43 protein-coding genes and 1 riboswitch (1 of these 44 running past the window's edge) are annotated in these 57671 nt (G+C 45.2%); of the genes, 32 read left to right on the top strand and 11 right to left on the bottom strand.

The window, feature by feature from the left end; genetic code table 11:
• Nucleotides 1-25 precede the first annotated feature (25 nt).
• The 4 genes from purR (at nucleotide 26) to thiT (ending at nucleotide 4401) form a co-directional block, all read left to right on the top strand.
• Complete coding sequence (gene purR, locus IGI69_RS16375) at nucleotides 26-850, top strand: pur operon repressor (RefSeq protein ID WP_005230273.1); 825 nt, start codon at nucleotides 26-28, stop codon at nucleotides 848-850.
• Between the two features lie 179 nt (nucleotides 851-1029).
• Nucleotides 1030-2403: a bifunctional UDP-N-acetylglucosamine diphosphorylase/glucosamine-1-phosphate N-acetyltransferase GlmU gene (gene glmU / locus IGI69_RS16370; protein WP_438741455.1), complete on the top strand. Its 1374-nt coding sequence runs from the start codon at nucleotides 1030-1032 to the stop codon at nucleotides 2401-2403.
• 115 nt (nucleotides 2404-2518) lie between these two features.
• Nucleotides 2519-3493 (top strand): ribose-phosphate diphosphokinase, encoded by a 975-nt coding sequence (locus tag IGI69_RS16365; protein WP_005230276.1) that lies wholly within the window; start codon nucleotides 2519-2521, stop codon nucleotides 3491-3493.
• 181 nt (nucleotides 3494-3674) lie between these two features.
• Nucleotides 3675-3776: riboswitch (TPP riboswitch) on the top strand.
• Nucleotides 3777-3828: 52 nt separating this feature from the next.
• The gene (gene thiT / locus IGI69_RS16360) at nucleotides 3829-4401 is read left to right on the top strand and encodes an energy-coupled thiamine transporter ThiT (protein ID WP_081117080.1); all 573 of its coding nucleotides are present in this window, start codon (nucleotides 3829-3831) and stop codon (nucleotides 4399-4401) included.
• Between the two features lie 56 nt (nucleotides 4402-4457).
• Here the strand turns inward: thiT and IGI69_RS16355 are convergent, their stop codons facing one another.
• Nucleotides 4458-5246, bottom strand: a complete 789-nt coding sequence (locus tag IGI69_RS16355; RefSeq protein WP_438741453.1) for a hypothetical protein — start codon at nucleotides 5244-5246, stop codon at nucleotides 4458-4460.
• Between the two features lie 231 nt (nucleotides 5247-5477).
• Here IGI69_RS16355 and IGI69_RS16350 point away from each other — a divergent pair, with 231 nt between their 5' ends.
• The 18 genes from IGI69_RS16350 (at nucleotide 5478) to gor (ending at nucleotide 25540) form a co-directional block, all read left to right on the top strand.
• Nucleotides 5478-6194: a class A sortase gene (locus tag IGI69_RS16350; protein WP_438741450.1), complete on the top strand. Its 717-nt coding sequence runs from the start codon at nucleotides 5478-5480 to the stop codon at nucleotides 6192-6194.
• Between the two features lie 75 nt (nucleotides 6195-6269).
• Nucleotides 6270-7934, top strand: coding sequence for a patatin-like phospholipase family protein (locus IGI69_RS16345; protein WP_438741448.1), 1665 nt, complete (start codon nucleotides 6270-6272; stop codon nucleotides 7932-7934).
• Complete coding sequence (locus tag IGI69_RS16340) at nucleotides 7927-8142, top strand: YdbC family protein (protein ID WP_005230288.1); 216 nt, start codon at nucleotides 7927-7929, stop codon at nucleotides 8140-8142. The genes IGI69_RS16345 and IGI69_RS16340 overlap by 8 nt, the downstream gene beginning before the upstream one ends.
• Before the next feature lie 27 nt (nucleotides 8143-8169).
• On the top strand, nucleotides 8170-9054 hold the full coding sequence (locus IGI69_RS16335) for a YicC/YloC family endoribonuclease (RefSeq protein ID WP_060791865.1): 885 nt from the start codon (nucleotides 8170-8172) through the stop codon (nucleotides 9052-9054).
• Between the two features lie 13 nt (nucleotides 9055-9067).
• On the top strand, nucleotides 9068-9349 hold the full coding sequence (locus IGI69_RS16330) for a hypothetical protein (RefSeq protein ID WP_005230307.1): 282 nt from the start codon (nucleotides 9068-9070) through the stop codon (nucleotides 9347-9349).
• 124 nt (nucleotides 9350-9473) lie between these two features.
• The gene (gene gmk, locus IGI69_RS16325; protein WP_005230308.1) at nucleotides 9474-10088 is read left to right on the top strand and encodes a guanylate kinase; all 615 of its coding nucleotides are present in this window, start codon (nucleotides 9474-9476) and stop codon (nucleotides 10086-10088) included.
• Nucleotides 10089-10093: 5 nt separating this feature from the next.
• Nucleotides 10094-10399: a DNA-directed RNA polymerase subunit omega gene (rpoZ, locus tag IGI69_RS16320; protein WP_005232977.1), complete on the top strand. Its 306-nt coding sequence runs from the start codon at nucleotides 10094-10096 to the stop codon at nucleotides 10397-10399.
• A gap of 128 nt (nucleotides 10400-10527) precedes the next feature.
• Nucleotides 10528-12930: a primosomal protein N' gene (gene priA, locus IGI69_RS16315; RefSeq protein ID WP_087626668.1), complete on the top strand. Its 2403-nt coding sequence runs from the start codon at nucleotides 10528-10530 to the stop codon at nucleotides 12928-12930.
• A gap of 10 nt (nucleotides 12931-12940) precedes the next feature.
• Nucleotides 12941-13432, top strand: a complete 492-nt coding sequence (gene def, locus IGI69_RS16310; RefSeq protein ID WP_005230314.1) for a peptide deformylase — start codon at nucleotides 12941-12943, stop codon at nucleotides 13430-13432.
• Nucleotides 13425-14378 (top strand): methionyl-tRNA formyltransferase, encoded by a 954-nt coding sequence (gene fmt, locus IGI69_RS16305; RefSeq protein WP_086338833.1) that lies wholly within the window; start codon nucleotides 13425-13427, stop codon nucleotides 14376-14378. Before def ends, fmt begins: the two co-directional genes overlap by 8 nt.
• Nucleotides 14368-15726 (top strand): 16S rRNA (cytosine(967)-C(5))-methyltransferase RsmB, encoded by a 1359-nt coding sequence (rsmB, locus tag IGI69_RS16300; protein WP_428210698.1) that lies wholly within the window; start codon nucleotides 14368-14370, stop codon nucleotides 15724-15726. Before fmt ends, rsmB begins: the two co-directional genes overlap by 11 nt.
• A 14-nt stretch (nucleotides 15727-15740) precedes the next feature.
• Entirely contained in the window at nucleotides 15741-16481 is a 741-nt protein-coding gene (locus tag IGI69_RS16295) for a Stp1/IreP family PP2C-type Ser/Thr phosphatase (RefSeq protein ID WP_005230317.1), read from the top strand.
• Nucleotides 16478-18475, top strand: coding sequence for a Stk1 family PASTA domain-containing Ser/Thr kinase (pknB, locus tag IGI69_RS16290; protein ID WP_015510615.1), 1998 nt, complete (start codon nucleotides 16478-16480; stop codon nucleotides 18473-18475). Before IGI69_RS16295 ends, pknB begins: the two co-directional genes overlap by 4 nt.
• A gap of 226 nt (nucleotides 18476-18701) precedes the next feature.
• Complete coding sequence (locus tag IGI69_RS16285) at nucleotides 18702-19169, top strand: CtsR family transcriptional regulator (RefSeq protein WP_005230319.1); 468 nt, start codon at nucleotides 18702-18704, stop codon at nucleotides 19167-19169.
• A gap of 5 nt (nucleotides 19170-19174) precedes the next feature.
• On the top strand, nucleotides 19175-21655 hold the full coding sequence (locus IGI69_RS16280) for an ATP-dependent Clp protease ATP-binding subunit (protein ID WP_010748867.1): 2481 nt from the start codon (nucleotides 19175-19177) through the stop codon (nucleotides 21653-21655).
• Nucleotides 21656-21924: 269 nt separating this feature from the next.
• Entirely contained in the window at nucleotides 21925-22845 is a 921-nt protein-coding gene (locus IGI69_RS16275; RefSeq protein ID WP_438741444.1) for a peptidase U32 family protein, read from the top strand.
• A gap of 13 nt (nucleotides 22846-22858) precedes the next feature.
• Nucleotides 22859-24100 (top strand): peptidase U32 family protein, encoded by a 1242-nt coding sequence (locus IGI69_RS16270; RefSeq protein ID WP_008381725.1) that lies wholly within the window; start codon nucleotides 22859-22861, stop codon nucleotides 24098-24100.
• A gap of 93 nt (nucleotides 24101-24193) precedes the next feature.
• Nucleotides 24194-25540, top strand: a complete 1347-nt coding sequence (gene gor / locus IGI69_RS16265; RefSeq protein WP_074934235.1) for a glutathione-disulfide reductase — start codon at nucleotides 24194-24196, stop codon at nucleotides 25538-25540.
• A 118-nt stretch (nucleotides 25541-25658) separates the two neighbouring features.
• Here the strand turns inward: gor and IGI69_RS16260 are convergent, their stop codons facing one another.
• Nucleotides 25659-27014 carry an aldehyde dehydrogenase family protein gene (locus tag IGI69_RS16260; RefSeq protein ID WP_284591778.1) on the bottom strand — a complete coding sequence of 452 codons (1356 nt, stop codon included), beginning with the start codon at nucleotides 27012-27014 and terminating at the stop codon, nucleotides 25659-25661.
• 211 nt (nucleotides 27015-27225) lie between these two features.
• On the opposite strand from IGI69_RS16260, the gene IGI69_RS16255 reads away from it, so the two are divergent.
• Nucleotides 27226-28014 (top strand): response regulator transcription factor, encoded by a 789-nt coding sequence (locus IGI69_RS16255; protein WP_201690722.1) that lies wholly within the window; start codon nucleotides 27226-27228, stop codon nucleotides 28012-28014.
• Nucleotides 28015-28090: 76 nt separating this feature from the next.
• Here the strand turns inward: IGI69_RS16255 and IGI69_RS16250 are convergent, their stop codons facing one another.
• The 4 genes from IGI69_RS16250 to IGI69_RS16235 form a co-directional block, all read right to left on the bottom strand.
• On the bottom strand, nucleotides 28091-29077 hold the full coding sequence (locus tag IGI69_RS16250) for a polyprenyl synthetase family protein (RefSeq protein WP_164890366.1): 987 nt from the start codon (nucleotides 29075-29077) through the stop codon (nucleotides 28091-28093).
• A gap of 11 nt (nucleotides 29078-29088) precedes the next feature.
• On the bottom strand, nucleotides 29089-29649 hold the full coding sequence (locus tag IGI69_RS16245; protein WP_005232987.1) for a Gx transporter family protein: 561 nt from the start codon (nucleotides 29647-29649) through the stop codon (nucleotides 29089-29091).
• A gap of 10 nt (nucleotides 29650-29659) precedes the next feature.
• Entirely contained in the window at nucleotides 29660-30067 is a 408-nt protein-coding gene (locus IGI69_RS16240; protein WP_010748871.1) for a NusG domain II-containing protein, read from the bottom strand.
• A 206-nt stretch (nucleotides 30068-30273) separates the two neighbouring features.
• The gene (locus IGI69_RS16235) at nucleotides 30274-32214 is read right to left on the bottom strand and encodes an NAD(P)/FAD-dependent oxidoreductase (RefSeq protein ID WP_005230327.1); all 1941 of its coding nucleotides are present in this window, start codon (nucleotides 32212-32214) and stop codon (nucleotides 30274-30276) included.
• Between the two features lie 270 nt (nucleotides 32215-32484).
• Here IGI69_RS16235 and pplA point away from each other — a divergent pair, with 270 nt between their 5' ends.
• From pplA to menA, 3 genes are all read left to right on the top strand, one after another.
• Nucleotides 32485-33423, top strand: coding sequence for an extracellular electron transfer flavoprotein PplA (gene pplA, locus IGI69_RS16230; protein WP_438741440.1), 939 nt, complete (start codon nucleotides 32485-32487; stop codon nucleotides 33421-33423).
• Nucleotides 33424-33684: 261 nt separating this feature from the next.
• Nucleotides 33685-34761 carry an FAD:protein FMN transferase gene (locus IGI69_RS16225; protein WP_086332804.1) on the top strand — a complete coding sequence of 359 codons (1077 nt, stop codon included), beginning with the start codon at nucleotides 33685-33687 and terminating at the stop codon, nucleotides 34759-34761.
• A gap of 12 nt (nucleotides 34762-34773) precedes the next feature.
• The gene (gene menA / locus IGI69_RS16220) at nucleotides 34774-35727 is read left to right on the top strand and encodes a 1,4-dihydroxy-2-naphthoate polyprenyltransferase (protein ID WP_438741436.1); all 954 of its coding nucleotides are present in this window, start codon (nucleotides 34774-34776) and stop codon (nucleotides 35725-35727) included.
• Nucleotides 35728-36053: 326 nt separating this feature from the next.
• On the opposite strand, the gene IGI69_RS16215 is transcribed toward menA, so the two are convergent.
• A complete protein-coding gene (locus IGI69_RS16215) occupies nucleotides 36054-37016 on the bottom strand; it encodes a biotin--[acetyl-CoA-carboxylase] ligase (protein WP_086338826.1) in 963 nt (320 codons plus the stop codon).
• Nucleotides 37017-37449: 433 nt separating this feature from the next.
• On the opposite strand from IGI69_RS16215, the gene rpoB reads away from it, so the two are divergent.
• Together rpoB and rpoC are read left to right on the top strand one after the other, a co-directional pair.
• Nucleotides 37450-41067: a DNA-directed RNA polymerase subunit beta gene (gene rpoB / locus IGI69_RS16210; protein WP_008381746.1), complete on the top strand. Its 3618-nt coding sequence runs from the start codon at nucleotides 37450-37452 to the stop codon at nucleotides 41065-41067.
• A gap of 87 nt (nucleotides 41068-41154) precedes the next feature.
• Nucleotides 41155-44805: a DNA-directed RNA polymerase subunit beta' gene (rpoC, locus tag IGI69_RS16205; RefSeq protein WP_015510610.1), complete on the top strand. Its 3651-nt coding sequence runs from the start codon at nucleotides 41155-41157 to the stop codon at nucleotides 44803-44805.
• Between the two features lie 218 nt (nucleotides 44806-45023).
• Here rpoC and IGI69_RS16200 read toward each other — a convergent pair whose 3' ends face one another.
• Nucleotides 45024-46442, bottom strand: coding sequence for a helix-turn-helix domain-containing protein (locus IGI69_RS16200; protein ID WP_086338825.1), 1419 nt, complete (start codon nucleotides 46440-46442; stop codon nucleotides 45024-45026).
• A 298-nt stretch (nucleotides 46443-46740) separates the two neighbouring features.
• On the opposite strand from IGI69_RS16200, the gene IGI69_RS16195 reads away from it, so the two are divergent.
• A complete protein-coding gene (locus tag IGI69_RS16195) occupies nucleotides 46741-48147 on the top strand; it encodes an Ig-like domain-containing protein (RefSeq protein ID WP_438741433.1) in 1407 nt (468 codons plus the stop codon).
• A 171-nt stretch (nucleotides 48148-48318) separates the two neighbouring features.
• Nucleotides 48319-52935 (top strand): Spy0128 family protein, encoded by a 4617-nt coding sequence (locus IGI69_RS16190; protein WP_438741431.1) that lies wholly within the window; start codon nucleotides 48319-48321, stop codon nucleotides 52933-52935.
• Nucleotides 52936-53016: 81 nt separating this feature from the next.
• On the opposite strand, the gene IGI69_RS16185 is transcribed toward IGI69_RS16190, so the two are convergent.
• A complete protein-coding gene (locus tag IGI69_RS16185) occupies nucleotides 53017-53688 on the bottom strand; it encodes a prepilin peptidase (RefSeq protein ID WP_086338823.1) in 672 nt (223 codons plus the stop codon).
• Between the two features lie 125 nt (nucleotides 53689-53813).
• Between IGI69_RS16185 and IGI69_RS16180 the strand changes: the two genes are divergently transcribed.
• Nucleotides 53814-54302, top strand: a complete 489-nt coding sequence (locus IGI69_RS16180) for a Dps family protein (protein WP_005230382.1) — start codon at nucleotides 53814-53816, stop codon at nucleotides 54300-54302.
• A 40-nt stretch (nucleotides 54303-54342) separates the two neighbouring features.
• Here IGI69_RS16180 and argH read toward each other — a convergent pair whose 3' ends face one another.
• Both argH and IGI69_RS16170 read right to left on the bottom strand, forming a co-directional pair.
• Nucleotides 54343-55722 (bottom strand): argininosuccinate lyase, encoded by a 1380-nt coding sequence (gene argH, locus IGI69_RS16175; protein WP_086338822.1) that lies wholly within the window; start codon nucleotides 55720-55722, stop codon nucleotides 54343-54345.
• Nucleotides 55723-55776: 54 nt separating this feature from the next.
• Entirely contained in the window at nucleotides 55777-56991 is a 1215-nt protein-coding gene (locus IGI69_RS16170; RefSeq protein WP_005233014.1) for an argininosuccinate synthase, read from the bottom strand.
• Nucleotides 56992-57397: 406 nt separating this feature from the next.
• On the opposite strand from IGI69_RS16170, the gene rplM reads away from it, so the two are divergent.
• Nucleotides 57398-57671: the 5' portion of a 50S ribosomal protein L13 gene (gene rplM, locus IGI69_RS16165; RefSeq protein ID WP_301280258.1), read on the top strand. 173 nt of this gene lie beyond the right edge of the window; 274 of the gene's 447 nt are visible here — the first part of the coding sequence; it begins with the start codon at nucleotides 57398-57400; the stop codon falls past the right edge of the window.

Raw genomic sequence — 57671 nt, 5'->3', positions numbered from 1 at the left:
GAATAAACTAAAGGAGTTGTCCGGTGTGAAAATACGTCGAAGTGAACGACTGATCGATATGACACATTACTTGTTGAATCATCCCCATGAATTGATTTCATTGTCCTTCTTTTCTAAACGATATGCCTCTGCAAAATCATCGATTAGCGAAGATTTATCTATTATCAAAAAGACCTTTAAAGAACGAGGAACAGGCATTCTTGATACCGTGCCAGGCGCTGCTGGCGGTGTTTTTTTTGTGCCTGAAATTTCTGAAGAAGAAGCGTATGCGTACGTCGAAGGGCTGGCAGAACGCTTGTCTGAGCAAGACCGTTTGTTGCCTGGCGGCTATGTTTATCTATCTGACTTATTAGGCGAACCGGAATTGCTGCGCCAAGTCGGCCGCATCATCGCTTCAAAATATTTAGGCGAACAAATCGATGCGGTGATGACCGTTGCTACTAAAGGAGTGCCGATCGCTCAAGCAGTCTCTTACTACTTGAATGTTCCCTTCGTGATCGTGCGTCGTGATTCCAAGATCACTGAAGGCTCGACCGTGAGTGTCAATTATGTCTCTGGTTCTTCAGAGCGCATCGAAAAAATGGAATTATCCAAGCGCAGCTTAAAGCGCGGCTCTAGAGTATTGGTGGTCGATGACTTTATGAAAGGCGGCGGCACGGTCAATGGGATGAAGAGCTTGATTGAAGAATTTGAAGCCGAATTAGTCGGTATTACGGTTTTTGCCGAAACGAAATTCAAAGGCAAGCGGGCCATCAGCGATTACAGTTCTCTGCTGTATGTTGAAGATGTCGATACCCAGACCAAAACGATCTCGGTAGTACCGGGAAATTACTTTGAGAAAAAAGCCTGATTTTTTGTGGCTCTTAGACTGGCGCAAGCAGCTGTTTTTTAAACGGCGGCCGCCAGTCTTTTTTTTGATTGGTCTAGGTGGGGATTCCTTAAATCGTTGAAATTTACAAGTACTTGGGCTAAACTGTTTATAGGAAATTCAATGAACTAAAATCGTTCAGATTGATAGGAGTGGAATACGTGGACGCACGTTTTGCAATAATTTTAGCGGCTGGAAAAGGCACGCGCATGAAATCGAAGTTATATAAAGTGTTACATCCTGTTTGTGGCAAACCAATGGTGGAGCACATCATGAATCGAGTGGTGGAAACAAATCCTGAAGAGATCGTGACGATTGTCGGTCACGGGGCAGAAATGGTCAAAGAGCAACTGGGGGATCGCACCAACTATGCCTTACAAGCCGAACAATTGGGTACTGGCCATGCTGTCGTTCAAGCCGAATCGTTTTTAAAAGGCAAAAAAGGGACGACCTTAGTGATCAGTGGGGATACACCGTTATTGACGACGGAAACCTTGAATAACTTGTTCGATTACCACCAAGGGAAAAATGCGTCGGCGACGATCTTAACGGCGCAAGCGGCAAACCCAACAGGCTATGGACGAATCGTGCGGGATCGTGTCGGTATCGTGGAGAAAATCGTTGAGCAAAAAGATGCGTCGATCGAAGAAGCGCTGATCCAAGAAATCAATACAGGGACGTATTGCTTCGATAATGAATTGTTATTTGACGCCTTGGCAAAATTAGATACGGACAATGCCCAAGGGGAGTACTACTTGACTGATATCATCGAGATCTTAAAGGAAGACGGCAAAATCATCGCTGCTTATCAAACCGAAGATTTTCATGAATCATTAGGAGTCAATGACCGCATCGCCTTAGCCGAAGCCAATCGCTTGATGCGTCAGCGGATCAATCGTCAGCACATGCAAAATGGTGTGACCTTGATCGATCCGGCAACGACTTATATCGACGAAGGTGTTGTGATCGGCTCAGATACTCTGATCGAAGCCGGTGTCACCATCAAAGGGAAGACGACGATCGGAGAAGACTGTGTCATTACGGCAGCTTCTGAAATAGAAGACAGCAAGATCGGCAACCAAGTGACGATCAAGGCATCGACGATCGAGGAGAGCATCATTCATGATGGCGCCGATGTCGGTCCCAATGCCCATCTTCGTCCCCATGCGGAAATTTTGGCCCATGCCCATATCGGGAACTTTGTGGAGGTCAAAAATGCGACGATTGGTGAAGGCACCAAAGTCGGACACTTGTCTTATGTTGGCGATGCGACCTTAGGCAAAAACATCAATGTCGGTTGCGGCGTAGTCTTTGTTAATTATGACGGCAAGAGCAAATTCAAAACGACTGTCGGCGACAATTGCTTTATCGGCTCTGGCTCCAATCTAGTTGCACCATTGACCATTGAAGAGGAAACGATGATCGCTGCTGGCTCAACGATCACCAAAGATATTCCTAAACACAGTATGGCGATTGCCCGCGCCCGTCAGGAAAATAAAGCGGATTACGCGAAAAAGTTGCCTTATCTAAATTAGAAATAGCGAAATGACTTGATTTCTTAAGGAAAAATGACTACTATTTATTAGGAAGAAGATTCTAGTAAAAGGAGTCATTTTTTTCTAGATGAACGCAAAGAAAGTGGAGGTTCTCATGTCAAATCATTATTTTGATCCAAGATTGAAGATTTTTTCTCTGAACTCAAATCGTCCTTTGGCGGAAAAAATCGCAGCTGCAGTAGGTGTTGAATTAGGTAAGTGTTCAGTCAAACAATTTAGCGATGGTGAAATCCAAGTGAATATTGAAGAAAGTATTCGTGGTGCCCACGTCTACGTGATTCAATCAACCAGCAGCCCTGTAAACGATAACTTAATGGAATTGCTGATCATGATCGATGCTTTGAAGCGCGCCAGTGCGAAGACGATCAATGTAGTAATGCCTTATTATGGTTATGCAAGACAAGACCGCAAAGCGCGATCAAGAGAACCAATCACCGCAAAACTTGTAGCAAACATGATCGAAAAAGCCGGTGCGAACCGCATGGTTACACTGGATTTGCATGCCTCACAGATTCAAGGGTTCTTTGATATCCCAGTTGACCACTTGATGGGTGCACCATTGATCGCCAACTACTTCTTGGAAAGAGGCATTCAAGGCGATGACGTCGTCGTCGTTTCACCAGACCACGGGGGCGTGACTCGTGCCCGTAAATTAGCTGAGTTTCTTAAGTCACCAATCGCGATCATCGACAAACGTCGTCCGAAAGCCAACGTAGCAGAAGTCATGAATATCATTGGTCATGTTGAGGGCAAAACTTGTGTCTTGATCGACGATATGATCGATACTGCTGGTACCATCACATTGGCTGCGAATGCGTTGAAACAAGCAGGTGCTAAAAGTGTTTACGCCTCATGTACCCACCCTGTCTTGTCAGGACCTGCCTTGGAACGGATCGAAGATTCTGCCATTGAGCATCTAGTTGTGACAGATTCGATTCACTTGCCAGAAGACCGCAAGTCGAAAAAAATCGATGAGATCAGTGTCGGTGCCTTGATGGGCGAAGCGATCAAACGAATCCATGAGAACAAACCAGTCAGTCCACTGTTTGAATCAAAATTATCAATTTAATCGTGTCTCATAAGCATGAGAACAACAGCCAATGGTCGGTCTTTAGCCCCTCATTGGCTGTTTTTTTCTGAGGAGTTTCAGGATGTTTTTAGAAAAAACGATCGCAGTCATGTTTCTTTTCACCAATTTATGGTATTCTTGAAAGTGACTTGCGAAATGCAAGCAAAAAATAAAATAGAATCTAATCACAAAGGGGAGTCTGCAAAGGCTGAGAATGAGAGTACTCTAAACCCTTCGTACCTGTTTCGATCATGCGAACGTAGGAATTGTGACGAGTTGAAGTGTCCAACACTTCTCCTTTGTGAATTGTGATGATTCTAAAGGAGGAGTTTTTTTTGAAACGAAAAATGTCGCTGCAGGTCTGGACGGAAGGAACGATGATCGCTGCGATTGGGGTCGTCTTGTCGTATATCCCGATCCAGACAGCCAATTCCAGTATCGACTTGTCTCTAGGTCTCGTGCCCTTGGTCTTGTATTCGTATCGTCGCGGGGTGCTGCCGGGAATGACGGCTGGATTTATGTGGGGCTTGCTGAATATTTTGATTGGTAGCGCCATGCGTAACTTTATCACCGTTCCACAGATTATCTTTGAATACCCCTTTGCCTTTGCTTTTGGCGGGATGGGCGGCTTGTTTGCTAATAAAATCCAGCAAGCGATCCGTCAAAACAGCAAAACCGTTACGTGGTATGTCGTCTTAGGGGGCATCGTGGCGGTGATCAGCCGTTGGTTTTGGCATTATTGGGCTGGGGTCTTTGTCTGGGGAATGTACGCACCGAAAGGACAAAGTCCGTATCTGTATTCCTTGATCTTCAATGGGACATCGGTCATTATCAATATCGTTTATGTAGGGGTCGTCCTAGGTCTCTTAGTCAAAGCAGCCCCGAAATTATTTGTGCCTAAAGCTTAGTTTTTTAGAAATGAAATCATAAAAAATGTCTTGATGCTCTTTGAGAAAGAGAAGCATCAAGACATTTTTTTGTCGATAAAGCCAAACGCTAGATCTTCTTGGTCGATTTCCAACGACCAGCTTTTTTTGCTGGCTGAATAGCGTAAAACAGCGATTTGATCCAGCTCTTTTTGATTGACCAGCGTGTTTTTTAAGCCAGCATCTTCTGACAGATAGATCGGGATCGTATAGGTTCTGTCGATCAATTGTTCTTGTGTTAGACAAAAGACGATGCCTTCTTGCATGATTCCCCGCAATTCTTTCAGCAAATTAAAATCGAGCTTTTCCACCGGTGTTGCTTTTTTAAAAAAGGAGAGGCGATCATTGATTTTTTCTAAGGCGATGCGGGTGATCCGATCCGCCAAGATCCGATAATATTCATCTAAATAGCGATAATAAACGCGGGAACGTGCATCTTTTAAGTCAAAGAAAACAAAGTTATTTTGCAGTTTGTAAAAGAAAGGGGAGTGGAGGTGTGTCTTCATGTGGCCAAAATATAACAACTCGGAGATCTCTAAAGGCGTCAATTCTTTGACCATCTCGTAATCATTAAAATCGATCCACTTCATTTCTTCGGCAACACGACCTTTGTTGATCTGCTGAAAAAACAGTTGGACGTCTTCCATTCCGCGTATCACTTTTAAGCCCGTATGACCGTCGAATTCGCCGAAATCACTGGAAGGATCAAGCAAGAGCAAATTCTTGGGCTGATGGACGATGCTCTTGTTAAAATCTTGGGGGGCAAGCCCGCGGGTCAAGACGGCATTGCTGGTTGTATCAATATGTACGTAAATCGTGTTAGACATGCCGATCGATCCCTCCTATATACTAAGTTCATTCTACAACAAAGCGCTGAAAATTGCTTGTATCTTTTCGTTTAAAGTTATATTACAAAATAACAGAAAAAACAATTTTTAAGTTCCCTTTTTCGACAAAAAAAGGCAAATCTTGTCTTTTCGTAAAAAAACTGGCCAAAATTGGCGTCTTTATGAGGATTTTGGTATGATAAAAGAAGAAACTAATGGAGACGAAAACCTATGAGAAAAAAGAAACGCAGACTTTCGAATTGGCTGAGCAATCTCTTTTTGCTTTTGCTGTTATTGATTGGTTTAGCATTGATTTTTAATAATCAAATCAAAAATTATTTTATTAAACAAACAGGTGAAGCATACGCAGTCGGCACCATTGATCGCAGTGATGTGGAAAAAAATATGGAAGCGGAAGCGACCTTTGATTTTGATGCCGTGGAGCCGGCAAGTTCAGAAGCAGTCTTACGGGCGCAGCTGAGCAACAAAGCCTTGCCAGTGATCGGCGGCGTGGCGGTTCCTAGTGTGGGGATCAATCTGCCGATTTTTAAAGGCTTGGCCAACGAGGCCTTGCTGTATGGTGCTGGTACGTTAAGTCCCACCCAAAAAATGGGGGAAGGCAATTACGCACTAGCCAGCCATCGCGCTCAATCGCCAGAGCTTTTGTTTACGCCATTGGATGATGTCGCCATCGGAGCGGCTATCTATGTGACCGATCTGGAAAATATTTACACGTATACCGCGATTTCTTCTGTGCGGGTCGACCCGACCGATGTCTATTTGCTTGACGAAGTGGAAGGCCGTAAAATGATCACGCTGATCACCTGTGGGGAAATGGGCGGTGTCACCCGTCGTGTGATCCAAGGTGATCTGGAATCTGTAACGCCTGTCGACGAAGCAACGGATGAGATGTTGGCGGCATTCAACATGGCACAACGAACATTTTAATCAAAAGAATAGCTCGAGTGGTACGGCAGCTGGCGTGTCATTCGTCTATTCTTTTTTGCTTGAGGAGGCGTCTTGATGAAAGTGAAAAAACTGACTTCGATCGATTTTCTTGCACAAAGGGCAGGATTTCAAGAAAGCCGACTCGTCTTTTCCTTTTTTGAGTCGCATTCAAAAGCGCGACGAGGCTTTCTAGCCGATATAGCGCAGCAGGGCTGGCAGATCGACAGCCGTTACGGACGTCTTTACCTTGCTGGGCAGTTTGATTTTGACCAAAAGACACTGACTATCACCAATCTGCTGGTGGAAGCAGCCGCCGATTTTACTTGGAAACAACTGCTAGCCGTGACAGAAAGCTTTGCCCGCAGTCGTTTTGTAGCAGCTGTCTTGTGGCAGCTTCCTCATCGGCCCCCCTTGGCTGAGTGGTTTATCCAGCAAGGGTATCAGGTGGTCCCTCAAGGGTATCAAAGAGCGCTAGCTTATCAGACGGCGCTGGTTTTAGGCGGTGGCGGTGCTCACGGGGCGTATCAAATCGGTGTTTGGCAAGCGCTGCAAGAACGGGGCATCACCTTTGAATGGATCACGGGAACTTCCGTCGGTGCCTTGAATGGCGCCTTGATTTTAATGAACGATGTGGAAGCGGCCGTCGATTTATGGGCAAATATCTCTAACGAGCAAGTATTGCACTATCCGCTTGCTTCGGTACGTGCCCAAACACTGCGGGATTTGATGAATCAAGCCAACTCGCTGGTCCGTGAAGCGGTCAAAAGCAACGGCGCCAGTACCGAACCCTTGGCAAAGCTTTTGCAAAAGACCTTTGATCAAGAAAAATTCAGCCAAACTGCTTGTCGTTTGCTGATCTGTACGACTCGTCTGCCCGATTTCAAGGAGACAGTTTATGCCTTTGATCCATCTGCAGTAGAGGAAAATCTGCATTGGTTGTTGGCATCCGCTTCATTTTATCCAGCGATGCAGGCGCAAAAAATCAATGATACCTATTATATCGATGGCGGCTATCGCAATAACCTGCCCATCGATGTCGCTGTCCAGCAATGGGCAACGGAATGTATCACCGTGGATGTCCAAGGACCCGGCATTAATAAAAGGACGGTTGTGACGGAAGAAACTGCGCAGCTTTCGTTAGGGTCTCCTTGGTCCTTAGGCAGCTTTTTGGTTTTTGATGCCCAGCGCTCAATGGATAATATGACCTTAGGCTATTTGGAAACCTTGAAAGTGTTCGGCAAATACCAAGGCCATTGGTATACCTTTGAAAAGACGGTTGATTTTCAGCCGTTATGGCGGGGCTTTTTGAAAGAGCTGCGCCAGACAGACCCGTTGCTTTATCAGGAACTAAAGAAAAAAGAATTTTGGAAAAAAATGCGTAAATTCTATCAACAGGATGTGCCATTTGAGCAGTGGGGGCGTATACTGATAGAGTGTACCGCGAAAGTATTGTATCTAGCGCCTACGGTGATTTATGAGCAGGAAACGATGCTAACGGCTTTAGCTGAGAAAATTGCGCTAAAGGCAGTGGAAGAAGCCGAAGCCTGGTCGATCACCGAGTGGCTGAGTTATTATCGCGACCGTTTTTTTGTCTTGTCCGAGCAAAACCGCTTTTTCTTTTTTTATCGGACGCAGCAATTGAATCTGCCCGCCCTTCAGCAGATTCGTCGGCGTTACCCGCTGACTGCTTTAATGGCAGCGTATAGTCACTATCTTTTGAAAGGAGCAGAAAATGGATAAATTTTCGTATGAAATCGTTGAAGAGATCGCCGTGCTTTCGGAAAATCAAAGAGGCTGGCGCAAAGAATTGAATTTGGTGAGCTGGAATGGGCGTCCGCCAAAATTTGATCTGAGAGATTGGGGCCCAGAGCACGAGAAGATGGGCAAAGGCGTGACCTTATCCAATGAAGAATTTGCAGAACTTAAAAAAGCCCTGCTTTCCATGTAAGAAAGCAAAGCGGTGAGGAGTGATCAAATGAAAAGTATGACTGGTTTTGGCAAAGGCAGTGCAGAAACGCCAGATGTGCAGATCGAAATTGAGATCAAAAGTGTCAATCAGCGCTTTTTGGACCTGCAGCTGCGAATGCCCAAACAATTGAATCCTCTAGAAGGTGCTTTACGGCAGTCGATCAAGCAGACCCTCCAGCGAGGACGAATCGAATTGTATGTGACTTTAAAAGAAAAAACCGCAAATACGAAACAGATCGAGATCCAATGGGACTTGCTGGAACGTTTCATGCAGGAAATCGATACCGAAGCCAAAGACCGTTTTGACCTAGCAGAGCTGCCAAAAGCAGCATTGCTAGAACAATTCCTGCTCCATGAGGCCTTTCTAACGATCTCGGATCAAGAGCCAGAAGAAAGCACCTTGGCCGATGGCGTGATGGAAGCATTAGATCAAGCGCTGGCAGCGATCGATCAAAGCCGCTGGGTGGAAGGGCAAGGTATTCTGCAGATCTTGCAAGAAAACCAGCGACAGCTGCAGGAAAAGCTGACAGAACTCAAACAATTCGTGGGCCTCTATGAGGCGGACTACCAAGAGCGCTTTGAAAAGAAACTGACTGCTTATTTAGGGGAAGAAGTCGATCGCGATCGTTTACTGACAGAGTTAGCGATTTTATTAGAACGCGGCGATATCCACGAAGAACTGGATCGTTTAAGTATCCATTTAACGACGATGACGGAGCTGCTGGCAGCTGAGACACCGATAGGTCGAGAGCTGGATTTCTTGATCCAAGAGATGAACCGAGAAGTCAATACGATTGGCTCAAAATCAAGTCCGATCCAAATCAAAAACAGTGTCGTCCAAATGAAGACGATCATTGAAAAAATCAGAGAACAAGTTCAAAACATCGAGTAGGAGGAATGAACCAATGAAATATTACGATATCACCTTTCACGAACTAAGCGGAAAAAATGTCATCAAGCGCAGTATTCCTTCTGACAAAGAGAATTTCTCTGCGTGGGAAGATGCTTGCGTAGCCATCGAGCCAGATTTTCTCCATCTATTAGTTGATGGCGTAGCTGTTTCTTTAAATCGTCGGTACATCGTACGTATCGATTGCCAAGAAGTGACGGATCCTACTGAAAAAGCGATCACCGCTAAAGACGAATTGGCAGGGGTCATCAATACCTTAAGCAACATGGGCTTTTAAGAAAGCGGCCGAAGTGTAGACTAGCAATTTCATGAAATTCCCATTATAATAAAGTAGTTCTTGAAAGTTGCTGAAAAAAAGTGCAAAATAGACGTTAAGCAAATGTCAGTGAAAGGACGTCATTATGTCAGAGCGAGGATTACTTATAGTTTTATCAGGACCTTCCGGAGTAGGGAAAGGGACCGTGCGCAAAGCAATTTTTGAGAGTGACGACAACGATTTTCAATATTCCGTTTCAATGACCACTCGTCAAAAACGCGAGGGGGAAGTGGAAGGGGTCGATTACTATTTCCGCACGCGTGAAGAATTTGAAGCCTTGATCGAAGCCGGTGAAATGCTGGAATACGCCGAATATGTCGGCAATTATTATGGAACCCCATTATCTTATGTCCAACAGACACTGGATCAAGGAAAAGATGTGTTTTTAGAGATCGAAGTGCAAGGGGCAAAACAAGTAAAAGACAAAGTTCCCGATGGTGTGTTTATTTTTCTGACGCCACCTGATCTGGCAGAATTACGCTCTCGTATTACAGGAAGAGGAACCGACTCTGCCGAAGTGATCGATGAACGGATGCGTGTCGCCCGTGAAGAAATCGAAATGATGGCTTTGTATGATTATGCCGTTGTCAATGATGAAGTACCTAAGGCAGTCCAACGAATTCGCGAAATTATTTCGAGTGAACATTTTCGCGTTGACCGAGTGATCGGAACCTATATCAAAATGTTAGAGGAGCTGTAAGAAATATGATGTTAAAACCTTCAATCGATTCTTTGTTGGATCGTGTCAATTCAAAATATTCATTAGTGATCTTAGCAAGCAAACGGGCGCATGAACTTGATGCCGGTGCGCAAGCAACACTAGAAAACTTTGATTCAGTGAAAAGTGTGGGTCAAGCACTTGAAGAAATCGAAGCGGAATTAGTCGTTAATGATCCGCATCCAGAAATCAAGCGTGCCCGCTTGAAAATGGAACAAGAAGAGCGCAAAGCGCAAAAAGACCAAGAACAAAAAGAATTAGAAGCGCGTATCCGCGACGAACAAAAGCTATAGACAAAAGCAAGCTAGAGCACGCCTGTGTTCTGGCTTTTTCTTTTGAATGATGATGGTTAAATTTTTGTAAGGGGTACAGACAAACCCCCACCCATTTAGTAAAATAGAACCTAAAAGGAGGAGAAGAAATGGCGTACATAGCAGAAGTGATCGTGGATGTTCCCACGATGCAGACCGATCAGCCTTTTACCTATCTGATCCCATCAGAATTACAAGCCGCCATTGAGACAGGGATGCGGGTCGAAGTGCCATTTGGCAAGGGCGACCGCCATATCCAAGGGTTCGTCGTCGGCCTTTCAGAAGTTGCCGAACCGCAGCAGACCTTAAAACCAATCGTTCGTTTGTTGGATTTGTCGCCTGTCGTCAATGAAGAACTTCTCCAATTAGCCGACTACATGAAGGAAACGACCTTTGCCTTTAAGATCACTTGCTTGCAGACGATGCTGCCTAGTGTGATGAAAGCCGAGTACCAAAAGCAGATCGTTTTGCTGGAAGGAAATCATCCCATCAAAGAATATTTTCCCGAAAACGGCATCCTCAGCTGGCAAGACGCCGAAAGTGCAGGGCTGTTGCCGCAGTTGAAGCCTTTGCGGGAAGCCGCAGTAGTTGAATTGCAGTATCTCGTGAAAAATAAAAACAAAGCGAAAATGACCCGTTACATTGAACGCAAGATCGATCCAGCAGAAATCCCCGCCGTCCAGCAACAGCTACGCAAAGGGGCCAAACGCAAGCTGGAAATCTTACAGATTTTGACAGAGGAAGCCCGCTTGCCGGTTTCCTTTTTTACCGAACAAGGGATTTCCACCGCGGCTTTGAACCAAGCGCAAGAAGCTGGCTGGCTGACCTTTACGGAAGTTGAAGCCTACCGTGATCCTTACAAAGACCGTCAATTTCAAAAAACGGTCCCCCTTGAATTAAATGAAGAACAGGCAGCTGCAGTAGCGCAAATCACTGCATGTGCGGATAACCAAGAGGCACAGACCTTTTTACTGGAAGGGATCACTGGCAGTGGAAAAACAGAAGTCTACCTGCAAGCGATCGCCCAATTGCTGAAACAAGGCAAAACCGCGATCATGCTCGTGCCAGAAATCGCGTTGACCCCGCAAATGGTCGAACGCTTTAAAAGCCGTCTCGGCGACGCAGTGGCTGTTTTACACAGCGGCTTGTCCCAAGGTGAAAAATACGATGAATGGCGTAAGATCGAACGTGGGGAGGCGCAGGTGGTGGTTGGCGCCCGCTCGGCGATTTTTGCTCCGTTGAAAAACATCGGGGTCATCATCGTCGATGAGGAGCACGAAGCCTCCTACAAGCAAGATGAAGCCCCTCGTTACCATGCGAGAGATTTAGCGATTTGGCGCAGCCAGTACCATCACTGTCCAGTGGTGTTAGGCAGTGCGACGCCGTCATTGGAATCTCGTGCTCGGGCGCAAAAAGAAGTCTACCGCTTATTGAAATTGAATCAGCGGGCAAAAACCAGTGCGCAATTACCGCAGATCGAAGTCGTGGATATGCGTACCGAATTTGCCAACAAAAAGTATCAAACCTTTTCTCGTCCGTTACAGGAAAAAATTACAGACCGCTTGGCCCGCAAAGAACAGATCGTCTTGCTGCTGAATCGGCGCGGCTACTCTTCCTTCGTGATGTGCCGCGATTGTGGGTATGTTTTGCCTTGCCCAAATTGCGACATCTCCTTGACGCTGCATATGGATACCAAAACGATGCGCTGTCATTATTGCGGACATGAAGAACACATCCCCCATCGTTGCCCCAACTGCAATGCAGACAAGATTCGGTATTACGGAACGGGCACGCAAAAAGTGGAAGAAGAGTTGAAAGAACTGTTTCCCGAAGCGCGGGTCTTACGGATGGATGTCGATACCACCCGCAAAAAAGGCGCCCATGAAAAAATCTTGACCTTGTTTGGGGAGAAAAAAGCGGATATTTTGTTAGGGACTCAAATGATCGCCAAAGGCTTGGATTTCCCTGATATCACACTGGTAGGGGTCTTGAATGCCGATACCGCCTTGAATTTGCCAGATTTTCGTTCGAGTGAACGGACGTTCCAGCTGTTGACTCAGGTCAGTGGTCGGGCAGGTCGGGCAGAAAAAACCGGCGAAGTGGTGATTCAAACATTCAACCCTGAGCACTACGCTATCCAATTGGCGCAGTCGCAAGATTACGAAGATTTCTATCAAAAAGAGATGTGGATGCGGCACCAAAGCGGCTATCCACCGTATTATTTCACCGTCAAAATCACCTGCAGTCATCCCGAAGAGCAAGTCGCAGCTCAGAAGATGTTTGCGATCGCGCGGGATCTGCAGCAGGAGCTGTCACCACAAAGTATTTTGTTGGGTCCGGCACCCAGTGCGATTTTACGGGTGAAAAACCGTTATTACTACCAATTGATCATTAAATACAAAAATGAACCGCAGCTACCTGCTTTGTTGACCCGTCTGTTGGATCAAAGTCAAATCGATCAGCGCAAAGGATTGTACGTGTCGATTGACCAAGAGCCGTTGAATTTTATTTAGAGGAGAAAATATGCGTTATCCTATTATTATCACCCCCGATGAACGTCTTCGTCGGCAAGCAAAACCCGTCAAAGTAATTACCGATGAGCTCGTTCAGCTACTAGACGACCTTTATGAAACGATGGTCGCCCACGATGGGATCGGTATTGCCGCACCGCAAGTCGGCAAAAACCTGCAAGTGGCGATCGTGGAAGTCGAAGAAGACGACCGCTTTGAAATGATCAACCCTGAGATCATCGCTTCTTCTGGTGAATCCCTTGATGTGGAAGGCTGCTTGAGTATTCCCCACACCTTTGGGACCGTCAAACGAGCAGACGAGATCACTGTCCGCTATTTCGACCGAGAAGGAGAGGAAATGGAAGTGGAAGCATTCGGCTACTTGGCGCGTGCGATGCAGCATGAGATCGATCATTTAAATGGCGTGCTGTTTGTCGACAAGCTCGTCGAACGCATTCCTGAAGAAGACTTAGAAAAGTATATGGAGGAACATGAAAATGACTAAAATCGTCTTTATGGGTACCCCGGCGTTTTCCGTCCCAATTTTAGAAGGCTTGCTTGAAGCTGGCTATGAAGTGGCAGCAGTCGTGACCCAGCCGGATCGTCCCGTCGGTCGCAAAAAAACCATCACTCCGACCCCCGTTAAAGAAGCGGCGATGAAGCATGGCTTGTTGGTTTTACAACCAGAAAAAATCAGTGGGTCACCAGAAATGGAGCAGATTCAAGCTTTAGCACCTGATCTGCTGATCACGGCAGCTTTCGGCCAATTTTTACCTAGTGCTTTACTAGAAGTACCAAAGCATGGCGCTATCAACGTTCATGCGTCCCTACTGCCGAAATACCGTGGCGGGGCTCCTGTGCATTATGCCATCATGGAAGGGGAGCAAGAAACGGGTGTAACCATCATGGAAATGATCAAAAAAATGGATGCTGGCGGTATTTTTGCTCAAGCTCGTTTGCCGATCACGGCCCAAGATGATGTGGGAACGATGTTTGATAAGTTGAGCCTATTAGGCAAAGACTTGCTGCTGGAAACTGTGCCGAAAATCTTGTCGGGAGAGCTGCAGCCTGTCCCGCAAGAAGAAGCAAAAGTCACCTTTTCACCAAATATCAGCCGTGAACAAGAAGCCATCGACTGGCAGAAAACGGCGGTGCAAATCGATGCCCAAGTCCGAGGCATGCGACCATGGCCGATCGCCTTTACGACACAAAATGGCAACCGCTGGAAACTTTGGCAAGTAACACCGCTGGAGCAAACGACGACAGCCGAACCAGGAACGATCATTGAACGGACGAAAAAAACGTTGCTGATCGCTTGTGGGGAAGGCACGGTATTGGCTATCGATGAATTGCAGCCAGCTGGAAAAGGCCGACAAGACATTGCCGCATTCTTAAACGGCAGTGGACAACAGATTCAAAAAGGGGATCAGGTAGGTACCTATGAAGCGTAATCTTGGAGACATACAATATACAGTGCGCTTTGTGGCACTAGAAGCGTTGTTGCGAATCGAAAAAGGCGGCGCTTATTCCAATCTACTGCTGCGGGAATTGATGAATCAAGGGCGTTTAAATGACAAAGACGGTCGCTTACTGACTGAATTGGTGTACGGCACCATCAGTCGTCAGCTTTTATTGGATTATTATTTGGATCGGTTTATTAAAAATGCCCGCAAAGTCGACCCGTGGGTCAAAACGCTGCTGCGGCTTTCCTTGTATCAGATGCTGTATCTCGATAAAGTACCCGCCCATGCCATCATTCATGAAGCCGTGGATATTGCGAAAGCCAAAGGCAATCCGGGAACTGGAAAATTCGTCAATGGTGTCCTGCGCACGATCCAACGACAAGGAGTGCCAGACTTGGCATTGATCAAAGACCCAATGGAACGTTTAGCAACGGAAATCAGTTTGCCCCTGTGGCTAACGAAGAAACTAGTCAAACAAATTGGGATCGAAGAAACCAATGAGCTGGGCTATGCCCTATTTGAACCCAATCATGCCAGTGGTCGTATCGATCTGCAGCGCATCTCGCAAGCAGCAGCGATCGAACGGCTACAAGAAGAAGGCATCGACGCACGACCAAGTGAGCTTTCCCCCTATGGGGTTGTGGCTGACAAAGGCTTTATGGCGGGCTCGTCCCTCTACAAAGAAGGTTTACTGACGATCCAAGATGAAAGTTCGATGCTGGTTGCCCCCGTTTTACAAGTAGCCCGAGACCATCAAGTACTGGATGCCTGCGCAGCACCAGGAGGCAAAACGACCCATATCGCTGCCTTCTTGTCTGCCGCAGAGGGCGGCAAAGTGACAGCATTGGATATCCATGCCCATAAGGTTAAGCTGATTCAGCAAAATGCCCAACGTTTAGGCGTCGAAGCAGTTGTGGAGACCCGCGTGATGGATGCGCGGGAGACGGCTCAAACCTTTGCACCCGAACAATTTGATCGCATCTTAGTGGATGCCCCTTGTTCTGGATTAGGGTTGATGCGCCGTAAACCGGACATCAAATACAGCAAGACGGAAGCCGATTTCCAACGCTTGCCGCAGATTCAGCGAGAGATTTTGGAAAGTGCCGCCCCAACCCTGAAAAAATCGGGTATAATGGTCTACAGCACATGCACGATTCTAGCGGAAGAAAATCAACAAGTCGTGGCAGCGTTTCTCGCTGACCATCCTGAATTTGAGCAAATGCCTCTTGCGGTAGGACCGCTGGCAGCCGAAGCGGTTCAAGAGGATATGTTGACGATCTATCCGCAAGATTTTATGACAGATGGCTTTTTTATCAGTTGTCTACGCAAAAAGTAACGAGGTGAAAGAAATTGGAGATTCGTTTTCAAACAGATGTCGGCAAACGTCGCAACACAAACCAAGATTTTGCAGCAACCTATGTAAATAAAGCCAATGTGACATTGGCCTTGCTTGCCGATGGCATGGGGGGCCACCGGGCCGGAGATGTCGCTAGCCGTCAAGCAGTCAGTGAGATCGGCACCGCTTGGGAACAGACAGAGCTGACAGACAGTGAAAAAACTGCCCAATGGCTGATCCAAAAAATCCAAGCGGAAAGCCAAGTGATTTTCCAAAAAGGACAAGAACAAGAAGAACTTAGCGGCATGGGCACCACGATCATTGCTGTGGCCTTATTAGGCGACCAGTTTACGATCGCCAATGTCGGGGACAGCCGTGCCTATCTTTTACGCAATCAAGTGCTGACTCAAATCACAGAGGACCATTCACTGGTCAATGAATTGGTGAAGTCGGGACAAATCACGGCAGAAATGGCCTTGAATCATCCTCGCAAAAACGTTTTGACCCGCTCGATCGGTATGCCAAGCGAAGTCGAAGTCGATGTGGCGATCCACTTTATTGCAGACGGGGATTATTTGCTGCTGTGTTCAGACGGATTGACCAACATGGTCTCAGATGAAGAGATCACAGCAACGATCCAAGAAACCCCTGTGCTGGAAGAAGCAGTGCAATCATTGATCGATCAAGCCAACGAACGCGGCGGTGTCGACAATATCACGGTATTATTGATTAAAGTTGGAGGAGAGCGCCCATGATCGAAATTGGGAAGAAGATAAACGGCCGATACAAAATCATCGGCAATATCGGCAGCGGCGGAATGGCAAATGTGTTTTTGGCGCATGACTTGATCTTAGACCGTGAAGTGGCAATCAAAGTGCTTCGTTTTGACTTCCAAAACGACCAAAGTGCGATTCGGCGCTTTCAACGAGAAGCATTGGCGGCGACTGAGCTGGTTCATCCCAACATCGTAACTGTTTATGATGTCGGCGAAGAAGACGGCATGCAGTTTTTGGTGATGGAATATGTCAAAGGGATGGATCTCAAGCGCTATATCCAAACGCACTATCCCGTACCTTATTTGCAGATCGTTGATATCATCCAACAAATCTTATCAGCGGTGGCATTGGCCCATCAGCACCGCATCATTCACCGGGACCTAAAGCCCCAAAATGTGCTGATCAATGAAGACGGCGTGGTGAAAATCACCGATTTTGGGATCGCGATCGCCTTATCAGAAACATCAATCACCCAAACCAACTCGATGCTAGGCTCGGTGCATTATCTTTCACCAGAACAAGCACGAGGCAGTATGGCCACCAATCAATCAGATATTTATGCGATTGGGATTATCCTCTATGAAATTTTAACAGGCAAAGTACCCTTTGATGGCGAATCAGCCGTAACGATCGCCTTGAAACATTTCCAAGATGAGATCCCTTCGATTCGGATCTATGACAAAAATGTTCCGCAATCGCTGGAAAACGTCGTATTGAAGGCGACCGCCAAAGAACCGGCGGATCGGTACAAAACTGCCGATGAAATGCGAGCGGACCTTGATACCGTGTTGTCTCCTGACCGACTCAATGAACCGAGATGGGAACCTCATGCCCTGATGGATGAAACGAGAGTGCTGACTCCTGTGGAAGCAGCCCAAGTCGAAACGCCGCCAGTAGAAGAACCCGTAGAAGATAAGGTTGCGGATCAAGCTGAAGAACCAGCGCAGCCGAAAAAGAAAAAACGCAAACGGTGGCTGCTGCTGCCCATCATTATGGTGATCGCACTGCTAGGCATAGGCAGTTACTTCCTATTCGGCGGTGGTCGAGGAGATGTGGCAATTCCTGAAGTCAGTGGTCAGACAGAAGCAGCTGCCCGTGCCGAGCTGGAAGCTGCTGGTTTGCAAGTGGCAGACGAGGTAGAAGAAATCGAAGACGATGAAGTCGAAGCAGGCAATGTCGTCAAGACCGATCCCCCAGAAGGCAATGAAGTCAAAAAGAATTCCGTCGTCACTCTTTATATCAGCAGCGGAACCAAGAAAATCACTCTTGATGATTATGAAGGTCGTTCCTTTGATGATGTCAAAAAAGAGTTGATCGATTTGGGCTTTGATGAAGACAGGATCAAAGAAGAGCTAGAGTCGTCAGATGATGTCGACGAAGGAGATATTATCAGTCAATCACCAGCAGCTGGGCGAGAAGTTTCCCCAGCAGAAGACGAAATCACCTTTAAGGTCAGCTCCGGACCAGATAGCTTCGCAATGGACAACTATTATGGCATGACAGAGGCAGATGCACGAGCAGCATTAACTTCTCGTGGGGTAAGCCTCTCACAAATCAATGTCACTTACGAATCCAGTAGCCAACCGGAAGGTACGATCATTGGTCAAGCACCAGCGAGTGGCGAGTCCGTTGTGACTTCCAGAACCATCATTACATTAACTGTCAGCAGCGGGCAAGAAATGGTCAATGTACCAAGAATCGTTGGCAAAAGCCAAGCCGATGCAGAAGCAGATTTGAATGAAGCAGGATTGCAGTATACGATAGAACAAGAATCTGATTATAACGACTCTGTGCCTGCTGGAGAAGTAGTGCGCGTTACGCCCGGAGCAGGTACTTCTGTAGCAGTAGGAAGTTCTGTTACCGTGACGGTTTCCAGAGGTCCTCGACCACAGGATTCTTCTTCGTCAAGCAGCTCATCCTCCTCAAGCAGCAGCTCGTCAACGAGTGAAAGTAGTTCAGAAAGTACGCAATAAGACGAACGTTTATGTTAGAAGAACAAGCAGCTCGTCGGGGACCAAAGAATTTTCTTTTTGTTCCCCGACGAGCTGCTTGTTTCTTTTTGTAGCTAAAAAAGCTGAAGCGAGGGATAAGCGTCTTTAAAATTTCCTTTAGACCTTCCTTTTGTGCAAGCGTACATCTTTCCAAGGATTCAAAAATTGGGTATAATGAAGGTCAGAATTAGTCAAGGGAGGGAATGAATTGAGTCATCACAACACTTCCGATTTGATTGAAGCATATTTGAAGAAAATTCTTGAAGACAGTGAAACCATTGAGATTCGTCGCGCAGAAATGGCAAATTTGTTCAACTGCGTGCCCTCACAAATAAATTACGTGATCAATACCCGCTTTACCGTTCAAAGAGGCTATGCGGTTGAAAGTAAACGCGGCGGGGGCGGCTATATTCGGATCGAGAAAGTCAAAATTACTGACAGCCACCACTACTTAAAAGAAATGAATCAATTATTCGATGAAACCATCTCGGAAAAAGATGCGTATGCAATAATCCAGAAACTTTATGAGGAAGGAATCCTGTCCAAGCGAGAAGGCAATTTATTGTTGACCGTCATCGCGAAAGCAGTTCTAGGACGTTCTCCTTATGAAAATAGAACACGAGCTGATTTGCTCCATGCAATTCTAGAACGATTAAGTTACGAAGACAGGAAGTGAAAGAGATGGATGAATTATTCACCCAACGCGCGAAAGCCGTTTTGGCTATCGCCCAAGAAGAAGCAAAATACTTTAAGCACCAAGCGGTAGGTTCTGAACATATTCTATTGGCACTGGTCATTGAACAAAACGGGATCGCTGGCAAAACGTTACGGGAAATGAATATCACAGAAAACGATATTCGTGAAGAAATCGAACATTTAACAGGGTACGGCACCGTTCGTCAATACCCAGAAAACGCCTATCTCGCGTATTCACCACGAGCAAAACATACATTTGCTTATGCAGGGGATGAAGCCAAGCGTTTAGGGGCACCACAGATCGGTACCGAACATCTATTATTAGGCTTATTAAGAGACGAAGACATTTTGGCTTCACGAATCATGCTGAATCTTGGCTTGAGTCTCGCGAAAATGCGTCAGCTTTTGAAGAAAAAAATGGGCTTCAATGAAAGCAAAACCAACGGAAGTGCTGGTCGTCGTCGTCCAGCTCAAGCCAAAGCGCAGCAAGGAACACCGACCTTGGATTCCTTAGCCCGTGATTTGACCAAATTAGCCCGTGAAAAACGGCTAGATCCTGTTGTCGGTCGTGCCAAAGAAGTCAAACGGCTGATCCAGATCCTTAGCCGTCGGACCAAAAACAACCCTGTTCTCGTTGGGGAACCTGGTGTTGGGAAAACCGCGATCGCCGAAGGCTTAGCCCAAAAAATCATCAATGGGGAAGTCCCAGAAGACATGCAAAACAAACGGTTGATGATGCTGGACATGGGGGCTTTAGTTGCTGGAACGAAATACCGTGGAGAATTTGAGGACCGAATGAAAAAAATCATCGATGAGATCTATCAAGACGGTCAAATCATCTTATTCATTGATGAATTGCATACACTGATTGGGGCCGGCGGAGCCGAAGGGGCGATTGATGCCTCGAATATTCTGAAACCAGCCTTAGCCCGTGGAGAATTGCAAACCATCGGTGCCACGACATTAGATGAGTACCAAAAATACATTGAAAAAGATTCTGCGTTAGAACGCCGTTTTGCCCGAGTGCAAGTCGACGAACCAACACCAGAAGAAGCGGAAGAAATTTTGCGCGGCTTGCGTCCTCGTTATGAAGAACATCATGGGGTGGAAATTTCTGATGATGCGTTACACGCTGCTGTGCAATTGTCCGTACGTTACATCAATTCGCGCCAATTACCAGATAAAGCCATCGATTTGATGGATGAATCAGCAGCCAAAGTGCGTCTAGACAAAACCGATGAAAGTTCGGAATTGGCAGATCTACAAAACGAGATCGCTAACTTGATCGAAGAAAAAGAAGCAGCCATTCGCCAGCAAGATTTTGAAGCAGCAGCTCGTCTGCGAATCAAGGAAAAGAAATTGACCCAACAACTGACGGAAGTGGCGTTTATGGAAGTCAAAGAAGCGTCAGGCTATGCCGATAGTGTTACTGCAGAAGATGTTGCTACGGTCGTTTCCCAATGGACCGGTGTACCTTTGCAACAGATGGAGAAAAAAGAAAGCGAACGCTTGTTGGATCTTGAAAAGATCTTGCATCAACGGGTAGTTGGCCAAGAAGAAGCGGTCAAAGCAGTCGCTCGTTCGATCCGCCGCGCCCGCAGTGGGTTGAAAGACCCCAACCGCCCAATTGGTTCCTTCATGTTCTTAGGCCCGACTGGTGTCGGGAAAACCGAGCTTGCTAAAGCCTTAGCGGAAGCGATGTTTGGCAGTGAAGATGCCTTGGTTCGTGTCGATATGTCCGAATTTATGGAAAAATACAGCACGAGCCGTTTGATCGGTTCACCGCCAGGCTATGTCGGCTATGACGAAGGTGGGCAATTGACGGAAAAAATCCGTTCAAAACCTTACTCCGTCATCTTATTGGACGAGGTGGAAAAAGCCCATCCCGATGTCTTCAATATCCTCTTGCAAGTGCTAGATGATGGACATTTGACGGATGCCAAAGGTCGGAAGGTCGATTTCCGCAACACGATTTTGATCATGACTTCTAATATCGGTGCCCAACAAATCCGCGAAGAAAAAAGCGTTGGATTCAATGTCACTGATTTAACGAAAGATCACCAAGCGATGCAAAAACGGATCTTAGAAGAGCTGAAAAAAGCCTTCCGTCCAGAATTCTTGAACCGTGTGGATGAAACAGTGGTCTTCCAATCCTTAGGTGAAGGGGAGATCCACGAAATCGTGAAGATTATGAGCAAAGCGATCATCAAACGGTTAAGCAACCAAGACATCCAATTGAAGATCACGCCATCTGCCATCGATGTGATCGGTAAAGCTGGTTTTGATCCAGAATATGGGGCACGGCCGATTCGTCGAGCATTGCAAAAAGAAGTCGAAGACCGTTTAAGTGAAGCACTCCTATCAGGACAAATTCATTTAGGTGACAAAGTGACGATTGGTGCTTCCAAAGGATCGATCACTCTCAATGTCAAAGAGGGACAAGCACGGGTCTTGCAACAAGTTTAAGTCGAGCCAATAACGGCAGCGGCGTTTCTATGGTCGAGCAATCGGCATCCATAGAAACGTCGCTTTTTTGTCTTGTTATGTCTAGTAGTGATCAAGTAATCTCTATTAATTATGATTGATGATTCACAAAAAAATATCCTTCTAAATAGCTTTATGGCAACGATTTATTAATGAAAAAAGCATGATTCGTGAAAAAAAGAGTAACGAGACCTCTTGGAAAGAATCCTGCTGTGTGATACTATGAATGAGTTGAAAAAAGGAGGAGTATTATGGTTGAGATTATCGCCACGGTGGAATCGATCGAGCAAGCACAGCAGCTCATCCCTTATGTTGATACATTGTTTTTTGGAGAAGAGACATTCGGGCTGCGCCTACCGGCCTCTTTTTCTCGTGAAGAGCAAATCAGACTGATCGACATGGCCCACGAAGCTGGAAAGAAAGTGACGATCGCAGTCAATGGCATCATGCATCCAGAAAAAATGAAGCGGATTCCAGAATACCTAGCATTTCTGAAGACCAATCAAGCCGATCAAATCGCTCTCGGAGATCCTGGGATCATTTACCGCATGAAGCAAAATCCAGAATGTGCCGTGCCATTTATTTATGCAGGGGAAACCTTAGTAACGAGCGCTCGTCAAATCAATTTTTGGGGACAAAAAGGAGCAAAGGCAGCCGTTTTAGCGCGAGAAGTTCCTTTCGAGGAAATGAAAATCATGGCACCACAACTAAATATTCCTGTGGAAGTATTGGTTTATGGTGCGACCTGCATTCACCAATCGAAGCGTCCGCTTTTACAAAATTATTATAACTATACCCAACAATCGGAAGAAAAGAACCACGACCGTGGGTTGTTTTTATCTGAACCGAAAAAAGAAGAAACTCACTATTCCATTTATGAAGATAGCCACGGCACGCACATTTTTGCCAATAACGACATCAATCTGATGCTGCAGCTGGGGGAATTAGCCGCAACAGGCTTTCAAACCTGGAAGCTGGACGGAATCTATACACGAGGGGCTGCCTTTGTGGCAATTGCTAAGCTGTTTGCCCAAGCCAAGAGCCTTGTGGAAAGTGGGAAGTGGCAAGCAGAGCAAGCAACTGTGCTCAGTGAACAAGTTGCCCAACTTCATCCAGCAGAACGTGGGTTGGACACTGGATTTTATGCCATCGATCCTGTCGATATCAAGTAAGGAGCAAGAACAAATGACCGTTAAACAAGCATTGAAACGACCAGAAGTGTTAGCACCAGCTGGTACGTTAGAAAAATTAAAAACAGCGATCCACTATGGCGCTGACGCTGTCTATATCGGCGGCAATGCCTATGGTCTACGGAGTCGCGCGGGAAACTTTACCTATGAAGAAATGGCGGAAGGGGTGGCTTTTGCCAAAGCCCACAACGCAAAAGTCTATGTAGCAGCCAACATGGTGACCCATGAGGGCAATCAAGAAGGTGCAGGGGAATTCTTTCGGGAATTGCGAGATGTCGGTATTTCGGCAGTGATCGTTTCTGATCCCGCTTTGATCCAGATCTGCGCAACAGAAGCGCCAGGTCTACCGATCCATTTGTCCACCCAAGCTAGTGCCACGAACTATGAAACATTGGAATTTTGGCGGGAAGAAGGTCTAGAACGGGTCGTTCTCGCCCGAGAAGTGTCCATGGAGGAAGTCGCTGAGATCCGCAAAAATACTAGCGTGGAGATCGAAGCCTTTATTCATGGCGCCATGTGTATTTCTTATTCTGGCCGTTGTACTTTGTCCAATCATATGTCGATGCGAGACGCCAATCGCGGCGGCTGTTCGCAATCTTGCCGCTGGAAATATGATCTGTTTGACATGCCCTTTGCAACGGAACGAAACAGTTTGACTAAAAACGGGACAGTGGAAGAAGAGTTTTCCATGAGTGCTGTGGATATGTCGATGATCGAACATATCCCGGATTTGATTGAAAACGGCGTGGATAGTTTCAAAATCGAAGGCCGCATGAAATCGATCCACTATGTTTCAACCGTGGCGAACGTTTATAAAGCAGCCGTGGACAGTTACATGGCCGATCCAGAGAACTATGTCTGCAAACAAGAATGGATCGATGAACTGTGGAAAGTTGCTCAGCGAGAGCTTGCCTCAGGCTTTTACTACGATACCCCAAGTGAAAATGAGCAGTTGTTCGGTCCGCGTCGGAAAATTCCGCAATACAAATTTATTGGGGAAGTCATGGCGTATGATCCGGCAACGAAAACAGCTACGATTCGGCAACGGAACCACTTTTCCGTTGGCGATGAAATCGAATTTTACGGTCCCGGATTCCATCACTTTCACCAAACCGTCGAAGTCATGTATAATGAAGACGGTGAATCCATCGATCGTGCACCAAATCCTATGATGCTGTTGACGATGCCGGTCAAAGAACCGGTGGAAGTCGGAGACATGATTCGGAAGAAAAAATAAGGTCGAGAGTTTCTCTCGGCTTTTTTTGTTGAATCAATCCAGCCAAAAAGGATCGATGAGAACATAGACAATCTTAAGGAGGAAACAACAAATATGGAAACATACGACTACATAGTAATTGGTGGCGGCAGCGGCGGAATCGCCTCAGCCAATCGGGCAGGGATGCACGGCGCCAAAGTATTATTGATCGAAGGCAATGAATTAGGCGGCACCTGTGTCAATGTCGGTTGTGTACCGAAAAAAGTCATGTGGCAAGCTAGTGAGATGTTAGAAATGATCAAACGGGACGCAACTAGCTACGGCATTTATCCACATGTGGATAAATTTAATTTTACTGAGCTTGTGGATAACCGTGAAAAATACATTGATTTTTTACACACAGCCTATCAAAAAGGCTTAGACAGCAACAATGTAGAAGTTATCCACGGTTATGCACAGTTTGTGGATAACCACACGGTTACCGTCAATGGGGAAAACTACCATGCAGCAAACATTTTGATTGCCACCGGTGGAAAACCTAGCGCGATGAATATTCCCGGCGGTGAGTACGCCATTGACTCGAATGGTTTTTTTGCGTTGCGAGAAGCACCAAAGCGTATGGTCGTCTTAGGGGCAGGCTACATCGCAGCCGAAATCAGCGGTGTCAGCCAACAGCTGGGCAGCCAAGTGGCTTGGGCGTACCGCAAAGAGCGGCCATTACGAACCTTTGACAAGATGCTTGCGGATAATCTCGTGGAGATGTACCAAGAATCAGGGATCGAAACTTATGCAGGCTACGTTGCCTCTCGTATCATTAAAGAAGGTGACGAGTATATCGTTCACTTTGAAAATGGCGAAACCTTGACCGGCGATTGCGTCCTTTTTGCTGGTGGTCGTGTGCCGAATACGGATAAGTTAGGTCTGGAAAACACCGATGTCCAATTGGATGAAAAAGGGTTTATCATTGTGGACAAATATCAAAATACCACAGCTGACTCGATTTTTGCGGTGGGGGATGTCATCGGAAAATTGGATTTGACCCCGGTTGCGATCGCCGCCGGTCGTCGCTTGTCTGAACGCTTGTTCAACGGTCAAAGCGATGCGTACTTGGATTATCACTTAGTACCGACGGTCATCTTTACTCATCCACCGATTGCCACGATTGGTTTATCCGAAGAAGCAGCCTTGGCAAAATACGGCCAAGAGCAGATAAAGGTGTATCGCTCGCGCTTTACACCGATGTACTTTGCTTTAAATGAGTATCGCCAAAAATGTGAGATGAAATTGGTGTGCTTAGGAAAAGAAGAAAAAATCATCGGTCTGCACGGCATCGGGATCGGTGTCGATGAAATGCTGCAAGGCTTCGCTGTAGCCATCAAAATGGGTGCTACAAAAGCAGACTTTGATCAAACCGTTGCCATTCATCCGACGGGGTCAGAAGAATTTGTGACGATGCGTTAACTAGTAAATAGAAGAAAAAACGAGCAGGGAAAAACGAATGGATCGTTCTTCCCTGCTCGTTTTTATGAAAGGAAGGGGCTGTATTATTCAGCCGCTTATCTTGAAGCACCTAGGTTCTTTATTTTTCGACATCGTAAGCGATGTAGTGCGTGTTTAAAAGCTGTGCGACATGGATATTTTCTGAAGTACTGCCGCCTCCATGGGACCCGCAACCTAGAGTCAAGGAAGGATTTAAGTTCGTGGTGCCTCCAATGGCTCCTAAAGCTGCTTGGGTATTGACTAAGATTCGGGCAGAAGGGATCGCCAGCCCAAATTCACGAACAAAGGTATCGTCTTTGGTATGAACGACAGCGGTGTGTCCAGCACCTTGGATCTTTAGCAACTCTTGGCAAAAACGAATGCCTTCCTCGGCATCAGCCACGGTATAAAACGCGAGGATCGGCGAAAGTTTCTCCCGCGCATAGGGATTGTCTTTAGCGATGACCGTCTGTTCCGAAACGAGGATTTTCGTATCACTTGGGACCGATAGACCGCTCATTTCGGCAATTTTAACTGCTGGCTGACCGATGATCCGGGGATTCAGACCGCCCTCAGCCGTGGTGATAAAATCAGCCAGCCTTTCAGACTCTTCTTGATTCAAAAAGTAGCCGTGATTTGCTTTCAATTCAGAGATCACTGTATCTTTGATCGATTGCTCAACGACTAATGCCTGTTCAGAGGCGCAGATCGTCCCATAATCGAAGGTTTTGCTACGGATGATCTGATCAACGGCTTTCGCGATGTCTGCAGATTTTTCTAGCAGTGCAGGGGTATTACCAGGGCCGACACCGATTGCTGGATTGCCCGAAGAATATGCGATTCGAACCATCGCTTTACCACCAGTAGCCAAGATTAGATCGGTATCGGGATGTGCCATCAATTTTTGGGTATCCTCAATTGTCGGTTCTTCTAGTAATTGAACCAAATCGATCGGCAATCCGCATGCTTGCAGCACCTCTTTAAAGAGGGACACGGTCTCCTTGATTGCCTGCAGCGCTCGGGGGTGAGGGGACAAGATGATTGCATTTTTCGTTTTCAATGCCAAAAGTACTTTGAAAATCGTGGTGGATGTAGGATTGGTGGAGGGGATCAAAGCAACTAAGACCCCCAATGGCGCAACGATTTTTAGCATCTTTTTCTCAGGAATTTCTTCTACGATTCCAACCGTCGGCATATCTTTGATACTGTTATATAATATCTCACTGGCAAATAAATTTTTGATGTTTTTATCTTCTGCGTTTCCAAAGCCGGTTTCTTTCTGTGCCAATTTTGCTAAGTGCATCGAGTGGCTTGTCAGTTTCTCTGCAGCTTTTCCCACCACGTAATCAACCGTTTCTTGCGAGGCAGTACGATAAAGTTCTTGGGCGTCTGACGCTTGTTTCATTAAGGAATCAACCAGTGTTAAGGGACTGTGCATCTTTGTCTCTGTCATCATATCAATCATCCTCCTTGTTTTTTATACTTTAATTATATGCGAAAGTAAGCGTTTTCTTTAGGAGGGTTCTATGCTGTTTCAGGACAATTTTATCCAAGATTGTTATATTTTTAACATGTGTTGTTATTGTTCATAAAAAGCAATAAACTTAATTATAAATGATTAAATATGGTATAATTTGAAAAAGAGAACACGGAAAGGAGCTGCTTTCATGTGCTACATTTTAGTTTCCACCCCAGATGAAAAGGAACGAAATCAGATAAAACAAGTGGTCAGAAAAGATTTTTTTAACGCCACGCTCTTGCAAGATGCTTGGACAATGGCTGAAACGGTAGCGATCGCTGGGAAAGTACACGTTGATATCCTCATCTTGTCAATCTCTAATGAGGCCGAAGATCCTTTTTATTGGACAGCCGAAGTCATGAAAAAACAGCCGAACATCAAACTGATTTTGATTGATGAGACGAAGAACTTCGACAATCTTCATCGCTCACTGCGCTGCGGAGCCATCGATTACTTAGTGCGGCCTTTAAGCAAGCAAGAGCTTCAGCACAGTATCCACCGTAGTATTCTCTCGTTGAATCAAATTTCCCTATTGCACTATTCTACGTCAGCGATCACTGATAATATCGCTGAACAAGTCAATCAGATCATTGAATACATCCATCTCAACTATCAACAGCCGATAACCTTAGATGTCCTTGCTGCTTTCAGCCACATGCATCGCAACTATATCAGCCGGATTTTTAAAGAAGCCACTGGGATGACTTTTACTAAATATTTGACGTTTTATCGAATAGAACAAAGCAAAAAGCTGCTGGTTACTACGGAGGATTCCATTGCTGCCATCGCTGAACAAGTGGGGTATGATGATGCGGGTTATTACGCCCGGATCTTCAAACGTGAAACCAGCTATACACCGAACCAATACCGCAAAACCTTTACCTCTTCCTATGTTGCTGCAGATTTAGTGTTTGCCCAAAGAGAAATGAGTTCATGAGGGATTCCCTTGCTCAACTAAAAAAGCATGATCGCTTTTGGCAGCGACCATGCTTTTTTGGTGTTCGTTCATTAGATCAATTGCTTCGCCCTAGGATCTGAGCAGTGATCTGGTAAAGATACGTTTTGGTTTCATCTTTGGTCTCAGGTAATTTCTGGATCGCCTGCAAAGCTTTTTTCGTATAGTCGGCAGCGAGTTTCTTGGCTTCCTCGATCCCAGCACTTTCTTGGACGATCCGATAGACTTCGTGGGTGTCGGTGTCCGTCATAGCGTCTTGTTTTTCCAGCAATGGGAGCAGCTGTTGGCGGTCACTTTTCAGTGCCATTAACAGCGGCAGGGAATAGACGCCTTGCCGAACATCTTCCAATACTGGTTTCCCTAAAGCAGCCGCATCTTGGCTGTAATCCAAGACGTCATCCATGATTTGAAAGGCAAGACCAATGGCTTCACCGATCTCACGGGCTTGATTGGCAAAGCGCAAGGAGGTGCCGCTTTCGTAAGCTCCGATGAAGCAGCTTAAAGCAAACAACTCAGCGGTTTTGCCGCGAATGTTTTCTAAGTAATCCTCGACAGTGACGGACAAATCGTATCGTTTGCTCATTTGTCCTAATTCGCCGGCCAGGATTTTTTCCATACTACGGGAATTCATCTGCAAGCTTTTCATGGAGCTGGCATAATCAGCCATCAATTTAAAGCAGCAGACGAAGAGGTAATCACCAGCATAGACAGCGACATCGTTGCCAAATTCGGAACGAATGGTCGGCAGCTTGCGGCGGGTGTCCGCATGATCGACGATATCGTCGTGGATCAACGAGGCAGTGTGGAGCATTTCGATCGAGGCCGCCAATGCGACGGCTTTTTCACGATCTTTGTCGCTGCCATAAGCAGAAAAGAGCAGCTGATAAGCAGGACGCAGCAGTTTCCCACCTGAATGGATCATGGACAGGATCGCTTGTTCGACCTCTTTGTTTTTTAGTTTTAATGATTTTTCCATCAATTGCAAGGAGGCAGATAAGTCAGCTTGCAGTGCTGGATACTCTTGCCACATGGAATGAAGTTTCATAATTAACTCCTTTATTCTGAATCCGAGCGCCATTTGACTTTGGTCTGGCGTTCATAATCAATTTGAAAACGGCGCAGTGTTTCGACACGGCGCAGCAAGTAGTTGGCGGCGATCCCGATAGCGATCCCGGACAAGATCCCAAAGAAAGACAGGACCGGCAAGTAGAGCATCACGCTCCAGGATTGAGCGATCCATGAGGCAGTGATCAACTGTCCGACGTTATGTAAGAAACCGCCGGCCGCACTAATGCCGATGATGCTGACACGCTTAGGCCCCAACTGTTTCACCAAAGACATCCCAAAGTAGCTCAGTAAGGAACCGCTCATACTATATAAGAAGGTCGAAACCGTTCCTCCTAGTAACGTCGTTAAGATCAGTCTTAGCCAAATCAAGAGAAAGCTGTCTTTTTTCGGCATAGTGAACAAAGCAATAATGGTAATTAAATTTGCCAAACCTAGTTTCGCACCAGGCGCAAAGGCAAATGGATAAGGGATCATATTTTCAACTAAACCAATCACGACCCCTTGGGCGACCAGCAGTGAGATGAAAATTATTCGTTGTAATCGACTCATAAGCAAACGATCAATAGATTAGATCGTCGGTCTCACTCCCATCTGCGGCTTGGATTTCGATCACCAATTTATGAGGCAGACAGACGATGGTTTCCCCATTTTTACTGGCCCAGCCACGGCGGACACAAATCTGGTCGCCGCAATCGGCTTCCTTGATTCGGATCCGATCCCCTTCGATCTCCAGTAAATTGGTATCGCCATCTTCATCTTCATAAAGATAGGTGTACGTTTTTTGACCTTCAACTAAGTCAAAACGCTTGATTTCTGTCCCATCGACCCGCAAGACGGCTTCTTTGTCCGCTGTTTGCGTCTGGCCAAAAATAAAAATCGGTAAAAAAGAGCTGAGGATCAAAACAAGTATGATGACGCCATCCCATGGTTTTAAATGGGCATCGCGGATAAATTCTTTTAATTTCATCAAAAAAGACTCCTGTTCTTTCATGTGATGTGTCTCATTCTAGCATAAGAAGACAAGATTCTACTAGCTGAATCCTCAATAATCCACCGATTTCTGTGCAAGGACGATCAAGAAAAAGTTCTGTACTTGGAAAGAGACCAAGACACTGATTGAAAATCAGAATGTCTTAGTCTCATGAAGTCGTACAGGTATTCTATTTTGCTGGCTTATTTATTGCCATATAAGGAGCGAGGGGTACCGTACCACCATTTTCCAAGGGTACGTTGCAACCATGGAATTACCCAACGGTCTAAACCGACTGCGCGTCCTGAACCGTTCATCAAGGCAAATGCAACTGGAATGAACCAGATGTTTACCCAGTAGAACATACCAGACATACAGAAAGTCAACACTAAAACGATAGTCGTTGCGTTTACTAACCAAGTGAAGAGACCAGCCATCAATGCAAGAGCTAAAGCAATTTCAAAGAAGACCATGAATTTTTGGAAGAACATTGCAACGTCGTTGTTTGGCATGATAAATTGCATAACTTTTGTGAACCAGTCAGGTGATTTTTCAATCACGATCATTGGTTGCTCACCGTAGGCATAGCTCAAACCGAAGTGTGCGGCTTGTGTCGCTGCATCGGCTGCTTCACCGGCACCACTAGCGGCACTTGCTGCATCGGCTGCTTCACTAGCACCACTTGCTGCATCAGCGACTGTTTGGTATTCCCAAGTCCAAGGGAATACGCTGTTGCCTTGGAACCAAGAACCTTCACCGAACCAAGTACCAGGTTTGAAGACTTCCCCATTCGTACCTAAAATTTTCTTGAAGGCTTCAACGAACCAGACAAGACCATAGAAAATACGAAGCGGAACACTCCACAAGACGTTACCGTAACGAGACGTGTGACCACGGGCTACTGTCCGGTCATCTTTGATGTGGAAGATTTCATGCATCAAGTATTGGAACATGTAGTAACCAGAACGAATATCAAAGAAGTATTTCAAGTTAACGATGTGTTTCATAATGATCGCTAAGAAACCGCTCAGGTGAATCTTATTGAATAAGTTCGCCACGCCCCATTTGGCACCGATCGAAACCATAAATCCTTGGTAGTTTCCTTTGAATTTATGTTTTTCGCCGCCTTTGATGGCTGAAACGATGTTCGTTGCTGCAGTGTGACCTGTTTGTTCAGCTGCTTGCACGATTTGTGGTGTTGGTGTATTCGGGAATTCTTCGAAGTAAACCAAGTCACCAATAATATAGATGTTTTTGTCTTCGTAGCCTTTTGCTTCCATGTACTCATTGGCAACTAGACGGAAACCACGGGCTGTTTCTAAACCGAAATCAGCAGCATCACTAGTTCCTTTGACACCGGCAGTCCAGATCAATGTGTGGGTTGGGATCGTTGAACCATCTTTTAGTTTGATGTGGTCAGGTGCCACTTCAACGATAGGTGCATTCAAGACAAGATCAACATTGTTTTTCTTCAAGTAACGTTCTGCTTTGGCTGCATCGTTACGATCAAGCATGTTTAAGATCGTTGGCATTGCTTCAACGACTTTCAAGCTGATTTCACTTGGGTCCAATTTATAATCGGAAGCTAAACGATCTTTCCAATCGATCAGTTCACCGATCATTTCGATCCCAGTAAATCCAGAACCACAAACGACAAACGTCAACATTGCTTTACGTAATGCTGCATCTGGTTCGATCGCTGCTTTTGCGACAGTTTTTTCAATGTGTTCGCGAATGCGGACAGCATCGTCAAATGACCATAGAGTAAAGCCATTTTCTTTGACACCAGGTGTACCGAAGTCATTCGGTTCGCCACCCATCCCTAAGATCAAGTAGTCAAATGAATAGCTGCCTAATTTTGTTTGGACGGTTTTATTTTCTTTATCGATCCCAGTTACTGTATCGGTTACTAAACGAACATTTTTCTTGCGTGAGAACAAGCGCTGCAAGTCATATTGAATTGCGGTAGGTTCTACACGTCCTCCAGCGACTTCATGCAGTTCAGTCATCATCGTATGATAAGAGTGACGGTCGATCAATGTTATCTCAACATCATTGTCTTTTTTCAATTTCTTTGCCATGTACTTCGTAGCAGAAACGCCTGCATAACCGGCACCGACAACGACAATGTTTTTCTTTGCCATTGCAAATCTCTCCTTAATAAAAATAATCTATGATAATAATTACACAATCGTTCCTATTATATAGACAAATGGTTCATTTGTCTAACGATTCTGATGAAAAAAACGCATATTTCCTGAAATTCGTGAAAACTTGCGAAAATCAAAAAATAAGTCATTTTTTATTGAAAAAGCGGAAAGGAAGCGGTTGACATCTCGTAAATTTACTTTACAATGTTAGATGTATCACAAACTTTTTTGTGGGTAAAATAAACAAGTAAAAGGTGGATAATTATGAAAGCAAAGAAATTGATTGTAGGTATGGCGGTATTTTCATTCGCAGCATTATTGTTAGGGGGATGCGGAGCGGACAACAACAATACAGGTTCTTCGTCAACTAGTGAAAGTACATCACAAACTTCTGCAAGCGATTCTGCAACTACAGAAAGCTCAGAAGCAACCGTCGTTGCAGGCGAGCCAATGCAAGATGGTACGTATCGTTTAGAAGAAAAGAACTACAAAAACGACTACCGTGTCACATTTGAGATCACAGTCAAAGACGGCAAAATCGTTGAATCAAAATATGACAACGTCAATGCGGATGGCGAATCAAAAACAGAAAACACTGAATACAATGAAACGATGAAAGAAAAAGCAGGCATCAGCCCAGAAGAATTTATTCCTAAATTCAATGAAGAGTTAGTTGCCGCACAAAGCCCTTCTTCAATCGAAGTAGTTTCTGGCGCGACTCATTCCTTTGATTCCTTCCAAAACTATGCACAACAATTGATTCAAGCGGCGCAAGCAGGCAACACGGAAACCATTGAAATCGACAATGGTGCAGACTTGAAAGACGGAACCTATACATTAGAAGAAAAGAACTACTCAAACGGTTACCGCGTAGTCTTCTCAATGACTGTGGCTGACGGCAAAATCTCTGAATCAAACTACGACTACCTAAACGAAGCCGGCGAGTCGAAAAAAGATGATGCAGAATACAATGAAAACATGGAAGCAAAATCTGGTACTGGTCCAGAAGAATTCATTCCAAACTTCAATGAAGCTTTTGTTTCTGCAGTCAATGCTGAAGATGGTTCTGTGGCAGACATGGACGTCGTTTCTGGTGCAACCCACAGCTTCCACAGCTTTGTTATCTATGCACAACAATTGTTGAATGCAGCTGAAAAAGGTGACCAAACAACCATTGAAGTCGATAACTTCGTTACTGAATAATCACAACTTCTTTCCATTAAGAGGACAGCATTCGCTTTGAGTGCTGTCTTTTTTTCGTGGGCAGCCATGAGAGGGGAAAAGTTCGTGCAAAAAAAAGCAATCTGGTGAGTACTTTTTTTAAAAAGAAATGGGTTCTTTAATGATGGAAAGCATCGATTAAGGATTCCTAAAATACCTTGAGAAATCACGGAATGCCCCTTTTCATTCTGCCAAAAAAAGGCTATTATATGAAGGTTGAAGACAATAGAAAAGAGGAAAATCATGAAAAAGAAAGTAACGTTTTTTCTGATGTTTGTTTTTTTAGGCACAATGTTGGCAGCTTGTGGCAGTAATCAGGAAGCAACGACGCTGCGGGAAGAACCATATTTTCAAGAAGAATTTTTATTAGGCACTTATACTCGAATCCGCATTTATGATGAAGGCAAAGAGGACGCTATGAAGCCAGCCTTTGACCGCATCAGAGAATTAGGCGATAAAATCACCATCAACCAAGCAGGATCAGAGATCGATGAAATCAATGCGCAAGCTGGCATCAAACCAGTGAAGGTTTCGGATGATATTTATTATTTGCTAAAAGAAGCTTACGATTACAGTGTGAGATCAGATGGCGGCTTTAACATGGCCATCGGTGCCATCACCCAATTATGGCGAATCGGCTTTGATGATGCCCGCAAGCCAGAGCAATCTGAGATCGATGAAGCATTGAAACATATCAATTATGAACAAGTCGAGTTTAACGATGAAGATCAAACCGTTTATTTAAAAGACAAGGACATGATCCTTGACCTTGGGGCGATCGCTAAAGGCTATATCACGGACGAAGTCGTCAAAGTGTTGAAGGACAATGGCGTGACTTCCGCGATCGTCGATTTGGGCGGGAATGTCTATGTATTAGGTCATAGTAACCGCGGCACAGATGAGCCATGGAATGTCGGAATCCAAGACCCGAACAAATCTCGCGGCTCGATTATCGGTAGTATCAAAGAAACCAATAAAACAGTGGTTACTTCAGGGATCTACGAACGCTACTTAGAAGTAGACGGCAAAACGTATCACCATATTTTTGATTCTGAGACTGGCTATCCTTACGATAGCGATGTAGCAAGTGTGACTGTGATCACCGACAAATCCATCGATGGTGACGGGTTGACTACGGTGGCGTTTGATAAAGGGGTCAAAGAAGGCTTGGCTTATATCGAACAGCATACCGAAAAGGGGACCGATGCGATCTTTATCACAAAAGAAGATAAAGTGTACGTTACAGACGGCATCAAAGATACCTTTGAGCTTTCAGAGGAATCAGGCTACACGATGGGTGATCGTGCTGATTTAGAATAGGAGGAGTGAAAGATGTCTCTTTCAGTGTTTTTAGAAGTAGTGGAGATCCGTACCAAAGTGGCCAGTGTCTTCCCCTTCATTATGGGTGTGTTGTTCTCGTTGGTGTATTTTCATGAATTTCATCCTTTGAATACCGCAATCTTTTTTCTGGGGATGCTGCTGTTTGATTTGACGACGACGTCCATCAACAATTATATGGATTTCAAAAAAGCCAAATCAGAAACCTACAAATACCAGCACAATGTGATCGGGCGAGAAAACATCTCAGAAGCTACTGTTCGCAATCTGATTTTTGCGATGTTGGCAGGAACCTTGTTAATTGGTCTTTACTTGTCGTTTGTCACTGGCTGGTTGCTGCTAGTGATGGGGTTGGTCGTTTGCTTTATCGGAGTCTTTTATACCTTTGGCCCCATTCCGTTATCGCGGATGCCTTTAGGCGAGGTGTTCAGCGGCGTAACGATGGGATTAGGGATTTTTGCCATCACGATCTATATCAATACTATTGATCAAAAAGTGTTTTATCTGGCACTGGATTTTGCGAACGGGACCTTTGGCTTAGTGGGGAACCTCTGGGCTGTGTGTGCCATCGTGTTGGCATCTTTGCCATTGATTTTCACGATTGCTGACATCATGTTAGCCAATAACTTGCGGGATCTGGAAGCCGATATCGAAAATCACCGCTACACACTGGTGTACTACATCGGTCGTGAAGCAGGTATCCGTCTGTTTCAAGGAATGATGCTAGCTTCCTACGCCGCTATTTTATTGGGCTTCCTGTTTGGTCTCTTCCAATGGCCGATTTTGCTCGTGTTTCTGACACTGCCGAAAATCCACCAAAATTTGAAAGAGCATCAAGCCAGCCTGCCCCACCCACGTAGTTTCGGCTATTCGATTAAGAACATGATTTTATTCAACAGCAGCTATGCCTTGGGCTTACTTTTGTGTCTGCTGTGGCAATTGCTGTAAAAGAAAAGATCGACCCGCTCTTGAAAGAGCAGGTCGATCTTTTTTATGTGGGGAATGAAATAGCGCATAAAAACTGTAGAAAAGACATGATAAAAGAACGAGCATCCTACTTAGTATGAAAAGATGAGGCTCGCTTTCTCTGCGATCCTGATTGCAACAGTAAAGTTTTAGTGACGGTGGCTAAACCCGATAGAAAGGGGAGCTGCCTAGGTTGTTCTTTTGTATGACCCCTCGGAATAAGCAGATCTGTTTATGGAGCATTTATGCTTGACTGATTCCTTACGAAAGCAGCGAATCAGCAAGCGGATTTGCGACTTTTTGCAGCATCAATACCGTTCCAAACTGATTTCTCCAGAAGAAAGCACCTTGCGCTCCGTTGCTGTTTCCACCACTAATTCACCGGTGTTAGTAATGTCTTTGGCGATTCCTTCATAGGTCACACCTTGTTGTGTAAACCGAACGGTGCGGCCCAAAACGAAGGATTTCTGCCGATAGCGGGCCATATAATCCATGTCAGGCAGCTTTGCCAATAATTGGAAGAAACGGCGCCAAATTTCTTGGATCAAGGTTGCCCGAGAAAAGGTTGGATACTCTTCACCAGGAAAGAGTGAAGTCGCTTTTTCCCGAATCTCTACTGGAAACTGCTGTTGCGGAATCGAAAAACTGATGCCGATACCGATCACAACCGAGGTAATGCGGCCTGTTTCAAAGTCACTGGTTGCTTCAGACAAAATACCGCAGATTTTTTTTCCATCTAAGTACAGATCGTTGACCCACTTAATGGCCGTTTCCTTCATTAGAAGGGCATCGATGGCTTCTGCGACTGCCACCGCAGCCAAAACGGTATATTGCGGCAATTCTTGAAACGCTTGGTTGGGTTTTAAGAGCAAGCTCATGTAGATCCCTTGTTTTTTCGGTGAGAAAAACGGTCGTTCGAAGCGGCCATGACCGCCTGTTTGCGTTTCGGTCAAAAAAAGGGCGGGGGTTGCCAGTCCATTATCCAAAGCGGCGATCTTGGCTTCTTTCATGGTGGACTCAACAGCATCCTTGATTTGAATCGTGGGGATCATCGGCAAGGCGGCTGCAAGTGCTGCTTGATCGTAGCGGTCAGCGGAGACAAAGCGATAGCCGTTGGCCAAGTGTTCGAAATGATAGCCTTCTTTCTCAAGTTCTTTAATGGCTTTCCAGACTGCTGTACGAGAGATCGACAAGGCTTGGGCTAGTTTTTCTCCGGACAGTACAGTATCTTCTTTTTGTAATAAGGTCAGTATTTTTTCTTTTGTCGTCATAAGGATATCCTTCCTAATGTTTCACGTGTAACGTTTTCGTTAGCATAGCAAGAAATCGGCAAAAAGCAAAGTAGTTTCTTACGAAAAACAGTCCGCACTCGGTTCATTTTTTTCTTTAGAAAATCTTAGGAAATGGGTGCGTCAGAAAAGCATTGTAACTTCCAATGAAAGCTTGACAGAAAAGTGCTTCATCTGTATAATAAGGAGTTGCAAAAACTATCTGAACGAAAAAAGCAGAAACGAAATATTGTCCGTTTCGGCTTAGGAATAAGGAAACAAAAGTAGAAAATGCCCAATGCATCCGTTCTATTTTTGGTTTTTTTTTGCCTAAAAGCCGCAAAAAATGCTTTCTGTAACCTATATTTAATATTTGTTACAGTTTTGTAAATAATCGGATAGCCTTTTTGAAAGACTTTATGAAGAGGTGAAGAGCTTGGCTGGACACGTAGTAAAATACGGAAAGCATCGCGAACGTAGAAGTTTCGCACGGATCAGTGAAGTATTAGAATTACCGAATTTGATTGAAATTCAAACCGACTCTTACCAATGGTTCCTAGATGAGGGCCTAAGAGAAATGTTTGAAGATATTTTGCCAATCGAAGGATTCAACGGTAACTTGTCCCTAGAATTTGTGGATTATGAATTGAAAGAACCAAAGTATACAGTAGAAGAAGCCCGTGCCCATGATGCAAACTATTCGGCACCATTACATGTTACTTTGCGTTTGACGAACCGTGAAACTGGGGAAATCAAATCCCAAGAAGTATTCTTTGGTGATTTCCCATTAATGACTGAACAAGGAACCTTTATCATCAACGGGGCAGAACGGGTTATTGTTTCTCAGTTGGTCCGCTCTCCAGGTGTATATTTCCATGGCAAAGTCGATAAAAACGGCAAAGAAGGCTTTGGTTCAACTGTTATCCCTAACCGCGGTGCGTGGTTAGAAATGGAAACTGATGCCAAAGATATCTCTTACGTACGGATTGACCGTACCCGTAAAATTCCTTTGACGGTCTTAGTCCGTGCCCTAGGGTTTGGTTCTGATGACACGATCTTTGAAATTTTCGGCGACAGTGAATCATTGCGCAACACGATCGAAAAAGACTTGCATAAAAACGCAAGCGATTCTCGTACCGAAGAAGGATTGAAAGATGTTTACGAACGTCTTCGTCCAGGCGAGCCAAAAACAGCAGACAGCTCACGCAGCTTGCTGAACGCACGTTTCTTCGATCCAAAACGTTACGACTTAGCAAATGTTGGTCGTTACAAAGTAAACAAAAAATTAGACTTGAAAACACGTCTATTGAACTTGACCTTAGCAGAAACCTTGGTTGACCCTGAAACAGGCGAGATCATTGTTGAAAAAGGCACTGTTTTGACTCACCAAGTCATGGAAACACTAGGCGCATTTATCGATAATGGCTTAAACAGTGTAACGTACTATCCATCAGAAGATGGGGTCGTGACCGAACCAATGACCGTCCAAGTCATCAAAGTCTTTTCACCAAAAGATCCAGAACAAGAAGTCAACGTGATCGGTAATGGCTATCCAGATACTGCTACACGTACGGTTCGTCCAGCAGACATCATTGCTTCAATGAGCTACTTCTTCAACTTGATGGAAGGCATTGGCAATGTCGATGACATCGACCACTTAGGAAACCGTCGGATTCGTTCTGTTGGTGAATTATTGCAAAACCAATTCCGGATCGGGCTTGCTCGGATGGAGCGTGTCGTGCGTGAACGGATGTCGATCCAAGACACCGAAACCTTGACACCGCAACAATTGATCAACATTCGTCCGGTTGTCGCAAGTATCAAAGAATTCTTTGGTTCTTCTCAGTTGTCACAGTTCATGGACCAAACAAACCCACTGGGTGAGTTGACCCATAAACGTCGTCTATCTGCCTTAGGACCTGGTGGTTTGACCCGTGACCGTGCCGGCTATGAAGTCCGAGACGTTCACTATTCCCACTATGGCCGTATGTGTCCGATCGAAACGCCTGAGGGACCAAACATCGGGTTGATCAACAGCTTGGCCTCTTATGCCAAAGTCAACAAGTATGGCTTCATTGAAACACCATACCGTCGAGTTGACCGCGAAACAGGCCGTGTTACTGACAAGATCGATTACTTGACTGCCGATACCGAAGACCACTACGTTGTGGCCCAAGCAAACAGCTTGTTAAATGAAGACGGCTCTTTCGTAAACGACGTTGTTATGGCGCGTGCTACTTCTGAAAACTTGGAAGTTTCGATCGATAAAGTCGACTACATGGACGTATCACCAAAACAAGTAGTCGCAGTCGCAACCGCATGTATTCCTTTCTTGGAAAACGATGACTCCAACCGTGCCTTGATGGGAGCCAACATGCAGCGGCAAGCTGTACCATTGATCAATCCGAAAGCACCTTGGGTTGGTACTGGTATGGAATACAAATCAGCACATGACTCAGGAGCTGCTTTGTTATGTAAACATGATGGGATCGTAGAATACGTGGATGCAGCCGAAGTGCGCGTTCGTCGTGACAATGGCGCATTGGACGTTTATTCTGTTACCAAATTCCGTCGTTCAAACTCAGGAACCAGCTACAACCAACGTCCATTAGTAGCACTTGGTGAAAAAGTCGAAAAAGGCGACATCTTAGCAGATGGCCCATCTATGGAACAAGGCGAAATGGCACTAGGACAAAACGTCTTAGTCGCATTCATGACTTGGGAAGGGTACAACTATGAAGATGCCATCATCATGAGCCGTCGTTTGGTGAAAGATGATGTTTACACTTCTGTCCATATTGAAGAATATGAATCAGAAGCCCGCGACACAAAATTAGGACCTGAAGAAATCACTCGCGAAATCCCGAACGTTGGGGAAGACGCATTGAAAGACCTAGACGAAATGGGGATTATCCGCATTGGTGCGGAAGTCAAAGATGGCGATCTGCTTGTTGGGAAAGTCACGCCAAAAGGGGTAACGGAACTTTCAGCAGAAGAGCGTTTATTGCACGCAATCTTTGGTGAAAAAGCCCGCGAAGTGCGTGACACTTCTCTACGCGTGCCTCACGGCGGCGGCGGAATCGTCCACGATGTCAAAATCTTTACCCGCGAAGCTGGCGATGAATTGTCACCAGGTGTGAACATGCTGGTTCGCGTTTATATCGTTCAAAAACGGAAAATCCATGAAGGGGATAAAATGGCCGGACGTCACGGAAACAAAGGGGTCGTTTCTCGCATTATGCCAGAAGAAGACATGCCTTTCTTACCAGATGGCACACCAGTCGACATCATGCTGAACCCATTAGGGGTACCTTCTCGGATGAACATTGGACAAGTATTAGAGTTACACTTAGGAATGGCTGCGCGTCAACTAGGCATTCACGTGGCAACACCAGTCTTTGATGGTGCCAGCGATGAAGATGTTTGGGCAACGGTTGCTGAAGCAGGAATGGCCAGCGATGCCAAAACAGTGCTTTACGACGGACGTACCGGCGAACCATTTGATGGCCGCATCTCCGTTGGTGTCATGTACATGATCAAATTGGCCCACATGGTCGATGATAAATTGCATGCCCGTTCCATTGGACCTTACTCATTGGTTACTCAACAACCATTGGGAGGAAAAGCCCAATTTGGTGGACAACGTTTCGGAGAGATGGAAGTTTGGGCACTGGAAGCATATGGTGCTGCTTACACCTTGCAAGAAATCTTGACCTACAAATCAGATGACGTGGTTGGTCGTGTGAAAACATACGAAGCGATCGTCAAAGGGGAACCAATTCCAAAACCAGGTGTACCAGAATCATTCCGCGTATTAGTAAAAGAATTGCAATCACTGGGTCTAGACATGCGTGTCCTAGATATCGATGATGCAGAGATCGAACTACGTGATATGGATGATGACGATGATGATTTGATCACCGTTGATGCCTTAACAAAATTTGCGGAGCAACAAACAGCCCGCGAATTAGAACAAAAAGCACAAACAGAAGCTAAAAATGCCGCCGACGCGTTGAACCAACAAATCGAGACAGCAGAAGATCGCTTGCAATAATAGACGGCCCTCGCTATTTCCGCCACTAGCGGAAATAGCCCCCGTTCTATCGGATATGTCCATGAAATGAAATGGAGGGAACCTTTTTTGATCGATGTAAATAAATTCGAAAGTATGCAAATCGGTTTGGCTTCTCCTGAAAAAATCAGAAGCTGGTCTTATGGTGAAGTAAAAAAACCAGAAACCATTAACTACCGTACGTTAAAACCTGAACGCGAAGGGTTGTTTGACGAGCGTATTTTCGGTCCAACCAAAGACTGGGAATGTGCTTGCGGCAAATACAAACGGATCCGCTATAAAGGCATCGTTTGTGACCGTTGCGGCGTGGAAGTAACACGTTCAAAAGTGCGTCGTGAACGCATGGGACACATTGAATTAGCAGCACCAGTATCACACATTTGGTACTTCAAAGGCATTCCTTCACGGATGGGTCTTGTCTTAGACATGAGCCCACGTGCATTGGAAGAAATCATCTACTTTGCTTCATACGTAGTGATTGAACCAGGAAACACCAGCCTTGAGAAAAAACAACTATTGACTGAACGGGAATACCGTGAAAAACGTGACCAATACGGTCAAGAATTTTCAGCAGCGATGGGTGCCGAAGCCATCAAACAATTATTAGATGGCGTTGATCTTGAAGGCGAAGTTGCTGAATTGAAAGAAGAATTGAAAAACGCAACTGGTCAAAAACGGACGCGTGCGATCCGCCGTTTGGATATCTTAGAAGCATTCCGTGCTTCAGGAAACAAACCAAGCTGGATGGTCATGGACGTTATCCCAGTTATCCCGCCTGATTTGCGCCCAATGGTGCAATTAGAAGGTGGACGTTTTGCCACAAGTGACTTGAACGACTTGTATCGTCGTGTAATCAACCGTAACAACCGTTTGAAACGCTTGTTAGACTTGAATGCACCAAACATCATCGTTCAAAATGAAAAACGGATGCTGCAAGAAGCAGTCGATGCCTTGATCGATAACGGTCGTCGCGGCCGTCCAGTCGCAGGGCCAGGGAACCGCCCATTGAAATCTCTTTCTCACATGTTGAAAGGGAAACAAGGTCGTTTCCGTCAAAACTTGCTAGGAAAACGGGTCGACTACTCAGGTCGTTCAGTTATCGTCGTTGGTCCATTCCTGAAAATGTACCAATGTGGTCTGCCAAAAGAAATGGCGATCGAATTGTTCAAACCATTCGTGATGCGTGAGCTTGTTTCTCGTGAAATCGCGTCAAACATCAAAAATGCCAAACGCAAAATCGAACGTCAAGAAGACGAAGTTTGGGATGTTTTAGAAGATGTTATCAAAGAACATCCAGTGCTATTGAACCGGGCACCTACGCTTCACAGATTAGGTATCCAAGCATTTGAACCAGTCTTAGTTGAAGGCCGTGCCATTCGTTTGCACCCACTTGTTTGTGAAGCCTACAATGCCGATTTCGATGGAGACCAAATGGCCGTTCACGTACCATTGAACGAAGAAGCGCAAGCAGAAGCACGTATGCTGATGTTAGCAGCCCAAAACATTTTGAATCCAAAAGACGGAAAACCAGTTGTAACACCATCTCAGGATATGGTCCTAGGGAACTACTACTTGACGATGGAAGAAGAAGGCCGTGAAGGGGAAGGCATGATCTTCCGTGACATGGACGAAGCAGTTACGGCATGGCGCAATGGCTACGTGCATTTACACACACGGATCGCCATCAATCCAAACACTTTAGGGGACAAACCATTCACGTCTGAACAAAAACAACGTTTGATGGTAACAACGGTAGGTAAAGTGATCTTCAACTCGATCATGCCGCCAGAATTCCCATTCTTGAACGAACCGACTGACTACAACTTGACGGTTCAAACACCAGACAAGTACTTTATTGAAGCTGGTACAGATGTGCCTGCCTTCATTAAAGAACAAGAGCTTGTGGGCCCATTCAAGAAGAAAAACTTAGGAAATATCATTTCAGAAGTCTTCAAACGTTTCCGCATCACTGAAACGTCACGCATGCTTGACCGCATGAAAGACTTAGGATACAGCCATTCAACAATGGCAGGTATCACCGTTGGTATCGCTGATATCATGAACTTGCACGAAAAACATGACATCATCGACAATGCCCACAAACAAGTAGAAACGATCACGAAACAATTCCGTCGTGGTTTGATTACCGATGACGAGCGTTATGAACGAGTTATTGGTGTTTGGAATGCAGCCAAAGATGAAATTCAGTTAAAACTGATGGAATCATTGGAAGCGAAAAACCCAATCTTCATGATGTCTGATTCCGGTGCCCGTGGTAACATCTCCAACTTTACTCAGCTTGCTGGGATGCGTGGATTGATGGCCGCGCCTAACGGACGAATCATGGAATTGCCGATCATCTCAAACTTCCGTGAAGGTCTATCTGTCTTGGAAATGTTTATCTCGACCCATGGTGCCCGTAAAGGGATGACCGATACCGCCTTGAAAACAGCCGATTCCGGTTACTTGACACGTCGTCTAGTTGACGTTGCCCAAGATGTCATCATCCGTGAAGACGATTGTGGCACTGACCGTGGTTTAGACATTCAAGCAATTCGCGAAGGAAACGAAATCATCGAATCCTTAGAAGAACGTTTGATTGGACGTTACACACGTAAATCAGTGATCCATCCTGAAACTGGCGAAGTCCTTCTAGGGGTCAATGAATTGATCACTGAAGATTTAGCTAAAGCCATCGTGGACGCTGGTATCGAAACAGTATCCATTCGCTCTGTCTTTACATGTAACACCAAACATGGTGTATGTAAACATTGTTATGGCCGCAACTTAGCCACTGGTTCTGAAGTTGAAGTTGGGGAAGCAGTCGGTACCATCGCTGCCCAATCAATCGGTGAACCTGGTACTCAGTTGACCATGCGTACTTTCCATACCGGCGGGGTTGCCGGAGACGATATCACGCAAGGTCTCCCTCGTGTCCAAGAAATCTTTGAAGCCCGTAATCCGAAAGGACAAGCGGTCATTACCGAAGTTACCGGAGAAGTCATCGATATCTCAGAAGACCCTTCAACTCGGACCAAAGAAGTGACCATCAAAGGGGAAACCGATACGCGTACGTATACCGTTCCTTATACTGCCCGGATGAAAGTAGCAGAAGGCGACTTTATCCATCGTGGTGCGCCATTGACGGAAGGATCGATCGATCCAAAACAACTGTTACAAGTTCGCGATGTCTTGTCTGTTGAAAACTACCTATTACGAGAAGTTCAACGCGTTTACCGGATGCAAGGGGTAGAAATCGGCGACAAACATATCGAAGTAATGGTTCGTCAAATGCTGCGTAAAGTCCGCGTCATGGATCCAGGTGATTCAGGCATCTTGCCAGGAACATTGTTGGATATCGCCGACTTTAAAGACCGCAACTACGACACATTGGTAGCCGGCGGCGTTCCTGCAACTAGCCGTCCAGTCCTATTAGGGATCACGAAAGCATCCTTGGAAACCAACAGCTTCTTGTCTGCTGCGTCCTTCCAAGAAACCACTCGTGTGTTGACCGATGCAGCGATCCGCGGCAAGAAAGATCCACTTCTTGGATTGAAAGAAAATGTTATCATCGGTAAGATCATCCCAGCTGGTACTGGTATGCCTCGTTACCGTGAAATGGAACCAAAAGAAGTAACAGTTGCCAGCGAAAATGTCTACAGCATCTCAGACATCGAAGCACAAATGGCTGCTGAAGACGCATTGAACAGCCAAAACTAATCAATGCCCAGCACCTGATTAACTCAGTGTGACGGAAAAGCTTGTCATTCTTCGGAATGGCAAGCTTTTTTTGTAGTTATATAGGATCAAATGTTGAACGCTCTTGGCATACTAAAAAGCCCCGCCAAAAGTGAAACGAAGCTTGTATCCTCAGAAGTTGCTCTAACTTCTGAAGGGATAGCACTTCAATAGCTCCTTTTGAGGGGCTTTTTTGTTTTTCATCGGTCTTCCTGCCGTTTTTGTAAATTGGCGATCCCTTTTTCCTGAATCTGCTGCGCAATAAAAGCCAAGTCATTTGAAGTCAGATTGATATCCGCATAATGAAACACATTTTTTCTGCTTGAAGGTGTCAGATTGCCGATGATCAGATCATAGGTCTCATCCAGCATAGTCAGTGAAAACGAGTCTAGAGGATTTAAAATCGTGATCGTTAGCTGATAGGGAATAAACTGTTGAATTTTCGTCTGGATAAATTCCGTATGGTAACTATTCGTATCATAGAACAAGGCTAAGTGAAAGTCAGCATTGGCGTCGATGATTTCTTTGGCAAAATTGGGAAAAGAAGTATGAAAAATATAAATCAGGTAATTGATCGTACTTGGTCGAATGATCGGTAAACTCGAATGGGTCAAAAGCTGAATGATGTCTTGGTTGACTGCTTGCTGAACAAAATCACAATTAGCAACAAAGCGGTCGAAGCGATCATCCAAAATGCAGTAAGGAACCTGCAGATTGATCCCAAGAAAATAGGAAAAGACGACGGCATCCAGCTTTTCTTCAAAATTGCTTTCACGGTAGTTGTATTTTCGAAACAATTGCTTCGTCAAATGATAAAATTCTTGTTTGGTTTTGTGAAAGACAGCGGGGTCTTGCCCAATGTGCGTCGTGACATAGCCAACCATTTTTTCTACATAGGCACGGGTGTAGCCAGTAAATTCACTCAAGTCGATTTTTTCTAAAAAATACTCGATATGATCCGCATTGGTTTCAGAGGCAGCAAAACGGTCACGCTTCGTATTGATATAGATGACAAAAGCGATCTTTTTGATATCGGAAAAATAGAGATTTAAGGGCGTCGCTGCTGCCATAATATGGGCGATTTTCAAAAATTCCTGTTCTTGATTGATGTTGGCGTCGATAAATTCATATTGGTATTTCTCCAAGAAGAAAATCAGAAAAAATTGGCGAATATTCTTTTCATTGCCTTTTAACTGGATAGGTTTGGTTGCGATAAAGAAATCAAAAGGAGCCAGAATCAAGTTGATCCTCTTAATTAAACGAATAATCGATGATTTGCTTAAATTTAATTCCAGCGCCAGCATATCATAACTGGTAAAACTGGAAGAAAACAATAATTCCAGTAATTGAAACGCAGAAGAACGGTTCAAAAAGTGGCTGTAAATATCCAAACGAGTAGCAAAGGGATGTAAGTGCAAGCGAACCGCTGAAAAATCATCAAATTGTAAGTCCAGAAACGAAAATTCATTGTCAATTTCTGCGATATAGGTTTTTGCTGAGGACATGGAGATAGAAAATTTCAGTGCTAAATCGTGAAGACTGGTGCCTTGATCGTCCAATAAATACTCAATCAGCTGTAGTTTCTTTTGTGAAGTGGATGATAACAATTTCCGTAACATATTTTCCTCCAAGCCTCCTTTTGACTAAATAGTATCATGTTTTTACATGTATTCAAAAAAATTACCTGTTGAATTTTTTTTGAATACATCACCACGTGATAATTTGGGAAAATAGAAGTGTGGGATAGTAGTAACACGTTTGATGCAAGTAGCAAAGACCTAAATCGTAGAATCATGGGGAGGGGGAAAAAAGCAGTTGTTTGTTGGGATATCTTGCTCACTGTTGAACAATTTTATTCGTGGAGCACTTCCGAAATCAATTGAATAAAAAAACTTTATACAAAAGGAATGAATAATCATGAAAAAGCCATTTTCTATCTATATATGTTTGCTGGTGTTGCTTGGTTCAATTGTTTGTGAACCAACGATCATATTGGCGGAAGCACTTAACGCAACCGATAGCACGCAACGGACGACAGAAACGCTAGCAAGTAGCGAAGCAGAGAGCGAAACGATCGATTCGGAAAAAGCACCGACGGACTCATCTGGGACAGAGGAAACACAACCTACGACTACTCAATCTACAGAAGCACCAACTACCGTCCCTAGCGAGAGTCAAGAAACCCAAGCATCTTCGACATTGAATCAAAACAGTATTCAACCGCGAGCACCAGATGCTGAGACGGAAACGGAAGCTTCGGCTACCGCGGAGAATCTTAGTGCCAACCTAAATGAACGGGGCGTGCAGCTATTTGATAATGTTCGGATCACTGACTTAAACGATCAACCCTTCACTGCCGAAAATCCACCGATGTATAACGGCAACATCAAAATCCATTTTGACTGGTCGTTAGCAGACACGGAAGAAATTCGCGCAGGCGATTATTATACGTATCAATTGCCAGACTATTTTGCCATTCATAATACCGTTAGCGGCGAATTGACTCGTTCTGGCGGACAATCGATCGGAACCTTTACCTTGGATCATGATGGTACATTGACCGTCACGTTTAATGAGGCCGCACAGACATTATCCAATCGTTCGGGGACCATTGATCTAATCACGGAATTAAGTGTGAGTACTGTTACTGAAGAAGTGACGATTCATACTGGGATCTACGATGAAGATGGTCATGAGATCATCATTACATTGCCGATTTATGAAGTCGATATCATTAAGACTGGTAATGTGACTTCCAGCGGTTCAGTGGTTTGGGAAATTATTTTTAACCAAACCAGTCGTGAATTGCACGATGTGGTGATCACCGATAAGATGCCTCAAGGCTTATCTTATAGTACCTCGACGGGCTACTTGTACGATGAAGCTACCAAGGAGTGGGTTCGTACCGATGGCTTATATACCTTTAACAGCGTCAACAACACGTTTACCTTCAATCAAACGGTTAATCAACCGGTTCGAATCGTGATCAATAGTGCAGTCACCGATCCAACGGCTTCTTCTTTCAAAAACACGGCAACAATCAACGGTAGCGATTTTACAGAAAAAACCGCAGAAGCAACGGTTACCTACGATGAACAATCAGAATACAAACGATTTAAAGGCTACGATCCAGAAACGAAACGAGCATCTTGGGAAATTTCCGTTACATTGGACAAAGATCAAGCCAGAGTTTTGGATCAGACCTACTCGGGAACAGATCCTGAAAAAGCCTTGCACTTTTTTGTTCCAGAAACTTTGGTGATCACTGACAAAGACGGTAATCCAATCCCTTCAGAGGACTGGTCCTTTGATGGGACAGAATAACAGAATAAAGAGGGGGAAATCGTACGCTTTGGCATCACGTTTGCCAAAGCTGGCTACTACAAGATTCAATACGATACCCAGCTGTATGAATCGGTTTTAGCCGATACCCGTATTTACAACTACGCTTCGGTCCGCGACAATCAAAATACCTCGTTGACGGGCAGTGGGATCGTGACGCCAACCAAAACGATCGGTGTCGTGAAAACAGCTGGCACCAAAGATTATGAGACGAAGACTGTCGCATGGAAGATTGATGCCAATACCAATCAGCAAACAGTTAGCGACCTGATCATCGAAGACCGCTATCAATTGATCTCTGGCGCAAACAGCAGCGCACTGGCCTTGTTGGCGGATACGCTGGTAGTGACGGCGAGCGGCGTGACCGAGCCTTTGGTTCTTGATACCGACTATACGCTGGAGCTGATCAAAGAAACGAAAACACTGACGGACGGCACAACGAAGGAACTTGAGACGGGTTTTCGCATCAAGCTGCAAGGGGCGTACCAAACGACTTCGGCAACGATCACTGTCAACTTCAAAACCAGCTTTGATATCGTGCAACAGGGTACGTTACCGGGCAGCTCTACCGGACGTTTTAGTAATGCAGCGTTTGTCCATTATAAAGACGAAGCTGGCAATACGTTCACGGAAGCTTCTGAAACCAATACATGGATGGACACCAGTTGGTTAAAAAATGCCTTGAAATACGGCCTATTTATTGGTGAAGGCGAAGATGTCGCCACCGCGATTAAAACCGTATTTAATCGAGACCTAGGAACTATTTTTGATGAGCAGACCGCTTCTAGCGATCAAGTCTATTGGATGGGGCTATTCAATACGTACAAAGAAAAAATCAACAAAGATGCAGTCATCACTGACCAGCTGCAAGAAGGCCAAACCTTGAAATACTTGGCGCTTTACACGGTCACAGTAACTGGGTATACGACGCAAGTCAGAGCGCTGAAAGAACAATTGGTGGAGAATGAGGATTACATCTACACCTATGATCCTGATACGAAGAAAGTTACGATCACCTTGCTGAAAGAAACGTCTGAAACACTGGCGGTCTTCTTGGCAACCGAAGCAGCTGAAGAGGTATTTACCTACAAAAATACCATCACATTGACGGACAATGACACAACCTTGACTGCCGATGGCCAAGTCGACAAGTCCGCAAAAACGGACTGGTTGATGAAAAACGGCAGCCAGAATGCCGACAACAATCGGTTGATCGATTGGGAAATCATGATCAACGCTGACAGTCGCAAAATCCACAATGCGGTAGTCACCGATACCATCAACTACAATCAGCACACCTTTTTACGCGATGCCAACGATGCCGTGATCGTAGACGTGTATGAAGCGGTCTTAAACAATGGCACGTGGGAAAAAGGAGAAAAAGTCACCTTCACCAACGAGGACAATCCGAAAATCACCTCGGATGTGGTAGCAGGTACGCAATCGTTAGTGATCGCTTTTGAAGAAATGATTGATAAACCGTACTTTATCGTTTATCAAACACAGCTTGATCCTGGGATTTTGAACAATGAACGGGTGGCCAATAGTGTCAATTTAACGGGTAGTGAGATCGAGATTCACACAGTGACCAAAGAAATCACCATCAAATCGACAGACGGCAGCGGAACCTCTTCTGGGACGAACGGCTCCTTGACGATCGTGAAATACGATGCCGATGGCACCAAAGAACGAGGGATCGATGAAGAAGCAGTTTTCCAATTAAGCCGCAAAAATGCGCAAAATACCTATGAAGTCATCTTGTCGAATCTGGTGGTCAAAAACAATCAAATCATGGAAAACGGCAACGCCATTGATCGGATCGATAATCTGCGTTACGGCGATTATATGATCCAAGAAATCACCGCACCAGAAGGATACGAACGAGATGCGACTCAGTACACCTTCACTATCTCTGATAAAGAAGTCAATTATGTCTTTGAGCTAGCCAACAAGCGAGAAATCAAAGAAACGACCCATGCTTTGAATGTCCAGAAGCTGCTTCATGGACGCGAGCTGAAAGACGGCGAATTTACTTTCTACCTGGTGGATGAAGCTGGCTCTGTGATTCTAACCCAAACCAATGACGGTAACGGTCAAGTCACCTTTGACGACATCACTTACAATGAGCCTGGCGAGTACCATTACACGATTCGGGAAAAAGCCGACAGCGATCCAACCATCACCTATACAGACAAAGAACTAAAGGTAACTGTGACAGTGACAGAAGAAGATAATCAGTTGATTGCGACAGCAGTCTATGAAGGCAATCAAGTCTTTGAAAATGACTATACACCAAAAGCTGGCAGTGTCGTTTTGAATGCTGAGAAAATTTTGACGGGTCGAAGCTTGCAGGCAGAAGAATTTGACTTTGAACTAGTTGATGAAGCAGGAACTGTGCTTCAGACAAAAGCCAATGATGCCACTGGCAAGATCTACTTTGACGCTCTTCCTTACGATAAAGCAGGTGAATACCGCTACACCATCCGTGAGAAAGCAGGAACTGACGACACCATCACCTACGATGAAAAAGAACTTGCAGTAGTTGTGACCGTCACCGATGAGGACGGGCAGTTGATTGCAGTAGCGGAATATGAAGGCAATCAAGTCTTAGAAAACAGCTATCAACCACAAGCAGGCAGTGTCGTACTAAGTGCCGAGAAAACCTTAACTGGTCGTACGTTACAGGCAAATGAATTTGATTTTGAACTAGTCGATGAAGCAGGCAACGTACTTCAGACAAAAGCCAATGATGCCACGGGCAAGATCTACTTTGACGCGCTCCCTTACGAGGAAACAGGTGAGTATCACTACACCATTCGTGAGAAAGCAGGAACTGACGGCACCATCACTTACGATGCAAAAGAACTTGCGGTAGTTGTGACCGTCACCGATGAAGACGGACAGCTCACGGCAGTTACCGAATACGAAGGCAATCAAGTCTTTGAAAATGACTATACGCCAAAAGCTGGCGGTGTGGTCTTGAATGTAGAGAAAGTGTTGACGGGACGCGCGTTAGAAGCCAACGAGTTTGCCTTTGAACTAGTCGATGAAGCAGGCGATGTAGTACAGACGAAAACCAATGATGCAACTGGCCAAATCTATTTCGATGAATTGACGTATGACGAAATCGGCGAATACCGCTATACGATTCGAGAAAAAGTTGGCGCAGATAGTACCATTACCTATGACACGAAAGAAATTGGCGTTGTTGTGAAAGTCACCGATGAAGACGGGCAACTGGTGGCAACAGCAACGTATGAGGGCAATCAAGTCTTTGAAAACGGCTATACGCCACAAGCAGGCAGTGTCGTACTAAGTGCCGAGAAAGTCTTGACCGGCCGCACCTTACAAGCAAATGAATTCGACTTTGAACTAGTGGATGAAGAAGGGAACGTTCTTCAAACAAAAGCCAATGATGTCACTGGCAAGATCTACTTTGATGCTCTTGCATATGACGAAGCGGGCGAATACCGCTATACTATCCGTGAACAAGCTGGCAGCGATGGTACGATCACGTATGATACAAAAGAGCTTGCAGTAGTTGTGACTGTGACGGATGGAGCTGGACAGCTCACGGCAGTTGCGGAATACGAAGGTAATCAAGTCTTTGAAAACAGCTATCAACCACAAGCAGGCAGTGTCGTACTAAGTGCCGAGAAAGTCTTAACTGGTCGTACGCTACAAGCAAATGAATTCGATTTTGAACTAGTGGATGAAGAAGGGAACGTTCTTCAAACAAAAGCCAATGACGCCACTGGCAAGATCTACTTTGACGCACTCCCTTATGAGGAAACAGGTGAGTACCACTATACCATCCGTGAGAAAGCAGGAATCGATGGCACGATTACGTACGATAGGAAAGAACTGGCGGTAGTTGTCACTGTAACGGATGAAGACGGACAGCTCACGGCAGTTGCGGAATACGAAGGCAATCAAGTCTTTGAAAACAGCTATCAACCACAAGCAGGCAGTGTCGTACTAAGTGCCGAGAAAGTCTTAACTGGTCGTACGCTACAAGCAAATGAATTCGATTTTGAACTAGTCAATGAAGACGGAACTGTTCTTCAAACAAAAGCCAACGACGCCACTGGCAAGATCTACTTCGATGCTCTTGCATATGACAAAGCAGGTGAGTATCACTACACCATTCGTGAGAAAACAGGAACTGACGGTACCATCACTTACGATACAAAAGAGCTTGCGGTAGTTGTGACCGTGACGGATGAAGCTGGACAGCTCACGGCAGTTGCGGAATACGAAGGCGATCAAGTCTTCGAAAACAGCTACCAACCACAAGCAGGCAGTGTCGTACTAAGTGCGAAGAAAGTCTTGACGGGTAGAAACTTGCAAGCCAACGAATTCGCATTTGAATTAGTGGATGAAGCTGGAAAGGTTCTGCAACCCCAACACAATGACGCAAACGGAACGATTACCTTTGATGCATTGACGTATGACGATGCTGGGGAACATCGTTACACGATTCGTGAAAAAGCTGGCAATGACGCCACGATCATCTATGATGAAACCACCTATCAAGTAACGGTCACCGTCAAAGAACAAGCAGGAAAATTAGTAGCTGAAGCGGAGCAAACGGCAGAGATGGTATTCAACAATCATGTCAAAGAAGGCAAAACACCGAAGCCGGGAACTGACAACTTACCGAAAACCAATGACACTACGACCGCTGGTTGGGTCGTCCTTGGACTGTTGTTAGTAGTGATCGCAGTAGGCATCTACCTTGATCGCAAAAAACGGACGCCGTTATCATAGGCAGGGGAAGCAACAGAGCAGAAAGAGAAAGCGGGATGAGGCCAACTTGTCCCGCTTTTTCCTGTCCCGTTTTTCTTCACTTCAAAGAAAAAAACCGTCAAAAGTATGAAACGCTAGAAAGCGAACAATCAGCAAACCCAGACTCAAGCAGGGGACGAAGGGCAACTGCGCCAATCGTTTCTTCCAGATGCCTTGATAGCTAAAAAAAGCGAGGAGACCGAGACTGCTGGCTACCAGTAAGAGGGCCAAAAGGGTCTTTGGCGCTAGCCAAGTGCCCCAGCCTGCCAGCACTAAGAGATCGCCGCCGCCCATTTTTTCCTGCCAGACAAAAAAGACCAGTGGAACCAGCAAGCCTAAAGACAGCCATTGAAAAGAAGCGCCGCTTCTAAACTGTGCCAGCGCTAGCAGTAGGTGGGCGGGGTACAGCAGTTGCGGGTAGACGCTATAGTCTATCAAGTCGGTCAAGCTGAGTAAAAAGGCACTGGTCAGCCAGACAAAAGCCAGGAAGCTTTCTGAATCATGAAAGGCAAGCCCGCAAAGTCCGCCATAGCATATGCAAGCGAAGACCCAATAAAGCGGGGGTGAAAGCCATCTTGTAGGAAGGAGAAGAAACCAATGGTTATCCGAAACTTTGTTCACTTTCTGGTAGTGAGAACGAGAATCACTTTTTGGCAGATTCCAAAACAGAGTATGTAAGAGCAAAAGCCAAAAGAAGCCGAGTAAAGCGCCTAAAAAAAACACGAAAATCGTCATTTTTCGTACCCCCTCATAAAGAAATACGTAAGAGAGTGAGAAATTTTCTCAAATAGATGATTTTGTTGTACTTTTTAATTGTTTCGTATTATCCTTAAAATAGATAATTTAGAGGAGGAATCGTTATGAAATTTGAACAAACAAAAGAAGTATTAAACCAACTTGTTGCTGATTTAAGCCAAATGGCTATGGTCGTTCACCAAACACACTGGTACATGCGTGGACCTGGCTTTTTGACATTGCATCCAATGATGGACGAATTCATGGATGATCTAAATGAGCAATTGGATGAAGTTTCTGAACGCTTGATTACATTAGACGGTTCACCATATTCAACTTTGCGTGAAATGGCAGAACACACTCAAATCCCTGATGAAGTGGGTAACTGGGACCGCACGATTCCAGAACGCTTAGCTACATTGGTGGAAGGCTACCGTTATTTAGCGGACTTATACCAAAAAGGGATCGAAGTATCTGGTGAAGAAGGCGACGATCCAACCCAAGATATCTTCATCGGCTTCAAAACAGCCATCGAAAAACGTATTTGGATGATCCAAGCGCACTTAGGCGAAGCGCCATTGATCGATCCAGCGAAATCTCGCGTACGTCATTAATCAACAAAAAACCAGCGAAGAATTTTCTTCGCTGGTTTTTTTACTTGCTTGTTAATAACGTTTTGGCGGCTTCAATTTGCTGTGCCACTTGATCAAAACCGGTGCCGCCATACGAATGACGATTTTTGACGGCGGTATAGGAGTCAAGCTTTTCAAAAATATCGCTGTCGATGGCAGGATGGATCGCTTGGTATTCTTCCAAGGAAACATCTTGCAGATAGATGCCTTTGCTCAAACACTCGCTGACAAGTTTGCCGACGATCTCATGGGCTTGTCTGAAAGGCACGCCTTTGCCAGCTAAGTAATCCGCTAATTCTGTTGCGTTGGAAAAATCCTTTTCAGTGGATTCTTGCATCCGTGCTTGATTGACCTTCATCGTTGCGATCATGCCCGTCATGATCTGCAAGCTTTTCGTGATGGTTTCGGCACTGTCAAACATGCCTTCTTTGTCTTCTTGGAAATCTTTGTTGTACGCCAGCGGCAAGCCCTTCATGACCGTCAAAAGACCAAAGAGGTTCCCATAGACACGTCCTGTTTTTCCACGGATCAGCTCCGCCATGTCAGGGTTTTTCTTTTGAGGCATGATGGAACTGCCAGTGGAGAAGGTATCGGTCAGTTCCACGAATTGGTACTCGTGGCTGCACCAAAGAATCAGCTCTTCACAAAAACGAGACAGATGCATCATCAATAAAGAGGCGTTGCTTAAAAATTCCAAGATAAAATCGCGATCGCTGACCGCATCTAGGCTGTTGCTGTAAATATTGCTGAACCCTAACTCTTGAGCGGTGAAGGCACGATCGATAGGGAAGGTAGTTCCTGCCAAAGCGGCACTGCCTAAAGGCATCACATCGATGCGGCTCAAACTCTCACTGAAACGCTCTTGGTCACGCGTCAGCATGCTGTAATAGGCTAAGAGGTGATGGGCAAATGAAATCGGCTGAGCATGCTGCAGATGGGTATAACCGGGCATGATGGTGTAGATGTTGGCTTCGGCTTGTAAAACCAGCGCTTCTCGCAATTCAGCGATCAAAGTGATCACGTCTTGCACGACTTCTTTCAAATACAAATGCATATCGGTCGCCACTTGGTCATTACGACTACGGGCAGTATGCAATTTGCCTGCCACTGGTCCAATCAATTCATGCAAGAATGTCTCGATGTTTAAATGGATGTCCTCATTTTCAATCGTGAAGGTCAATTCGCCAGCGGCTAATTGCTGCTGAATCGTGGTCAAGCCGCCAATGATCGCTTCGCCATCGGGTTGACTGATGATGCCCGTATGGACCAGCATTTTGACATGTGCCAAACTGCCAAGAATGTCTTGCTTTGCTAACTTTTGATCAAACGTGATGGAAGCCCCAAAAGCATCGATCCATGCTTCATTTTTTCCATCGAAACGTCCGCCCCATAATTTTGCCATATTCTCACCTCAAAAAAAGATTACGGCTGAAGCGGCAGCTTCAGCCGTGCATACTTAAATCAATGTTTCTGTTAGTTGCTGTTGTGCTTGGATCTCAGCGTGCACTTTGCTTGGCAGTCCCCATAATTTGATGAAGCCGATAGCCGCATGCTGATCAAAGGTATCTGCAGACGTGTACGTTGCTAAGTTTTCATCGTACAAGCTGTTTTCAGATTTCCGTCCTTCACAAATGACGTTGCCTTTGAACAATTTCAAACGCACGATTCCGTTGACGTAGACTTGCGTGCTTTTCAGGAAGGTAATCAATGCTTCCGTCAATGGATTGAACCATAGGCCGTCATAGATGACTTGGGCTAATTGCTGCTCAATGATTGGCTTGAAATGCGCCAATTCCCGCACGAAGACCAAATCTTCCAATTCTTTATGAGCCGTCATCAAAGCGATCGCTCCCGGACATTCATAAACTTCCCGTGATTTGATCCCCACCAGACGATTTTCGATATGGTCGATCCGACCAACGCCATGCTCGCCAGCCATCCGGTTTAGTTTCATGATCAATTCTGCTAGATTCATCGTTTCGCCATCAATGGCGGTCGGTACCCCTTGATCAAAAGTGATCTCAACGATCGTTGGTACGTCAGGAGTATCTTCTAATTCTTGCGTGATGGCGTAGGCCCCTTTTGGCGGCGTTGCCCAAGGATCTTCTAAGACGCCACACTCACAGGCACGTCCCCACAAGTTTTGGTCGATGGAATATGGATTATCCAAGTCAGCGGGAATCGGCACCCCTTTTTCAGCCGCATAGGCAATCTCTTCTTCCCGAGACCATTTCCATTCCCGAACCGGTGCGATGACTTTCAAGTGAGGCGCTAAAGCGGCGATCGCTACTTCAAACCGAACTTGGTCGTTGCCTTTACCGGTACAGCCGTGGGCGACGGTCGTTGCGCCAGTCGCTAATGCCAACTCCACCAATTTCTTGGCGATCAATGGACGAGACAAAGCGGAAACAAGAGGATAAGAATTTTCATAAAAAGTATTGCCTTGTAAAGCGATCAAAGCAAAATCTTGGGCGAATTCTTCGCGGGCATCGATGGCATAAGATTCAATCGCGCCAACTGCCAAAGCTTTGTCTTTAATGGATTGGGTATCGCGACCTTCACCGATATCTAGGCAGCAAGCCACTACATCATATCCTTGGTCCGTTAACCATTTAATTGAAACGGAGGTATCTAATCCTCCAGAATAGGCCAATATTACTTTTTCTTTCATACTTATTAACTCCTTTTCCGCGTGTTTTCAAGTGATTGAAGCTATCTTATCAGAATAAAAATAATAAATCAAGGGTAAAATTAAATATTTATACATAAAAGTGGTGATTATCAGGTTTTTATACTATTATTGGTGATTGAGGAAAAGAAGTGGATGCTCACTTCGTTAATGAAAGTTTATACATAATATTCATTTTGGTATTCAGTTTTAGAAGTCTGCAACAACAAGTTTCATTTTTCAGAGAAAATGGCAGAAAACGAATGGAGAAAATTTTCAAAAAGAGGCGGAATTACGTTGACATTAGGCTTTATAGAAGGTATTATGTTATATGGTATTGTTTGCCCCACAAGAGCCCCGGAAACTCAAGTGTATGTCAAACATTCGTGAAATTGAATTGGAGGAAAAAATTGTGCGTACAACATATATGGCCAAACCAGGCGAAGTAGAACGTAAATGGTACGTAGTAGATGCAACAGATGTTCCTATGGGTCGTCTTTCAGCAGTAGTAGCATCTGTCTTACGTGGTAAAAATAAACCAACATTCACACCTCATGTGGATACAGGCGATTTCGTAATCGTCATTAATGCAGAAAAAATCAAATTAACAGGTAACAAAGCAAGCGATAAAATTTATTACCGTCACTCAAACTTCCCAGGAGGATTGAAATCAGTCTCTGCTG

The organism is Enterococcus sp. DIV1083b, assembly GCF_051713705.1.
GTDB classification, from domain to species: domain Bacteria; phylum Bacillota; class Bacilli; order Lactobacillales; family Enterococcaceae; genus Enterococcus_D; species Enterococcus_D casseliflavus.
Note: the sequence above shows the minus strand (reverse complement) of the source record. Positions and strands in the feature narration are given on the sequence as shown.

What these genes read in the sequence shown, in the direction of transcription:
- IGI69_RS16365 (WP_005230276.1), top strand. Translation starts at nt 2,519, where the DNA reads ATGTCAAATCATTATTTTGATCCAAGATTGAAGATTTTTTCTCTGAAC.
- IGI69_RS16355 (WP_438741453.1), bottom strand. Translation starts at nt 5,246, where the DNA reads ATGTCTAACACGATTTACGTACATATTGATACAACCAGCAATGCCGTC.
- IGI69_RS16350 (WP_438741450.1), top strand. Translation starts at nt 5,478, where the DNA reads ATGAGAAAAAAGAAACGCAGACTTTCGAATTGGCTGAGCAATCTCTTT.
- IGI69_RS16345 (WP_438741448.1), top strand. Translation starts at nt 6,270, where the DNA reads ATGAAAGTGAAAAAACTGACTTCGATCGATTTTCTTGCACAAAGGGCA.
- IGI69_RS16340 (WP_005230288.1), top strand. Translation starts at nt 7,927, where the DNA reads ATGGATAAATTTTCGTATGAAATCGTTGAAGAGATCGCCGTGCTTTCG.
- IGI69_RS16335 (WP_060791865.1), top strand. Translation starts at nt 8,170, where the DNA reads ATGAAAAGTATGACTGGTTTTGGCAAAGGCAGTGCAGAAACGCCAGAT.
- IGI69_RS16330 (WP_005230307.1), top strand. Translation starts at nt 9,068, where the DNA reads ATGAAATATTACGATATCACCTTTCACGAACTAAGCGGAAAAAATGTC.
- gmk (WP_005230308.1), top strand. Translation starts at nt 9,474, where the DNA reads ATGTCAGAGCGAGGATTACTTATAGTTTTATCAGGACCTTCCGGAGTA.
- rpoZ (WP_005232977.1), top strand. Translation starts at nt 10,094, where the DNA reads ATGATGTTAAAACCTTCAATCGATTCTTTGTTGGATCGTGTCAATTCA.
- priA (WP_087626668.1), top strand. Translation starts at nt 10,528, where the DNA reads ATGGCGTACATAGCAGAAGTGATCGTGGATGTTCCCACGATGCAGACC.
- def (WP_005230314.1), top strand. Translation starts at nt 12,941, where the DNA reads ATGCGTTATCCTATTATTATCACCCCCGATGAACGTCTTCGTCGGCAA.
- fmt (WP_086338833.1), top strand. Translation starts at nt 13,425, where the DNA reads ATGACTAAAATCGTCTTTATGGGTACCCCGGCGTTTTCCGTCCCAATT.
- rsmB (WP_428210698.1), top strand. Translation starts at nt 14,368, where the DNA reads ATGAAGCGTAATCTTGGAGACATACAATATACAGTGCGCTTTGTGGCA.
- pknB (WP_015510615.1), top strand. Translation starts at nt 16,478, where the DNA reads ATGATCGAAATTGGGAAGAAGATAAACGGCCGATACAAAATCATCGGC.
- IGI69_RS16280 (WP_010748867.1), top strand. Translation starts at nt 19,175, where the DNA reads ATGGATGAATTATTCACCCAACGCGCGAAAGCCGTTTTGGCTATCGCC.
- IGI69_RS16275 (WP_438741444.1), top strand. Translation starts at nt 21,925, where the DNA reads ATGGTTGAGATTATCGCCACGGTGGAATCGATCGAGCAAGCACAGCAG.
- IGI69_RS16270 (WP_008381725.1), top strand. Translation starts at nt 22,859, where the DNA reads ATGACCGTTAAACAAGCATTGAAACGACCAGAAGTGTTAGCACCAGCT.
- gor (WP_074934235.1), top strand. Translation starts at nt 24,194, where the DNA reads ATGGAAACATACGACTACATAGTAATTGGTGGCGGCAGCGGCGGAATC.
- IGI69_RS16260 (WP_284591778.1), bottom strand. Translation starts at nt 27,014, where the DNA reads ATGATGACAGAGACAAAGATGCACAGTCCCTTAACACTGGTTGATTCC.
- IGI69_RS16255 (WP_201690722.1), top strand. Translation starts at nt 27,226, where the DNA reads ATGTGCTACATTTTAGTTTCCACCCCAGATGAAAAGGAACGAAATCAG.
- IGI69_RS16250 (WP_164890366.1), bottom strand. Translation starts at nt 29,077, where the DNA reads ATGAAACTTCATTCCATGTGGCAAGAGTATCCAGCACTGCAAGCTGAC.
- IGI69_RS16245 (WP_005232987.1), bottom strand. Translation starts at nt 29,649, where the DNA reads ATGAGTCGATTACAACGAATAATTTTCATCTCACTGCTGGTCGCCCAA.
- IGI69_RS16240 (WP_010748871.1), bottom strand. Translation starts at nt 30,067, where the DNA reads ATGAAATTAAAAGAATTTATCCGCGATGCCCATTTAAAACCATGGGAT.
- IGI69_RS16235 (WP_005230327.1), bottom strand. Translation starts at nt 32,214, where the DNA reads ATGGCAAAGAAAAACATTGTCGTTGTCGGTGCCGGTTATGCAGGCGTT.
- pplA (WP_438741440.1), top strand. Translation starts at nt 32,485, where the DNA reads ATGAAAGCAAAGAAATTGATTGTAGGTATGGCGGTATTTTCATTCGCA.
- IGI69_RS16225 (WP_086332804.1), top strand. Translation starts at nt 33,685, where the DNA reads ATGAAAAAGAAAGTAACGTTTTTTCTGATGTTTGTTTTTTTAGGCACA.
- menA (WP_438741436.1), top strand. Translation starts at nt 34,774, where the DNA reads ATGTCTCTTTCAGTGTTTTTAGAAGTAGTGGAGATCCGTACCAAAGTG.
- IGI69_RS16215 (WP_086338826.1), bottom strand. Translation starts at nt 37,016, where the DNA reads ATGACGACAAAAGAAAAAATACTGACCTTATTACAAAAAGAAGATACT.
- IGI69_RS16200 (WP_086338825.1), bottom strand. Translation starts at nt 46,442, where the DNA reads ATGTTACGGAAATTGTTATCATCCACTTCACAAAAGAAACTACAGCTG.
- IGI69_RS16195 (WP_438741433.1), top strand. Translation starts at nt 46,741, where the DNA reads ATGAAAAAGCCATTTTCTATCTATATATGTTTGCTGGTGTTGCTTGGT.
- IGI69_RS16185 (WP_086338823.1), bottom strand. Translation starts at nt 53,688, where the DNA reads ATGACGATTTTCGTGTTTTTTTTAGGCGCTTTACTCGGCTTCTTTTGG.
- IGI69_RS16180 (WP_005230382.1), top strand. Translation starts at nt 53,814, where the DNA reads ATGAAATTTGAACAAACAAAAGAAGTATTAAACCAACTTGTTGCTGAT.
- argH (WP_086338822.1), bottom strand. Translation starts at nt 55,722, where the DNA reads ATGGCAAAATTATGGGGCGGACGTTTCGATGGAAAAAATGAAGCATGG.
- IGI69_RS16170 (WP_005233014.1), bottom strand. Translation starts at nt 56,991, where the DNA reads ATGAAAGAAAAAGTAATATTGGCCTATTCTGGAGGATTAGATACCTCC.